This is a genomic window from Streptomyces antnestii (assembly GCF_004005495.1).
GTDB lineage: Bacteria > Actinomycetota > Actinomycetes > Streptomycetales > Streptomycetaceae > Streptomyces > Streptomyces antnestii.
In genome coordinates, this window is the sequence record NZ_RZYA01000015.1 from 1 (window position 1) to 57,671 (window position 57,671).

The window sequence follows — 57,671 nt, forward strand, 5'->3', positions numbered from 1 at the left end:
GGGCGCGCCCTTGTCCTTGGTCTGGTCACCGCAGCCGGACAGCAGCAGAGTGCCGGCGACCGCGATCGCGCCGACCACGGCGATCCGGGACTTCGCGGACTTCGCAGCGGTCGAACGACGGGTGGTGCTTGCGGTCATTTCTGGTTCCTCCGGCAGGGTGAGGGAGATGCCGATACTGAGATCGTGCACACACCTTCGGGTGTCGCGACCTCGTGTGATTACGGCATCTTGCCATTCGGACCGGGCCATTCAGGGCCCCTGCAATGTCAAAATCGGATAACGGGTGACCCGCGGCCCCCGGCAGGCCGGTACATCGCTCTGTTCTGGGGGCGAGCATCTGCGGCGGCGATGCCGTCCGGCCGGAAAATCTGCGGTCTCGCCCTGTGCGTCTCACGATGTGAGCGCCGCCCGATCCGGCTTGAGGTTCGCTTGAGGTCCTGTCCCTAATATCCGGGTCCTCGGCTATGAGTCACGTCACCGCGCTGTGATCGATCACAGATGGACTCGTCCGGAGCGGCATCTTTCAGGTAAGAAGGTTCTTTACACCCCTCATCCGGGGCTCCGGGCGCGCGTGCGGCGCGTCCCTCGCGTACTGACCCGTACGAGTGCAAGACACCCGACATGTGGGTCATATGCGGTGCCCGCCCGTTCCTCAACCAGGAACGGACCCACCCTCAACTGATGATTTAAGACTTAAGGGGTAATACAAGTGGCAGCGGAGATCGTCAATCCTCGCAGCGACGCCGGTTCGGACCAGGCCAGTGCAGGCCCGGCGCATACCGGCAACGAAAGCACCGAAGAGCCCTTCGATCCGGCCTTCGCGCTGCACCGCGGCGGCAAGATGGCCGTGCAGGCCACGGTGCCGGTGCGCGACAAGGACGACCTGTCCCTGGCGTACACGCCCGGCGTCGCGAAGGTGTGCTCCGCGATCGCGGAGAACCCGGAGCTCGTCCACGACTACACGTGGAAGTCGTCCGTCGTGGCCGTCGTCACCGACGGCACCGCGGTGCTCGGCCTCGGGGACATCGGCCCCGAGGCGTCCCTCCCGGTGATGGAGGGCAAAGCGATCCTGTTCAAGCAGTTCGGCGGCGTCGACGCGGTGCCGCTCGCGCTCGCGACGACGGACACGGACGAGATCATCGAGACCGTCGTCCGGCTCGCCCCGTCCTTCGGCGGCGTGAACCTCGAGGACATCTCGGCTCCGCGCTGCTTCGAGATCGAGCGCCGGCTCCAGGAGCGCCTCGACATCCCGGTCTTCCACGACGACCAGCACGGCACCGCCGTGGTCACGCTGGCCGCGCTGAAGAACGCCGCCAAGCTCAGCGGGCGCACGCTCGGCGAGCTGCGCGGCGTGATCTCGGGCGCCGGCGCGGCCGGTGTCGCCATCGCCAAGTTCCTCCTCGAGGCGGGCCTCGGCGACGTGGCGGTCGCGGACCGCAAGGGCATCGTCAGCCGGGACCGCGACGACCTCACGGACGTCAAGCGCGAGCTGGCCGAGATCACGAACAAGGCCGGCATCTCCGGCTCCCTCGAAGCGGCCCTGGCCGGCGCGGACGTCTTCATCGGCGTCTCCGGCGGTACGGTCCCGGAGCCCGCGGTCGCCTCGATGGCGCCCGGCGCCTTCGTCTTCGCGATGGCCAACCCGAACCCCGAGGTTCACCCGGACGTCGCCCACAAGTACGCGGCGGTCGTCGCGACCGGGCGCTCGGACTTCCCGAACCAGATCAACAACGTCCTCGCCTTCCCCGGCATCTTCGCCGGTGCGCTCCAGGTGCGGGCGTCGCGGATCACCGAGGGCATGAAGATCGCGGCTGCGGACGCGCTCGCCGCCGTGGTCGGGGACGACCTGGCCGCCGACCTCGTCATCCCCTCGCCGTTCGACGAGCGGGTCGCTCCCGCGGTGACCGCCGCCGTCGCGGCCGCCGCGCGCGCCGAGGGCGTCGCCCGACGCTGACCGCGCCCGCAGGGCACCCGACCGCGCCCCGTGCGCCACGGACCGACTCCGTGGGGCACGGGGCGCGGCGCGTTGTCACGGCCGGCGGGGCGCGTCGCGTGTCACAGCCGTACGGTGTTCCGCGCGGGCACCGCCCGCACCTATGGTCATGGTCATGTTCGCTGCCTACGCCGCCCGAATCGACCGTGACCAGCCGCTGAACGGCCTGGAGTTGGGGGAGCGCCCCGCCCCCGAGGCCCGCCCCGGCTGGACCACCGTGAACGTCAAGGCCGCCTCCCTCAACCACCACGACCTGTGGTCCCTGCGCGGAGTCGGACTCGGTGAGGACAAGCTCCCGATGATCCTCGGCTGCGACGCCGCCGGGATCGACCAGGACGGCAACGAGGTCGTCCTGCACTCCGTCATCGGCCAGACCGGTTACGGAGTCGGCCCCCGGGAGGGCCGCTCCATCCTCACCGAGAAGTACCAGGGCACCTTCGCCGAGCAGGTGACCGTGCCTGAGTGGAACGTGCTGCCCAAGCCGAAGGAGCTCAGCTTCGAGGAGGCCGCCTGTCTGCCGACCGCGTGGCTGACGGCGTACCGGATGCTGTTCACCAACGCCGGTGTGCGGCCGGGTGACTCCGTGCTCGTGCAGGGCGCCGGCGGCGGGGTCGCCACCGCCGCGATCGTCCTCGGCAAGGCGGCCGGGCTGCGCGTCTTCGCGACCAGCCGCGACGAGGCCAAGCGCAAGCGGGCCCTGGAGCTCGGCGCCGTCGAGGCCGTGGAGACGGGGGCGCGCCTTCCGCAGAAGGTGGACGCCGTCATCGAGACGGTGGGCGCGGCCACCTGGTCGCACTCCATCAAGTCGCTCCGGCCCGGCGGCACGGTCGTCATCTCCGGCGCCACGAGCGGCGACCGCCCCTCGCACGCCGAGCTGACCCGCGTCTTCTTCCTGGAGCTGAAGATCGTCGGCTCGACCATGGGCTCGAAGGACGAGCTGGAGGACCTGCTCGCGTTCTGCGCGGCCACCGGGGTGCGTCCCGTGATCGACGAGACGCTTCCCCTGGACCGGGCCCGCGAGGGCTTCGAGCGGATGGAGGCCGGGGGCCAGTTCGGCAAGATCGTGCTGACGGTCTGACGGTCTGACGTAGCGGTGGCGGTGGTGGCGGCACCGCCTCGGGTCACCCCTCGGTCACCCCTCGGACACCCGCAGGGACGCCCCGATGCGCGCCGCCGCCTCCGACAAGTGGCGCCGGGCCTCGCGGAGTTGATCCTCCGTCACCCCGTGGTCCCGGGCCGCGTCACGGATGTCGTCGCGGAACCGGTCGAGGAGGCGGTCCAGGTCGCGGGCCGGGTCGCCGGTCGGGTCCTCCTGGCTCCACGACGGCACGTACTCGGCCGGAATGTCGCCGTGCGTGACGCGCATCTCGGGCCCGGCGCTGTCCGAAGGGGCCGCGCCGCCCGACTCCTTGCCGAGATACGTGCCGAAGTCGCCGAACTCCTTGGCCAGTTCGGAAAGGCCCTCCCGGACGCCCGTGGGCCAGTCACCCTTCGCGAAGTGGTCCTGCACCTGGTCCTGCACCCGCTTCGCCAGCCGCTGGACCTGCTCCTGCGCCTGCTCCCGGGCCTGTTCCTGCGCCTCCTTGGCCTGCCGGCGCGCCCGCTGGGCCTCCTCGCGGGCCCGGCGGCTCTCGTCCTTCGCGCGCCGCGCCTGCTCCTTCCACTCCTGCCGGGCACGGCGCAGCTCCTCCTTGGCCGCGCGCCACGCCTCCTTGTCGCCGAAGCCCTGGAGGTCCTGGAGGTCGCCGAACGGGCTCTGCCACTCGCCCTTGCGCCCCGCCCCGCCCGGCCCGCTCCTCGCCTCGGAGGCGGCCGCCCGCATCTCGCGCCGCAGATCGCCCGCCGCGCCCCGCACGTCGTCCCGGATCTCCGCGGCGAGCTCCGCCACGGACTCGCGGATCTCCAGCTCCAGATCGGCCAGCTCGCCGCTGCGGCCGGCCAGCTCGGCGCGGCCCGCGTCGGTGATCGAGTAGACCTTCCGGCCGCCCTGTGTGGTGTGCGTGACGAGCCCCTCGGCCTCCAGCTTCGCCAGGCGCGGGTACACCGTGCCGGCCGAGGGCGCGTACAGGCCCTGGAAGCGCTCCTCCAGGAGACGGATCACCTCGTAGCCATGGCGAGGGGCCTCGTCGAGGAGCTTGAGGAGGTACAGGCGCAGGCGGCCGTGGGCGAAGACGGGGGGCATGTCAGAGCACCTTCTTTTCGGCGGGCCCGCCGGAGGGGGAGTCCGTGGGAGAGGCCGGGGAGTCCATGGGGGTGTCCGCGGTGTCCGCGGTGGCCGGGCCGTGGGTGTCGTCCTCCGCCGGTGGCCTGCGCAGGAGCGCGATCGAGCCGGAGACCGTGGTCGCCTTGAGCTTGCCGCGGCCCGTGCCGAGCCGGCCGGTGATGCTCTTGGCGCCCCACTGGCCGCTGACCCGCAGGTCCTCGAACGCGTTCGACACCGTGCCGCTCGCCGTGTTCGCCTCGACCTCGGCGTCCGCGGGGTGGGGGAGGCGGATCGCGATCTCGCCCGAGACGCTCGTCAGGTGCACGTCCGTCGCCCGGTCGGCCGGGTCGAGGTCCACGATCATCGAGCCGCTCACCGAGTCCGCCCGCACCGAGGGGCCCGCGCCCTCGACGACGGTCAGGTCCCCGGACACGGAGTTGAAGCGCAGGTCGCCCGTGACCGCCTGGGCCTCGACGTTCCCCGAGACGGTGTCCGTGCGCACGTCTCCCGCGACGCCGACCAGCGTGGTGTCCCCGGTGACGCCCTTGACCTCCGTGCGCCCCTCCATGCCGGAGACGACCGCGCCCGCGCCGACGACGCCGACCTCGACGCCCGTGCCCGCCGGGACCGCCAGGGACACGACGGCGCTGCGGTGCCAGCCTCTGCGGTCGAGCCACTTCTTGCGGTCGAGCCACTTCAGGAAGCCCTTCCAGGGCAGGTCGTCGTAAGCGACGGTCAGCACGCCCTCGCTCAGACTCACCTGGAGCGGCGGGCCGTCGATCTCGGACACCTCCAGGCGGGCGGAACCTTCGTCGGTGCCCACGACGTTCACCGTTCCGTTGACCACACGGACGTGGAGTGTCGTCACTGGCTCGTCGAAGGCGAGCTTCTGCGGCTCTGCCACGGACCACTCGGGCATGGTGCGACCTCCTCGGCAAGGCGGATCGAGAGGGGGACGCGACCACTGCGACGTATCGCGTTCTCCTGCATTCACGATATATCGCGGATACGGAAAGTCAAGACAGTCGCGACTTGATTCCAGGGTCGCGACTCGATTCCGTCGATCCGGGTCGCCCGGGTCGCCCGGGTCGCCCGGGTCGCCCGGGTCGCGTTCCTGCGCGGGCGCGGCCGACCATCTCCGGGCCAAACGCCACAAACTGACCTAGCGTGGGTCCATGTCGTCCGACGCCACCACCGCCGGAGCGCTGCTGCTCTGCCGCGCCGACCCCGCCACCGTCGCCCCCGCGGCCCAGCTCCTGCGCGAGAGCATGCTGCTGACCCAGGCGGGACCCGAATGGAGCGCCCTGGTCCCCGAGGGCAAGCCCTGGCTGCATGGCGGCGAACCGGTCGACACCGTCCTCGCCGGCTGGGCCGCCGCCCTCGCCGTCAGCTCACCGTGGCCGGTCCTCGCCCTGTGGTGGGACGCCGAACACTCCGGCTACACCCTCGCCTCGGGCTTCCGCCGGCCCGTCGGCTATGTGTGGCTGGCGAACGGCACACCCGCGGGCGAGGACGAGGCGATGCGCACGTTCGCCGCGCGCCTCGGCCTCGACCCGGTCCTCGACATGGAGTCCCTGGAAACCCTCACACGCCCCGACAGCGAGGCCGACGCGCGTGCCCGCCTGCTCGGCCTGCTCGCGGTCCTCACGCGCGCGGGCCTCTCGCTCCCGGCGGGTCTGACCCCCGGCGAGAGCGCCGACCGGCTGCGCGAGTCCGCGCGTGTGCAGCCCGGCGCGCGGCACATCGAGTGGTCGGGCTGGCGGGACGCGGTCCGCGCGGAACTCGACGTCGTGGAGAGCGGCCCCGCCGGCCCCTGGCTGCGCGGCCCCAGGGCGCGCCGCGTGGCGCTGGCCCAGCTCGCCGCAGGTGTCCCGCTCACCGTGTGGGGCCTGCGCCGGCGCGGCACCGGCTGGGCGGTCGCGGGCGCGCTCCTCGTCGTCCAGGGCGCGCTCGGCCTCGCGTACGACCGGCTGCGCGCCTGGGACTGAGGCCTGCTGCCTTGGGTGGGACCTACTCGTCGTCCTCGTCCTCGTCGTCGAGCCGGGCCAGCCACGTGGCCAGCCGCTCGACCGGCACCTCGAAGTCAGGGTTGAGGTCGACGAACGTGCGCAGCTGCTCGGCGAGCCACTCGAAGGTGACCTCCTCCTCGCCCCGCCGCTTCTCCAGTTCCTCGATGCCGCGGTCGGTGAAGTACATGGGCCAGTCGCTCCTGGTGGGTGATACGGGCGTGGGGCCCGGAACAGAGTTCCGGGCCCCACAATCGTACGTACGAGGTCAGGCTGCTCAGGCCTCGAAGACCTCACGCACCAGCTGCTCCTGCTCGGCCTGGTGGCGCTTCGCGGAGCCGACCGCCGGGGACGAGCCCTTCGGCCGCGAGATGCGGCGCAGGCGCTCACCGTGCGGGATGTCGGGGCCGATGGCCAGGTCCAGGTGGTCGATCAGGTTGAGGGCGATGAAGGGCCACGCGCCCTGGTTCGCCGGCTCCTCCTGCGCCCACAGGTACTTCTCCGCGTTCGGGTACTTGGAGATCTCCGCCTGGAGCTCGGCACCCGGCAGCGGGTACAGGCGCTCGATACGGATGATCGCCGTGTCCGTCACACCGCGCTTCTGACGCTCGGCGTCGAGGTCGTAGTAGACCTTGCCCGCGCAGAACACGACCTTGCGGACCGCGGCCGGGTCCACCGAGGCGTCCCCGATGACCGGGCGGAAGCCGCCCGTCGTGAACTCCTCCGCCTTCGACGCGGCGGCCTTGAGGCGCAGCATCGACTTCGGCGTGAAGACCACCAGCGGCTTGTGGTGCGGGTTGTGCACCTGCCACCGCAGGAGGTGGAAGTAGTTCGACGGGAGCGTCGGCATGGCGACCGTCATGTTGTTCTGCGCGCACAGCTGGAGGAAGCGCTCCGGGCGGGCGGACGAGTGGTCCGGGCCCTGGCCCTCGTAACCGTGCGGCAGGAGCAGCGTGACGCCGGAGGTCTGGCCCCACTTCTGCTCGGCGGCCGAGATGTACTCGTCCACCACCGTCTGCGCGCCGTTGACGAAGTCGCCGAACTGCGCCTCCCACATCACGAGCGACTCCGGACGGGCCAGCGAGTAGCCGTACTCGAAGCCCATGACCGCGTACTCGGACAGGAGGGAGTCGTAGACGTTGTAACGCGCCTGGTCGTCCGAGAGGTAGAGCAGCGGGGTGAAGTCCTCGCCGGTCTCCCGGTCGATCAGCACCGCGTGGCGCTGGCCGAACGTGCCACGGCGCGAGTCCTGGCCCGAGAGGCGCACCGGGGTGCCCTCCAGGAGCAGGGAGCCGATGGCGAGCGTCTCGCCCATGCCCCAGTCGATCGTGCCGTCCTCGATCATCGCCGCGCGGCGCTGCAGCTGCGGCATCAGACGCGGGTGGACGGTGACGCGGTCGGGGATGTTGACCTGCGACTCGGCGATCCGCTTCACGGTCTCCTGGGAGATCGCGGTGGTCACGGCGACCGGGAAGTCGGCCTGCGGGTCGCCCACGGGAGCCGGGGCGGGCTGCGCCGTGGCCTCGCGGACCTCGGCGAACACCTTCTCCAGCTGGCCCTGGAAGTCCTGCAGCGCCTGCTCGGCCTCTTCCAGCGTGATGTCGCCGCGACCGATGAGGGACTCGGTGTACAGCTTGCGCACCGAGCGCTTCTTGTCGATCAGGTCGTACATCAGCGGCTGCGTGAACGCCGGGTTGTCCGACTCGTTGTGACCGCGGCGGCGGTAGCAGATCAGGTCGATGACGACGTCCTTGTTGAACGCCTGGCGGAACTCGAAGGCCAGACGGGCAACGCGGACGACGGCCTCGGGGTCGTCGCCGTTCACGTGGAAGATCGGCGCCTCGATCATGCGGGCCACGTCCGTGGCGTACATGGAGGAGCGCGACGACTCCGGGGCGGCGGTGAAGCCGACCTGGTTGTTGATGACGATGTGGACCGTGCCGCCCGTGCGGTAGCCGCGCAGCTGCGACATGTTGAGCGTCTCGGCGACCACACCCTGGCCCGCGAAGGCCGCGTCACCGTGCAGGGCGACCGGCAGGACCGTGAAGTCCGTGCCGCCCTTGTTGATGATGTCCTGCTTGGCGCGGGTGATGCCCTCGATGACCGGGTCGACCGTCTCCAGGTGGGACGGGTTCGCGGCCAGCGAGACCTTGATCTGCTCGCCGTCGAGACCGGTGAAGGTGCCCTCGGCGCCCAGGTGGTACTTCACGTCGCCGGAGCCGTGCATCGACTTCGGGTCGAGGTTGCCCTCGAACTCGCGGAAGATCTGCGCGTACGACTTGCCGACGATGTTCGCGAGCACGTTCAGGCGGCCGCGGTGGGCCATGCCGATGACGACCTCGTCCAGACGCGACTCGGCGGCGGAGTCGATGACCGCGTCGAGCAGCGGGATGACGGACTCGCCGCCCTCCAGGGAGAAGCGCTTCTGGCCGACGTACTTCGTCTGCAGGAACGTCTCGAACGCCTCGGCGGCGTTCAGCCGGCGCAGGATGCGCAGCTGCTCCTCGCGCTCCGGCTTGTTGTGAGCGCGCTCGACCCGGTCCTGCAGCCACTTGCGCTGCTTCGGGTCCTGGATGTGCATGTACTCGATGCCAGTGGTGCGGCAGTACGACTCGCGCAGGACGCCGAGGATGTCGCGCAGCTTCATCATCGACTTGCCGGCGAAGCCGCCGACCGCGAACTCGCGCTCGAGGTCCCACAGCGTGAGCCCGTGCTCGGTGATGTCGAGGTCGGGGTGCTTGCGCTGCTTGTACTCCAGCGGGTCGGTGTCGGCCATGACGTGGCCGCGGACCCGGTAGGAGTGGATCAGCTCGAAGACGCGGGCGGCCTTCGTGACGTCGTCGTCGTGCGAGGCGTCGATGTCCTTGAACCAGCGGACCGGCTCGTAGGGGATGCGCAGCGCCTTGAAGATCTCGTCGTAGAACTCGTTCTCGCCGAGGAGGAGGTTCGCGACGACGCGCAGGAACTCGCCGGAGGCGGCGCCCTGGATGACCCGGTGGTCGTAGGTCGACGTGAGCGTCATGACCTTCGAGATGCCGAGCTTGTTCAGGGTGTCCTGGGACGTGCCCTGGAACTCCGCCGGGTAGTCCATCGAGCCGACGCCCATGATGACCGACTGTCCGGGCATCAGGCGCGGCACGGAGTGGACGGTGCCGAGGCCGCCGGGGTTGGTCAGCGAGACGGTGACACCGGTGAAGTCGTCCATGCCGAGCTTGCCGTCGCGGGCGCGGCGGACGATGTCCTCGTAGGCCTGCCAGAACTCGAAGAAGTTCAGCGTCTCGGCCTTCTTGATGCCGGCGACGACGAGCTGGCGGTCGCCGTTGGGCTTCACCAGGTCGATGGCGAGGCCGAAGTTCACGTGCTCCGGCTTGACCAGGGTCGGCTTGCCGTCCTTCTGGGCGAAGGAGTAGTTCATCGACGGCATGGCCTTGATGGCCTGCACCATCGCGTAGCCGATGAGGTGGGTGAAGGAGATCTTCCCGCCCCGGGCACGCTTCAGGTGGTTGTTGATGACGATGCGGTTGTCGAAGAGCAGCTTCACCGGGACCGCGCGCACGGACGTCGCCGTGGGGACCTCGATGGAGGCGTTCATGTTCTTCGCGACCGCGGCGCTCGGGCCGCGCAGCGTCACGTACTCGGGGCCGGCGGGGGCCTCGGTCGCGGGCTGCGCCTTGGCGGGCGCCGGGGCCGTCACCGCGGCGGCGGCCGGCTTGGCGGGGGCCGAGGTGGCGGGCTTGGTGGCCGGGGCGACCGGAGCGACCGGGGCGGCGGGGGCCGCCTGGGCCTGGACCGGTGCCGGGGCCGGCGCCGGAGCGGCGGGAGCCGGCGCGGCGGCGGGCGCCGGGGCGGCGGGCGCGGCGGTGCCGGGGCCGGAACCCTGTGCGGGGGCTCCGGTCGTCGGCTGGGCCGGGGCGCCCGGCTTGTAGTCGGCGAAGAAGTCCCACCAGGCTCGGTCTACCGAGTTCGGGTCCTGGAGGTACTGCTGATAGATCTCGTCGACGAGCCACTCATTGGGACCGAAAGCGGCGGCAGGACTCTTGCCCTGCCCCTCTTGGTCGGTCGAGGTGCTCGAGTTACTGGGGGACTGTGGCGACACGGCGGTAACCGCCCTCTTCCGCTTCTCACAAGGTGATGGACAGCGGGAATAAAGGCTACGCCTCCAACACCGGGACTTGCAGACCGGGCGGGCCATCCGTCGCGTAAGTCACATCGGAGACCGTGTTTCGACGCTGGAAATGGCGGGAAACAAGCGGGGTTCCGGTTCACCTTGGGTGCGCCCTTGTACGAGTGCGGCCCGTGGGCCCGCACCCTGTGACGAATGGCACGGCGATCTTGTGCTTCCGCTTCGAACCCTACGTCAACTTTGTGCTCGGGGCAGGCCCGGAAGAGTGACCTGGATCCGGCAGCCCCGAGCGGATTCGGCCACACCGATCCGGCCGCCGTGCAGGTCCACGGCCCAGCGCGCGATGGCGAGGCCGAGACCGGTGCCGCCGTCGCTGCCGGGGCCGTGCGCGCCCTTGACGTGGCCGCCGCGGTTGAAGCGCTCGAAGACGCGGTGCCACTCCGACTTCGGGATGCCGGGACCCTCGTCGAGGACTTCCAGGTCGAGGGACTCGGGGTAGAGCCCGCGCCGGGCGAGCACGGTGACCCGGCCGTGCGGCGGGCTGTGCTTGACGGCGTTGTCGATGAGGTTGGCCACGACCTGGTGGATCCGCTCGGGGTCCGCGTGCGCGGTCAGCTCCGGCGGGGACACGTCGAGGTGCAGATGCACATCGTTACGCGTGTGGGTGCCCGAGCCCGAGGCGATGCCGGCGCGCTGCGAGGCGACCATGTTGGCCTCCTTCAGTACGCCCGACAGATAGGGCCACACCTCGAAGCGGCGGGCCTTGAGCGGGACCACGCCGTTGTCGAGCCGGGAGAGGTCGAGCAGGGTCTCGACGAGCCTGCCCAGGCGCTCGGTCTGTTTCAGGGCGGTGCGCATGGTCTCGGGGTCGGCCGCCGAGACGCCGTCCACGACGTTCTCCAGGACGGCGCGCAGGCCCGCGATCGGGGTGCGCAGCTCGTGGGAGACGTTCGCCACGAGCTCCTTGCGCTGCTGGTCCTGGGCCTCCAGGTCGTCGGCCATGCGATTGATCGTCGCGGCCAGGTCGCCGAGCTCGTCGCGCCGGTCGGCGCCGCGGACCCGGCGGGTGTAGTCGCCGTGCGCGATGGAGCGGGCGACCGTGTTCATCTCGTCGAGCGGGGCGGTCAGCGAGTGCGCCACGAACTGGGTGATGAGGAGTGTGGCGATCACAGAGAAGACCGTGATGAAGCGGAGCTCGGTCTGGGTGCGGACGGCGACCATGAGCAGTCCGGTGGTGATGAACACCGAGACGACGACGAGCGTGCCGAGCTTGGTCTTGATGGAGAACGGCCGCAGGCCGCCCTGCGCCCAGTGGGCCGCGAGGGGCGGGCCGGCTCCTCGGTCACGACAAGGCGCGCTGCCGGCCGGAGCCAGCTCGACCTGCTCCTGCTCCTGCTCCTGCGGGAGCGCGGGTTCCGCAGGGCCGGGCTGTACCGGGATCGCCCCGGACGTGCCGCCCGGGGTGTCAGGGATCCCGGCGTCCCGCACCTCGGCGCCGGGCCGCCGCGTCACGTCACCGTTCGCGTCGCCGCTGCCGGTCATGGCGTCGGCGTCTCCAGCGCGTAGCCCACACCGTGGACGGTGCGGATGCGCTCGGCTCCGATCTTCCGGCGCAGCGCCTTGATGTGGCTGTCCACGGTCCGGGTGCCCGACGCGTCCGCCCAGTCCCACACCTCGGCGAGCAGCTGCTCGCGCGAGAGGACGGCGCGGGGCGTGTTGGCCAGGCAGACCAGGAGGTCGAACTCGGTCGGTGTCAGATGCACGTCCTCGGAGCGCACCCGCACGCGGCGCTGCGCGTGGTCGATCTCCAGCTCGCCGAGCCGCAGGATCCCGCTCCGGGGCGTGGCCGCCGCGAGGGCCGCGCGCTCCACCCTGCGCAGCAGGACGTGCACGCGGGCCGCGAGCTCCCGCATCGAGAAGGGTTTCGTCATGTAGTCGTCGGCACCCACGCCGAGCCCGACGAGCATGTCCGTCTCGTCGTCGCGCGCCGTGAGCATCATCACCGGCACCGGCCGCTGCGCCTGCACGCGGCGGCAGACCTCGAGCCCGTCGAAGCCGGGCAGCATGATGTCGAGGATCAGCAGATCCGGTTGCCATGCCTCGGCCGTGTCGACCGCCGCCGGACCGTCCTGAGCTGTTTGCACGAGGAATCCCTCGGCCCGCAGCCGTGCGGCGATGGCGTCGACGATCGTGGGGTCGTCCTCGACCACCAGGACCCGTCGCTGGGCACCCGGCGTCGCCGTGCTGCCGTTGTGGGAGGTGTGTGTCTGCTCCATCGCCCCGCCCCTGAATGCGCACATCCGTGTGCGCTTGACGCTTGAATGATCTGGGTTTCGGCAGTCAGCGTACGGGGAGTTACCGCGAGTCGGCTACGCAGCCCTGACCGCGAGATGCACGACGTCCGGTACGCCCCGGACAACCGGGATCTCTTCGGTGCGGACCGACTGGAATCCGGCATTCCGCAAGGTTCCTTCGAAATTTGCGGACGGCCGTGCCGACCACACGGCGAGTACGCCACCGGGCGTGAGCCGCGCGTGACAGGCGGCGAGACCTACCGGTGAGTAGAGGCTGCCGTTACCCTCCGTCACCGTCCAGTCCGGTCCGTTGTCGATGTCGAGGCAGAGCGCGTCGAACGTATCGGCCGATTCCCGGACGTACGAGACGAGGTCCGCCTCCACAATCTCCGTGCGTGGGTCCGCGAGCGCGGACCGTGACAGCTCGGCCAGCGGCCCCTCGCGATGCCAGCCGATGATCGCGGGTTCGCGCTCGACGACGGTGATCCGGCCCCAGCGCGGATTCGCGGCCGCGTGTGCGAGGGAGAATCCGACGCCGAGTCCGCCGATGAGGACACGGGGCTCAGGGCGGCCGTCGAGTGCGTCGAGCGCCGCGTCGACGAGCAGCCGCTCGGAGCGGCCGTCGGACGTATCCATCAGGAAACATCCGTTGGCGATGATCTGGAGCAGCGCTCCGTGGCGCCGCAGTACGACCTCTCCGGAGGGCCCTTCGCGCCGGTCGAGGGTGACCGGAGCGGTGTGGTCGGTGTCGTACGGGGTGGGGTACGAGGTGGACATGGCGTCCATCCTGCCGTAACCCCGCGGGCACCTCACTGCCTCGGTGAGGGGGTTGCAGGGTTGTTGTGAGAGTGCTGTGGATCTCGCCCGGCGTGGTGTCGGTCATAGACAGAGAAGTGCCGTGGGCGAAGGGTGGGGCGGGCCGCAAGGGCTCGGAAGGGAAGGGTGCCGCAGGTGGAGCGTGGCGTGACGGCCGAGGCCGATGAGGCGGACTTTTCTCCGGGGGCGCCGCCGGACGTCGTCCCGCGGCCTCTGCTCGACACGGTCCCGCCCCAGGCGCCCGCGCTCGCCCCGCCGGGTTCCGTACGCGCCCCGCGCCGCCGTGTCCGCCCCTGGCGCCTGCTCCCGACGCCCACGGGGACGCCGTTCACCTTCGTCTACGCCGCCCTGCTCGTCGGCACGTCCCTGTTCACGCTGCTGGCCGACCCCGACCTCGTCGCCTCCGCGCTGCGGGAGTCCAGTACGGATGCCGCGCATCTCGCGCACACGCCCGTGTTCGTCCTGGTCGCCAGCGCGCTGTGGATCGCCGGCGGGGTCACCTCGCCGTTCGCGACCGGTTTCCTCGTCGTGCTCACGGCCCTGGAGCGCCGTATCGGCTCCTGGCGCACCGCCGGTGTCTTCCTGCTCGGTCACGTCGTCGCGACGCTCGCCACCGAGGTGCCCGTCGGGCTCTCCGTGGTGGTGGGGTACCTGCCCGAGAGTTCGCTGCACCGCCTCGACTACGGCATCAGCTTCGGCGTGGCCGCGAGCGTGGGCGCGCTCACGGGGCTGCTCACGCCCTGGCTGCGCTGGTCCGTGCTCCTCGTCTTCGGCGGAATGCTGCTCGACGACCTGGCCGCCTTCACGGACCCGATGACGAGCTGCGGCCACCTCATGGCCCTGACCGTCGGCGTCGCCACCTGGCCGCTGGTACGCCGCTGGCGCCGCGCCTTCCTAAGTCCCGCAAGTCCCCTCTGAGCTGCGGATTTCCCCGCCCCGGGAAGTGATCGCCGAGAGCGAACAGGCCACGGGGAACATTCGGGGACTCACGTGCATTGAGTCTGCATAGCTCAACTTGACTGCTACTCACTGCTTAAGGGGAGATCATGGCTTCGACGTCCACACCGCTCACCCTGCCCGTGCTGCCGCTCGACGACGAGGTCGTGCTGCCCGGAATGGTGGTGCCCCTGGACCTCAACGACACCGACGTACGAGCCGCGGTGGAGGCCGCACAAGCGGCCGCGCGTTCCAGCGGCTCCGTGGGCGGCAGCAAGCCGAAGGTGCTGCTTGTTCCCCGGATCGACGGCACGTACGCGAACACCGGAGTCCTCGGCACGGTCGAGCAGGTGGGCCGCCTGGCCGACGGAGACCCCGGCGCGCTGATCCGCGGCCGCAGCCGGGTACGGATCGGCGCAGCCACGACCGGCCCCGGCGCCGCCCTGTGGGTCGAGGGCCTCGCGGTCGAGGAGACCGTGCCGGACCCGCTGCCCGGCTCCGTCACCGAGCTGGTCACGGAATACAAGGCACTCGCCACGAACTGGCTGAAGAAGCGCGGCGCCTGGCAGGTCGTCGACCGCGTCCAGCAGATCGACGACGTCTCCGCGCTCGCCGACAACTCCGGCTACTCGCCCTTCCTGAGCACCCCGCAGAAGGTGGAGCTCCTGGAGACGGCGGACCCGGTCTCCCGGCTGAAGCTGGCGACCGCGCAGCTGCGTGAGCACCTCGCCGAGCAGGACGTCGCCGAGAGCATCGCCAAGGACGTGCAGGACGGCGTCGACAAGCAGCAGCGCGAGTTCCTGCTCCGCCGCCAGCTGGAGGCCGTGCGCAAGGAGCTGCGCGAGCTGAACGGCGAGGCGGAGGGCGAGGAGTCCGACGACTACCGCGCCCGCGTCGAGGCAGCCGACCTCCCGGAGAAGGTCCGCGAGGCCGCGCTCAAGGAGGTCGAGAAGCTGGAGCGGTCCAGCGACCAGTCCCCCGAGGGCTCCTGGATCCGCACCTGGCTCGACACCGTCCTCGAACTGCCATGGAACGAGCGGACGGAGGACGAGTACGACATCAAGGGCGCCCAGCGTGTCCTGGACGCCGAGCACTCCGGCCTGGAGGACGTGAAGGAGCGCATCACCGAGTACCTGGCCGTGCGCAAGCGCCGCTCCGAGCGCGGGCTCGGTGTCGTCGGCGGACGCAGGGGCGGTGCCGTGCTCGCGCTCGTCGGCCCGCCCGGCGTCGGCAAGACCTCGCTCGGCGAGTCCGTGGCGCACGCGATGGGCCGCAAGTTCGTCCGCGTCGCCCTCGGCGGCGTACGGGACGAGGCCGAGATCCGCGGACACCGGCGTACGTACGTGGGTGCCCTGCCCGGCCGTATCGTGCGGGCCATCAAGGAGGCCGGGTCCATGAACCCGGTGGTCCTGCTCGACGAGATCGACAAGGTGGGCTCCGACTACCGCGGCGACCCGGCCGCGGCCCTGCTCGAAGTCCTCGACCCGGCGCAGAACCACACGTTCCGCGACCACTACCTGGAGGTCGAACTCGACCTCAGCGACGTCGTGTTCCTCGCGACGGCGAACGTCCTGGAGGCCATCCCGGAGGCACTGCTCGACCGCATGGAGCTGGTCAGGCTCGACGGGTACACCGAGGACGAGAAGGTCGTCATCGCCCGCGACCACCTGCTCCCGCGCCAGCTGGAGCGGGCCGGTCTGGAGAAGGACGAGGTCACTCTCGACGAGAGCGCCCTGCGCAAGCTGGCGGGGGAGTACACCCGCGAAGCCGGCGTGCGCAACCTGGAACGGGCCGTGGCACGCCTGCTGAGGAAGGTCGCCGCCCAGCACGAACTGGGTGAGCGCGAGCTGCCGTTCACGGTCGGCGACGGTGACCTGCGGTCGCTCATCGGGCGGCCGCACCACGTGCCCGAGGCGGCCCAGGACCCGGCCGAGCGCCGCACGGCGGTGCCGGGTGTCGCGACCGGACTCGCGGTCACCGGCGCGGGCGGTGACGTCCTCTACGTGGAGGCGTCCCTCGCCGACCCGGAGACAGGCGCGGCCGGCCTGACCCTGACCGGTCAGCTCGGCGACGTGATGAAGGAGTCCGCGCAGATCGCCCTCTCCTTCCTGCGCTCGCACGGCGCCGAACTGGAGCTGCCCGTCACCGGCCTGAAGGACCGGGGCGTGCACATCCACTTCCCGGCGGGCGCGGTGCCGAAGGACGGCCCGAGCGCGGGTGTCACCATGACGACCGCTCTCGCGTCGCTGCTCAGCGGGCGTCAGGTCCGCACGGACGTGGCGATGACCGGTGAGGTCTCGCTGACCGGCCGTGTGCTGCCGATCGGCGGCGTCAAGCAGAAGCTGCTCGCGGCGCACCGGGCCGGCCTCACGACGGTCGTCATCCCGAAGCGCAACGAGGCGGATCTGGACGACGTTCCGGCCGAGGTCCTGGAGAAGCTGGACGTGCACCCGGTGACGGATGTGCGGCAGGTCCTCGAACTGGCGCTCGCGCCGGCCGCGGTGGAGGTTCCGGTCGCGGCGTGACGGACGCGTCCGGATGACGAAGGCCCGGATCCCTCGCGGGGTCCGGGCCTTCCCTGTGTGGCTAGGCGCTAGCCGCTAGCCGTTGGCCAGCGCCTGGAGGCGGTCGTAGGCGCCGTTGAACTTGCTGTGGTCACCGACCGTCGGGCCGGACGACGTGTACTGCCACATCGTGTAGTAGAGCCAGCCGGCCGGGAGCTCGCCCGGGTCGGTGTTGTAGCGGGCGACCCAGAGCGGATTGGTGGTCCCGAAGGCACTGGAGTTGCCGGTGCACTGCTGCCACCAGCTGGTCGCCGTGTAGATCACGGCGTCGCGGCCCGTACGGGCCTTGTACTGGTTGACGAAGTCGCGGATCCAGCTGACCATCCCGGCCGCGGTCTTGCCGTAGCAGGCCGCGCCGTAGGGGTTCCACTCGATGTCGAGCGCGCCCGGCAGCGTCCTGCCGTCGGCGGACCAGCCGCCGCCGTGGTCCACGAAGTAGTTGGCCTGGGTGGCGCCGCTCGTCGTGTCCGGGGTGGCGAAGTGGTACGAGCCGCGGATCATGCCCACGTTGTAGGAGCCGTTGTACTGCTGCGCGAAGTACGGGTTCGTGTAGTACGTGCCCTCGGTGGCCTTGACGTAGGCCCACTTCACGCCGCTGTTCCACAGGGTCGACCAGGCCACGTTGCCGTTGTGGCTGCTGGTGTCGACGCCCTCGGTCTGGGTCGCCTGGTCGCCGGTGGGCAGTCCGCCCTGGCCGTCGTGCTCGGCGACGCCCATGCCCATCGAGGCGGAGCCTCGGGCGGGAGTGTCCGCGGCCTGCGCCGCGGTGGGCAGGGTGAACAGCAGCGAGAGCGCTGCCAGGATGACTCCGGCCGCCGGGAAGTGCCTTATCAGGCGGGGGCGGCGGACGGTTCCGGATCTGTGCACGGGCATTGCGTGCCTCCGAAGGCCTCGTTGAGCTCGGTGAGCTCGGTGGGGGGATCTGTCGGATGTGCGGACATGTCGCTGGTATGGACATGTCACCCATGACGCTACGCACGTAGACCGCCGGGTGGGAAGGGGGCCTGGATGCTGCCGTTGGTCTACTCCTGCGAAATACTGACCGAGCTGCGGCAATGGCCGCGAATGGCGGAAACTTTCAGGAACGGGAAACCGTGGCATGGGTGCTGACGTGCACGAGGACGGGAACAGCGGGCGGCCGGGCGCCGAATTCGACGCGACGGAGAGTGGTGTGGACCAGGAATTCCTCTCCCTGGAGCGAGAGTTGACGGTCTTCCTCCGGCGGGCCCGCGCGTCCTCGGGCGAGATGGCCCGCGCGGTCCATCCGGACCTCGAACCCGCCGCCTACGGACTCCTCGCGCGCCTGGAGGAGTGCGGGCAGCAGCGCGCCACCGAACTCGCCGCGTACATCGGCGTCGGCAAGGCCACGATGAGCCGGCAGCTGCGCGCCCTGGAGGAGCTCGGGCTCGTCGCCCGCGAGCCGGACCCCGCCGACGGGCGCGCCTGGCTCATCCACCTCACGGACGAGGGCCGCACCAATTTCCGGCACGTACGGGATGCCCGGCGGGCGACCTATGTGCGGCAGCTCGCGGGGTGGGATCGCGCGGAGGTCGCGGAACTGGCTCGGTTGCTGCATCAGTTGAACGCGGGGGCGGAGGGGTAAAGGCTCTGCCGGTTGCTCGTCGGGTGCGGCTGCGTCGTGGCTGGTCGCGCTCACGCGGCGGAGCCGCATATCGATACAGCCCCGCGCCCCTTTGGGGCGCGACCGGCGCCTAAAGCTCCACGTACACCGCCGTCGCGTCGTCGTGGGTTTTGCTGCGGCGCAGGAAGACCCTGTCCTGTTCGTCCGCGTCCTCCAGGGCCCGTACGCGTTCCAGCAGTGCCTCCGCGCCCTCCTTCCGCACCAGGGCGAACAGGTCCGGCCATTCGCCCCGGTGGAACTTGTCGACCCAGCGCGTGGCCCCGTCGGTGAGTGCCACGAGCGTGCGCGCGCCCGCCCTCGGCAGTTCGCCCGTGACCGCGCGGCCGGCGACCGAGGGGTCGGCGGCGGCCGTGAAGAAGCCGCCCTCCTTGTTCCGTACGGTCGCGTCGGCCACCTCGTCCGAGACCAGGGAGGAGCGCGGCACCCGGTCGAGCCGGTCGTCCCGCAGCGCGGTGACCCCGCCCACCTCGTCCTCGACGAGCAACACCGAGTCGGACAGCACCAGATACTCGACCCGCTCCGCGTCCCACCGCGCCACGACCACGGTTGCCTGCGGGGTACGGGGGTGAGAAAGGTCACAGGTTTGACGATGGGTGTCGGCGGTACGCCGGATCGCCTCGGCGAGGATGTCAGTCAACGTCATATCCCGCCGCGAAACCGACAGTTCCCCCAATGCGCCGCCGAGCCGGGCCGTGAACCAGGGGACCGAATGCCGACAACCGCTCTCGCCGCGGGGTGGCGTGACCCCGTCCAGGACCACGAGCGATCCACCTTGCCCGGAGGCGGGTACGGCCGCGGAGGCGTAGTCCTCGTTGGGGCGGTCGGATCCGGGGTCCGTGGCGATTTCGATACGCATTCGGCCAGTCTGCACGAGGCCTTCACAAGTGGCCCGTAGAGACGCGAGTTGGCCCGCATCGGCAGGTCAGGCGCCGGATTTGGGCCGGAATGATCAGCTCCGGCGATGCGTGGCGGGGCATCTTGCCAAAGCCTGTGGGAGACGTCCAACCGGCACTCCGTTCCGGCACGGTGGTCATGCCACCGGGACTTGCTCCCCAACTCCCGCTCGATGTTCACTCCTTCGGGTGGCTGGCTAGGTGATGCGCGACCACTGCTCACCGGCACTGGAATGGTCTGGAGCCATCACCAGGGGGCGCGCGTGTTGACGGATCGTCACCCGTGCCCATGGGTAGACGAGTCAGGAATGCGAGCACCGGTGCGGAAGATGCGGCCTCGACGCAAGGGCAAGCAAGCGGCCTCCGAAGCGGACGAGGGGCGCACCCCGGTCCCCACGGGACCCGGCATGTCCGCGAACCCTGCCGGCCCCGGCGGACCCACCGCCCAGGCCCCGGCAGGCGCCCCCGAAGGTTCCCGGCGACGCCCCGCGCGGGTGCGTAGCCGGCTCATCATCGCCGTCGCGGTCGTCGCCGCGGCGATCGCGGGCGCCTCCGCGCCCGCCCTCATGGCCGCGTCCGGGCAGGTCAGCGACTCCCAGGAGCTCGTGGACCTGGCCACACGGACCCAGCAGACCGTGACGCTCTCCCACTCCCTGGCCGACGAGCGCGACGACGTCACCGTCTTCATCGCCGCCGGCCGGCCCAAGGGGCAGGGCCTCCCCGAAGGCCGCAGCGCCCGCGTCGACCGGCAGCTCGAAGAGCTCCGCGCCGACGCGCCGCCCGCCCTGCGCCGCGACCTCGCCGACATCGCGGCCGTCCGCCGGGCCGCGCTCACCGGCAAGGGCGGCGCCCTCGAAGCGCACAAGGCGTACTCCAGCGCGATCACCGCGCTGCACCGCACCGCCGAGCAGCTCGCGGAGAGCACCCCGCCCCGCGCCGGCTCCGGCGCCCACGCCTTCGCCGACCTCGACCGGGCCGTCGACCAGGCCTCCGCCGCCCGCGGGCTCCTGCTCGCCGCGCTCGCCGTCCCCCGCGCGACGTCCACCGTCATCGACCCGGCCACCGGCCTGCCGCAGACCGTGGCCTCGCAGGCCTCCGGCGACGGTTCGGAGCGCGACGCCCTCAGCGCCGCCGCCCAGCAGGCCCGCGTACGCGAACAGGCCGCGCTCGCCGACTTCGCGGACGCCGCCCCCGCCGCTTCCGTCGCCTCCTACGACGCGACGGTCACCGGGCCCGACGTCACCAAGGCCGACCAGTACCTGGCCGCCCTCACGAACGCGCCCACGCTCTCAGCCGCCGACCTCGGCTACAGCCGCAAGAGCGTCGACGCCGCCCTGTCCGCCCGTATCGACCTGATGCGCGGCGCCGAGTCCTCCCTCTACGACCGGCGCACCAAGGACCTCGCGCTGCTGCGCGACGACGACGTCACCGCCCTCGAAGTGCGGATCGCAATCGCCGGTGTGCTCCTGCTCGTCGCCGTCGGCGTCTCGATGGGCATGGCGCGCTCGCTCACCAGGCCGCTCGCCGTCCTCCGCCTCGGCTCGGCCAGGCTCGCCGGGGACCCGGCGGGCGAGGAGCCGGTCAAGTTCACCGGCCGCAACGACGAGTTCGCCCAGGTCGTCCGGTCCGTCAACGCCCTGCACGCGCACGCGCTCGGCCTCCACGAGCGCCTCACCACGCTCGAGGCCGACCGCAAGCACCTGGTCGGCCAGCGCGCGACGATGGCCGACGAGCGGGAGGTCCTGCGCGCCGAACTCGCCCAGGCCTCCGCCCACCTGGACCGCGTCCGGCACAGCATCCACGGCACGTTCGTGAACCTGGCCCTGCGCACCCTCGGCCTCGTCGAGCGCCAGCTCGCCGTCATCGAGAACCTGGAGGAGCGCGAGCAGGACCCCGAGCGCCTCGCCACCCTCTTCAAGCTCGACCACTTCGCCACGGTCATGCGCCGGCACAGCGAGAACCTGCTCGTCCTCGCCGGCGCCGAGCACGGCCACGGACACCCGGGCGCCGTCCCGCTGGTCGACGTCGTCCGCGCCGCGGTCAGCGAGATCGAGCGCTACGAGCGGGTCCGTATCTCCGCGCTCCCGCCGCACGCGCACCTCGCCGGCTTCGCCGCCGACGACCTCAGCCACCTCGTCGCCGAGGTCCTGGAGAACGCCACCTCGTTCTCGCCGCCCGACGCCTCCGTCGAGGTCTCCGGCTGGCTCCTGGAGGGCGGCGAGGTCATGCTCTCCGTCCAGGACGAGGGCATCGGCATGACCGACGACCGGATGCGGGAGCTCAACGCCCGTCTCTCGGCGTTCGGGGCCGACGAGATGTTCGACCCCGAGGACGGTGACGGACTCGGCCTCGGCCTGTACGTCGTGGCCCGCCTCGCCGCGCGCCACGGCGTGCGGGTGCAGCTGCGCGAGCAGAAGCAGGGCGGGGTCGCCGTCGTCATCGTGCTGCCCCGGTCGCTCCTCGCGGCGGCCCCGTCGGCGGCCGCGCCCCCGCGGGTCCAGGTGGCGGGCGCCGCGCCGGCCGTGCACCTGCCCGGATCCGAGGCCGAGGCCAACTCGAACGTCCTGAGCGGCCGTTTCCACGCAGCCCCCGACCCGCTGATCGCGGCGGCCGAGCAGACCGTACGGGAAGCGGAAGCCGAGGCGGATGTGCTCGACCAGGCCGAACCGGAGCCGGTCGCCGGCGGGTTCGCGCCGACGGCGGAGTCGCCCGCCGAACGGTTCGTGCCGACGGTGGAGCCGGTCGCCGACGAGTTCGTGCCGCCGGCCGAGTCGCCCGCCGAGACGACCATGACCCTGCTCGCGCCCGTCCCGGCCATGGACCCCGAGCCCGCGCCGCCCGCCTTCCACGTCGACGACGAGCCGGCCCACGAGCGGGCCGCCGACGACATGGGGGCCGGCACCGGCCTCGGCACCGGAACCGCATTCGGCACCGAGACCACATTCGGCACCGGAGCCGGATTCGTCACCGGAACCGGAACCGGAACCGGATTCGGCACCGGAACCGGATTCGGCACCGGAGCGGCGCCGACCACCGCCGCCCCGGGCCTGCCCACCCGGCCCGAGGACGACCCGCCCCCCGCCCCCGAGGCCGCGGCCGGGCCCCTCATCCCCGCGGCCCGCACCCCCGAGCGGGAGCGCGTCACGGACAAGGGCCTGCCCAAGAGGACACCCAAGATCTCGGCCCCCGCGCCGGCCGCCGCGCCCCGTACCAAGTCCGTCGACGCGGAGGCCCTGCGCCGCCGGCTCGGCGGCTTCCACAAGGGGGCCAAGGAAGGCCGCCGTGACGTCGAGGCCGAGACCGGCGGGACGCAATGGACCGCAGAAGCCAAGGGGGACACAGTCGAGGAGGCAAGCAGTTGACTGCGCCCAGTCGTACGCCAGGTGCGTCCACATCTGGATTCGGACTCAGTACCGAAGCCCGGAACCTGCACTGGCTGCTGACCAATCTGGTGGAGGAGGTGCCAGGGCTCCTCTCGGTCGCGGTCGTCTCCTCCGACGGGCTGCTCCTGCTCTCCTCCGACCCCGGCAGGAACGCGGAGCGCCCTGCCGACCACAGCGGTGGACCCAAGGGATCCAGCGCCGACCTGGCCACGATCGTGTCCGGTGTCGGCAGCCTCACCATCGGCGCCGCCAAGCTGATGGACGCCGGCAGCGTCAAGCAGACCATGGTCGCGATGGAGCAGGGCAGCCTCTTCGTCATGGCCATCAGCGACGGATCACTGCTCGGCGTGCACGCCACCCCGGACTGCGACATGAGCGTCGTCGCCTACCACATGGCGCTCTTCGTCGGCCGTGCCGGGCACGTCCTCACGCCCGAACTCCGCAGTGAACTGCGCCAGTCCATGGAGAGCGCCCAGTGAGCAGCAGTCCAGTCCCGAACATCAGTACCGGCGGTGTGAAACTGCCCACCCGCGGCGGCGACCGCAAGGCCGCCCGGGTGCGCCCCTACTCGCTGACCGGCGGCCGTACCCGCTTCGGTCACGTCCTGCTCGTCGAGACGTTCGTCGCCGCGCTCGAAGCGCCCGAGGAACGCCTCGAAATAGGGCAGGGCACGCTCTCCACGCGGATCATGCCGGAGATGCGGGCGATCGTGGAGCTGTGCCGCCGCATGCGCACGGTCGCCGAGATCGCCGCGCTCCTGAAGATGCCGCTCGGTGTGGTCCGCGTACTCCTCAGCGACCTCGCCGACCAGGGAAAGATCCGCGTTTACGGAACCGGCCACGGCCCGGGCCAGCCGGACCGCGCACTGCTTGAAAGGGTGCTGAGTGGACTCCGTCGTCTCTGAAGGCGTCACCGAGGGCTCAGCCCCCGCCTTCGTTCCCGCCCAACCGTCGTCCGGCTCCGGTCCCGGCACAGGCTCCCTCTTCGAACCCCAGGAAGAGCTCAAGGCCTGGCAGACGGACCGCACCCGCGCCCCGATCGCCACGAAGATTGTGGTGGCCGGCGGCTTCGGCGTCGGCAAGACCACGCTCGTGACCGCCGTCTCGGAGATCCAGCCCCTCCAGACGGAGGCGCTGATGACCGCGGCGAGCGAGGACACCGATGACCTCACCGCCACGCCCGACAAGACCACGACCACGGTCGCCATGGACTTCGGGCGCATCACGCTCGACGACGACCTGGTGCTCTACCTCTTCGGCACGCCGGGGCAGCAGCGCTTCTGGTTCATGTGGGACGACCTGGTGCGCGGCGCGATCGGGGCGGTCGTGCTCGCCGACACCCGCCGTCTGTCGGACTGCTTCCCGGCCCTCGACTACTTCGAGAGCTGCGGTCTCCCCTACGTGGTCGCCGTCAACCACTTCGACGGCTCGGACGAGTTCGACGCCGAGGACGTGCGCGAGGCCCTCACGGTCCCGCCGCACATCCCTGTCCTCATCATGGACGCCCGGCGGCGCATCTCGGTCGTCGAGACCCTGCTGGCCGTCGTCGGCCACGCGCTCGACGTCACTCCCGAATAGCTACACCCCTCAGCTAGTCACCACCCCTCAGCAGCAAAGAGGCACCCCGCATGCGGAAGATACTCGTCGTCGGAGCCGGCCAGTCCGGTCTCCAGCTCGCCCTCGGCCTCCAGTCGAACGGGTACGAGGTCACCCTGATGTCCAACCGCACCGCCGACGAGATCCGGTCTGGCCGGGTCATGTCCACGCAGTGCATGTTCCACACCGCGCTCCAGCACGAGCGCGACCTCCAGGTGAACTTCTGGGAGTCGCAGGCCCCGAAGATCGAGGGCCTCGGCGTCTCCGTCGCCGCCCCCGGCTCCTTCGACCCGGGCCCCTCGCAGCGCGCCATCGACTGGGTGGGCAAGCTCGACGGCTACGCGCAGTCCGTCGACCAGCGCGTGAAGATGGCCGGCTGGATGGAGACGTTCGCGCAGCGCGGCGGCCAGCTCGTCATCCACGGCGCCGCGGTCTCCGACCTCGACTACTTCGCCCGCACCTACGACCTGGTGCTCGTCTCCGCCGGCAAGGGCGAGCTGGTCTCGATGTTCGGCCGCGACGCCTCCCGCTCCCCGTACGCGGAGCCGCAGCGCGCGCTCGCCGTCGCCTACGTGCACGGCATGGGCCCCCGCCCCGAGCACCCCGAGTTCGACGCGGTCCGCTGCAACCTCGTGCCCGGCGTCGGCGAGCTGTTCGTCATGCCGACCCTCACCACCTCCGGCCGCGCCGACATCCTCTTCTGGGAGGGCATCCCCGGCGGGCCGCTCGACGTGTTCAAGGGCGTCAAGGACCCCTCGGAGCACCTCTCCCTCACCCTGGAGCTGATGGAGAAGTTCCTGCCCTGGGAGTACGCGCGCGCCACGAAGGTCGAGCTGACCGACGCGAACGCCACCCTGGCCGGCCGCTACGCGCCGACCGTCCGCAACCCGATCGGCCGGCTGCCCGGCGGCGGCGCGGTCCTCGGTGTCGCCGACGTCGTCGTCGCCAACGACCCGATCACGGGCCAGGGCTCGAACTCGGCGTCCAAGTGCGCCGCCTCGTACCTCGACTCGATCATCGGGCACGGCGACAAGCCGTTCGACGAGGAGTGGATGCAGGGCACGTTCGACCGCTACTGGGACACCGCGCAGCACGTCGTGAAGTGGACCAACGCGATGCTGGGCGTCCCGCCGGAGCATGTCCTCAACCTGATCGGCGCCGCCGGCCAGCTCCAGCCGGTCGCCGACCGCTTCGCGAACGGCTTCAACAACCCGGCCGACTTCGAGAACTTCTTCTACGAGCCCGAGAAGACGAACGCCTACCTGGCCTCCGTCTCCGGCTGATCCTCCCCGGCCGATCCGCGGCGGGGCGCGCACCGGTCATCCGGTGGGCGCCCCCGCGGCGCCGACCCCGGTGTCGTCGCCGCTCGTCGCACCCTCCGGCAGCGCCGGCGGGGTGTAGCCCGTCATCGGCCCGTCGTCCGGGTCGGGGCGCACGGCGCCGAGGAGCGGGTTGGCCGCGATCGGCGACACCTTGACCTTCGCGCCCGGCCGTGGCGCCTGCACCACCATCCCGTCGCCCAGGTACATCGCCACGTGCGTCGCCTCCGGGAAGTACACCACCAGGTCCCCGGGCCGCAGTTGGTCCAGCGGGACCCGCGGCAGCCGCGCCCACTGCTCCTGCGACGTGCGCGGGATCTCCTGCCCCGCGTGACCCCAGGCCTGCGACGTGAGCCCCGAGCAGTCGAACGCCGACGGGCCCTCCGCGCCCCACACGTACGGCTTCCCGATCTGCTTCACCGCGTAGGTGAGAGCCGCGTCCCCGGCCTCTGACGGCGGCCGCGCCGAGCTGAGCGCGCCGGACGCCATGAACGCCTTCTGGGCCTTGGCCGTCCCCGTGTCCTCCAGGCGGGTCAGCGCGGCGAGCTGGTCCGCGCTCAGCGAGGCGAGCAGTTCCTCGACGTCCTTGAGCCGGGCCTGCACCGCGTCCCGTTCCTTCTTCTGCCGCTCCGACAGCTTCAGTTGCTCGTCGAGGGCCTTGCGCGCCTCGGCGGCCAGGTCGTCGGCCCGCTTCTCGCCGCCGACGAGCCGGTCCACGGTGGCCACCCGCTCCTGGGCCACCCGCCGGATCACATGCCCCTGGTCGAGGGCGTGCTGCGGGTCGCGCGCGAGGAGGAGGCGGAGGTACGGGGAGAGGGGGCTGCTGCCCTGGTACTGCTCCCTGGCGAGGCGCCCGGCCGCGTCGCGGCTGTCATGGAGCGAGGTACGCGCCTTCGTGAGCCTGCGGCCCAGGTCGTCGGCGGTCTTGCGGCGCTCCTTGAGCTTCTCCGCGGTCGCGTTGTACGTCTCGGTGGCCTTCTCGGCCTCCCGGTACAGGCGCTGAAGGTCCGTCAGGAGCGCGGCGACGGAGGTGTCGGAGGTGTCGGAGGCCGCCGGGGGAGGGCCGGTGTCCGGGGTGGGGGCGGCGGCCGCGGGGCCCGGCGCCACGAGCATCGAGGCCGCGGCGGCCGCACAGGCCCACCGCACAAGGCTTCCTGACACGTCATCACCTCCGGTGCGGGGCGGCCCGTCCGTCCCGCACCGTGAGCATCGACATGTCCGCCCGCCCGCGTCGCCCGCTGCTGGGCGGTTCGGCCCAACGACCTCACCCGGCCGGGGGACTCCACGAAGGTGATCTTCGAAGTCGACTGCTACGGGCGCGGCTTGGACCAGGGCCACCGGAGCCCGCTGTCGTCGCGTCCCGAGGGGTCGTACTCGTACTTCCAGCGCCGGGTGAAACGGACCCTGCCCGGGGCCGCCGGCACCCTGCGGTAGACGAGCACCGTGCCCGGGGCGCCGTCGTGCCCCGGCACCGGGATCCGGTACACCTTCGGCGGATGTCCCGTGGGTCCAAGGAGCACGGGCAGGACCCGCCCGTCCATCGGTCCGCCCACGAACGGTGTCTCTTCGCTCTTCACGGCACCAGTGTCACAACAGGTGCGCCGCGTCGCTCACCACGGGCAGGACCAGGCGGGCCAGCGTGCCGACCGGGCCGTCCGCCGTCTCCACGGACAGCGCGCGGCGCACCACGTCGGCGGTCTGCGGGTCGCGGCCCGCGGTCGCCGTGAGGACGGCCATGAACTGGTCGACGAGCCCGTCGCGCAGCTCGTCGAGCGGCGGCTCCTTGTCCTCGTCGAGCCAGATCAGCGAGGCCGCCTCCACCGCCGTGATCCACATACGGACGGTCATCCGCAACCGGGGACCCGGGTCCGCCACGGCGAGATGGCTCAGGATGTGCTCGGCCGCCGCCCGGCGCACCCCGTCCACGATCGACGTCGTGCGCGAGGTCTCCACCACGCTGCCGCCCTGGAGCAGCGCGGCGAAGCCCGTGTCGTGCTGGTCCACGAAGCCGAGGTAGCGGTCGAGCGCCCGCGTGAGCCGTCCGGTCAGCGGTCCCTCCGGCGGCTCGGCGAAGCACTTCTCCAGCTCGTCGGCCGCGGAGCGCAGCGCGGCCTCGTACAACTGCTGCTTGCCGCCCGGGAAGTACCGGTAGACGAGCGGCCGCGACACCCCGGCCGCCTCGGCCACGTCGTCGAGGGACACCTCCTCGGGTGCGCGGTGCGCGAACAGGGACAGCGCGGCGACGAGGAGCTGACTGCGGCGCTCCTCGACACTGAGCCGTCGGTAGGCGCGGGTACCGGCTGCCGAGGTCATGTCCCGCAGAGTAACCGGCTTTTCGTACGAAGGTCCTGACAGTCGCCTCACACGAGCAGCCCCGACGACTTCCACGGTTCGTGCGTGGTGGTCAGGCGAGCAGTCCCGACGACTTCCACAGCCTGCGTCCGACGCCGCGCAGCACCCCGATCTCGTCCAGGAAGTCGGTAAGGCGCTTGGCGCCGGTCTGCATGATCTCGCGGCGGTGGCCGCTCGCCTTCACCTGCGCGAGCGCCTCGCGCGGGTCGAGGCCGGCCCGCGCGTAGGCCGCCGGGTTGTGGAACGCCCCGTAGATCACGCGGGCCGCCTCGCCGCACACGATCCGGGTGTACGCCGCCTCGGCCGGGCCGCACGTCACCATCTGGCGGCGCAGCTCCTCGCGGGCGTAGCGCACGTGCCGGGCCTCTTCGATCACGTGGATGCGGGTGATGCCGCGCACCAGCGGCTGGACGCGCTCGTCCGGGAACGTCATCCGCTGCATCCAGTCGATGATCTCCTCGCCGAGCAGCGTCGCCGCGAAGGAGCCCGGCGTCGTGGAGACGGTCTTGAGCACGCGGCCCAGGTTGTGGTGCAGGCGCGGCATCTCGAAGCCCTCGCCGACGCTGCGCTTGATCATGCGGGCGAACATCATGGAGTGCCGGCACTCGTCGGCGATCTCCGTGAGGGCGTAGCGCACGTGGTTGCTGGTCAGCGGCTTGTCGTAGATGTGCCGGACGAGCAGCTGCATCAGGATGATCTCGAACCAGACGCCCATGGACGCCATCGAGGCGGCCTCGTGCTTCGACAGCTCGATGCGCTGCTCCTCCGGCATCCGCTTCCACAGCGGGGTGTCGTAGAGGGAGCACAGCTCCGGGGGCCAGTACCAGAGGCCCTCGACGTCGGGGGCGTCCCAGTCGAGTTCCTTGTCGGGGTCGAAGGAGTGCTTGGCGGAGGAGTCGAGCAGGCGCTCGGCCACCTGCTCGCGGTCCTTGAGCAGCCCGAGCGCGTCACGCAGGCCCTCGAACGCGTCGGCTTCCGTCACGGTCGTCATGGCTGTCCCCACCTCGTCGTACGTCAATCGGGCACCGCGGTACGGGAGTTACCTGCGGTCACCTCTTATGAGACTGCCTGTCAGTAAGGCCGTCAATCCCTTGTGCGTGACTTGTTGACCCGGTGTCCACAGCCGTGTGAGCCTGCCTGTATGTCGACGCATGAGCTGTACACCAAGGCGCCCCGGGAGCCCGGATGGGAGATACCCGCGACCGGTTCGGCGCGGTTCAGCTGGGAGTACGACGAGGGCAGGGACCGCCTTCTCGCGCTCTACCAGAAGGGCAAGGACAAGCAGTGGGACGGCGCCAAGCGCATCGACTGGGACCTCGAGGTCGACCCCCACAACCCGCTCGGCACCCCCGACGAGGCGCTCACCCTCTACGGCACCCGGCACTGGGCGAAGATGACGGACCGGGACAAGGGCGAGCTGCGCAAGCACTACGCGTCCTGGCAGTTCAGCCAGTTCCTGCACGGTGAGCAGGGCGCCATGGTGTGCGCCGCCCGCATCGTCGAGTCCGTCCCCGACATGGACGCCAAGTTCTACTCGGCGACCCAGACGATGGACGAGGCCCGGCACGCGGAGATCTTCGGCCGCTTCCTGCACGACAAGGTCGGGATGCTCTACCCGATCAACGACAACCTCCAGTCGCTCCTCGGTGACACCCTGCGCGACTCCCGCTGGGACATGCCCTACCTCGGCATGCAGGTCCTCATCGAGGGCCTGGCCCTCGCCGCGTTCGGCATGATCCGCGACACCACGGACAAGCCGCTGCCCCAGCAGATCCTCGCGTACGTCATGCAGGACGAGGCCCGGCACGTGGCCTTCGGGCGCATGGCCCTGCGCGACTACTACCAGCAGCTCACGGACGCCGAACTGCGCGAACGCGAGGAGTTCGTCATCGAGGGCTGCTACCTCATGCGCGACCGGCTGCGCGGCGTCGAGGTCCTGGAGAACTTCGGCATCCCCAAGGCGGAGGCCGAGGAGTACAGCGAGAACTCAGAGTTCCTGGCCCTGTTCCGCCAGCTGCTCTTCTCCCGGATCGTGCCCTGCGTCAAGGACATCGGCCTGTGGGGCAAGCGCCTCCAGGAGGCGTACGTCGACATGGGCGTCTTCGAGATGGGCAACACGAACCTCGACCAGCTCATGACGCAGGACGAGGAGATCGCCGAGAAGCTCGACGCGGAGCGCTTCGCGGCGGAGGAGCTGGAACGGGTGGCCGAGGTCGAGGCGACGATCGAGGAGGCCGCCGGGTCGGCCTGACGCCCACGGGTCCTGCCGGGTCGGCCTGACGCCCATGGGTGCTGCTGCCGGGTCGGCCGGACGCCCATGTGTGCTGCTGCCGGGTCGGCCGGACGCCCATGTGTGCTGCTGCCGGGTCGGCCGGACGCCCGCGGGTGCCGGACCGGCCGGCCGCCCGCGACGGAGGCGTGTCACCCGGATGGAGTAGTTTGCTGACGTGTCCACGCCTCAGCCGCCCCAGCCCGGCCCCTACGGCCAGCCCAGTTCTTATGGCCAGCCGGGTCCCTATGGCCGGCCCGGTCCTTACGGTCAGCCGCAGCAGCCGGGTCCCTACGGGCAGCCCGCCCCCTACGGTCAGCCCGGTCCCGGTCCCTACGGCCCGCCGCAGCAGCCCTACCCGGGCGGCGCTCCCTACCCCGGCTGGGGCGGTGCCCCCATGGGCCCGCCGCCGAAGAAGCGGCGGGTCGGCCTCGTGCTCGGCATCGTCGGCGGAGTGCTCGGTGTCGTCGTCATCGGCGTGGTCGCGCTCGCGATGATCGGCATGTCGGTCGAGAACAGCTTCCCCAAGGCCGAGTACAAGCTCACGATCCCGAAGACCGTCCTCGACGGCAGGTACACCCTCACCCAGGACATGTCCGCCACCGAGGGCAAGAAGATCGAGGACGAGGCGGACGGCGCCTGGGACGCACGCGACACCAAGGCCGCCGTCGGGCAGTACGCGGCGACCGGCGCCGGCGAGAAGGGCGGGGCCGTGGTGATCTCCGGCATGTACGGCCGGTTCAAGAACGCCGACCTCGCCCGCAAGAACATGATGGCGGGCGCCGCCACGAGCGACGGCTCCGAGGTCGCCGTGCCCGCCAAGGACTTCAAGCCCGCCGGCTCCGACGTCACCATCACCTGCCAGGTGCTCGTCAAGCGGCAGCTCGGCCAGAAGATGAGCATCCCCATGTGCGCCTGGGCCGACGGGAACACCGGCGCCACCGTCGCGGAGATCACCCGCGCGACAGCCGTCCAGGACCCGTCCGACGTGGACCTCGAAGCGGCGGCCGAGACCGCCGTGAAGCTCCGCTCGGAGATCAGGAAGCCGATCGGCTGACGCCCTCGGTCCAACTACCCTGAGTTACCAGCTGAGTTGTCAGCTGAGTTACCGGCCGAGTTTCCGGCGGAGTTCAGCACGGCCTCCATCACGTCCCGCGCGATGGGCGCCGCGCTGCCGCCCCCGCTGATGTCCGCCCGGTCCGCCGACGCGTCCTCGACGACGACCGCGACCGCCACCCCGGGCGCCCCCGCGTCGGGCGACCGCGCCCACGAGATGAACCACGCGTACGGGATCCCCTTGTTGCCCACACCGTGCTGCGCCGTACCCGTCTTGCCGCCCACGGTCACACCCGGGATCTGCGCGTTCGTGCCCGTCCCGTCCTCCACGGCGCCCTGCATCATCCGCTGGAGCTCCACCGCCGTCGCCGGGTTCATCGCCTGCTTGTACTCCTTCGAACCGGTCTGCGCGACGGTGGCACCGTGCTCGTCCGTGGTCCGCTCCACCAGGTGCGGCGACATCAGGATCCCGCCGTTGGCGACCGCGGCCGACACCATCGCCATCTGCAGGGGCGTGGCCGTCGTGTTGAACTGGCCGATGGACGAAAGGGCCAGCTGCGACCGGTCCATGTCCGTGTCGAAGTTGCTGCGCGAGACGCTCGACGGAATCCGGATCCCCGCGTCGTCGAAGCCGAACTTCCGGGCCGCCGACACCATCCCGTTCAGCCCGACCTCGACACCGAGCTTCGCCATCACCGTGTTGCAGGAGACCCGGATCGCGTCCGCGAGCGACGCGTCCTCGCACCCGGTCGCCTCGTTCTCAAGCCGCGTCGACGTGTCGGGCAGGACCCACGGGCTCGGGGTGTGCGTCGGCCCGTCCACATCCGTCACCGTGCCCGAGTCGAGCGCCGCCGCCGCGGTCACGATCTTGAAGGTCGAACCCGGCGGATACGTCTGCCGGATCGCCCGGTTGAGCATCGGCTGACTCGCGGCGCCGTTCAGATCCGTCCACGCCGACGTCGTCGCCGAGTCGGTCCCCGCGATCGCCCCGGGATCGTACGAAGGACTGCTCACCAGGGCCAGGATCTCCCCGGTCGCCGGATTCAGCGCCGCGACCGCGCCCCGGCGCCCCGCGAGCCCGCGGTACGCCGCCCGCTGCGCCGCCGCGTCGATCGTGGTCGCGACATCGCCGCCCGGCTGCTGGGAGCGCGTCAGGTCGTTCCATAGAGGGAGCGGCGCCAGCATCGGATCCGTACCGGACAGGATCCCGTCCTCGGCGTGCTCGAGGAGCGACGTGCCGTACACCTGCGACGCGTACCCGGTCACCGGCGCGTACAACGGGCCGTTCTTGTACGTCCGTTCGTAGCGGAGCTGCTCGCCGGTGTCCCTGGAGCCGGTGACCGGCCGGCCGCCGACGAGGATGTCGCCGCGCGGCTGGTCGTAGCGCTCGATCGTGCCGCGGCGGTTGGCCGGGTTGTCGTCGAGGGAGTCCGCCTCGAAGACCTGCACACGGGCCGAGTTGACGAGCAGCGCGACGAGCAGCACCAGACAGAAGGCCGCGGCCCGGCGGATGTAGCGGGTCACCGATGCGCCTCCAGGGCGTCGTCCGGCAGGAGCTGGGCGCGGGCGGAGTCACCGATCCGCACGAGGAGCGCCACGATGATCCAGTTGGTGACGACGGACGAACCGCCCTGCGCGAGGAACGGCATCGCCATACCGGTCAGCGGGATCAGGCCCATCACCCCGCCCGCGATCACGAACACCTGGAGCGCGACGATCGACGCGAGCCCGATCGCGAGGAGCCGGCCGAACGGATCGCGCAGCGCGAGCCCCGCCCGGTAGCCGCGCTCCACGAGCAGCGCGTACAGCAGGAAGATCGCCGTCAGGCCGACGAGCCCCAGCTCCTCGCCCGCGGTCGCCAGGATGAAGTCGGACTTGGCGGCGAACCCGATGAGGATCGAGTGCCCCGCCCCGAGGCCCGCGCCGAGGATCCCGCCCGCCGCGAACGCGAACAGCGACTGCGCCACCTGGCCGGGCCCCTGCCCCGCGTCGATCGAGGCGAACGGGTGCAGCCAGTCCTGGACGCGGCTGTTCACATGCGGCTCAAGGGCGCCGACGACGACCGCGCCGCCCGCCGCCAGGACGAGCCCGATCGCGATCCAGCTGACCCGGCCCGTCGCCACGTACAGCATCACGATGAAGAGGCCGAAGAACAGCAGTGAGGTCCCGAGGTCCCGTTCGAGGACCAGGACGCCCACGCTGATCAGCCAGAACACGAGGATCGGCGCGAAGACCCGCATGGTGGGGAGCTGGAAGCGCCAGATCTTCCTGCCCGTGTACGACAGCGCGTTGCGGTTCGCCGCGAGATAGCTGGCGAAGAAGATCGCGAGCAGCACCTTCGCGAACTCGCCCGGCTGGATGGAGAATCCGCCGATCCGCAGCCAGATGCGGGCGCCGTTCACCGCCGGGAAGAAGATCGGCAGGATCATCAGGAACAGCGCGGCGACCGCCGAGAGATACGCGTACCGCTGGAGCACCCGGTGGTCGCGCACGAGGACGACGACCGCGATGAACAGGGCGACGCCGAACGTCGACCAGACGAGCTGCGTGGGCGCCGCCTGGTCGTCGGGAGTCTCCAGGTCGAGCCGGTAGATCAGCACCAGACCGAGGCCGTTGAGCAGCACGGCGATGGGCAGCAGGAGCGGGTCCGCGTACGGGGCGCGGAACCGGACCGCGCAGTGCGCCACGAGCGCGAGCACGCCGAGCCCGGCGCCGTAACCGGCGGCGCCGGGCGGTACGGATCCGTGCCGGGCGAGGCCGACCTCGCAGTAGCCGTAGACGCTGAGCAGGACGGCCAGGACGATCAGTACGAGTTCGGTGCCACGGCGCCGGGGGAGGCGGACGGCGGGAACGGCGGGAACGGTGGGAGGGCTCGCGCCGGCTCTCGCGCCTGTCGGTCCCCTCGATCCGGTCATGGCGGGAACGTAACAAGTGACAGCCGCGAATCCCGCTATGTCGCTTCAATCGGACTGACGGTGTGTCCGTGACCCTGGCTGTGGCTGTGGCTGTGGCTGTGGCTGTGGCTGTGGCCGGGCCTGCGACTGTGAGCGTGTCGGTGATGGTGCGTCAGCACGAGCGGGGCGACTTGCCGAAGGTCTCGATGAACCTCGCCGAGCCCCACGCCCAGGTGCCGTCCGTGAGGAGGTACCAGGTGCGCTCGCGCTCGCCCTCGCGCTCGCCCCGTACGTCACCGCCGCGCGTCTTGCAGAAGATCGTGACGATCGCGTTGAACGGCTCGGTGCGGATGGGGCGGCTGCCACGGGTGGGCGCGTCCCGGAGGAGGAGTCCGTCCCTGGCCGTCACGCGGCCCTTGGTCAGGCGCTGGTGGTGGTCCTCGCGGCCGTCGGAGCGGCCGTCGGAGCGTCCGTCGTTCCCGCCGCCCTCGTCACCGCCGCCGTTCCAGCTGCTTCCGCCGCCGTCGTCGCCTCCTCCGTCGCCTCCTCCTTCGCCGCCTCCGTCGTCACCCCAGCCGTCCGACGCCTGAACGGGGGCCGAGTGGGCGGGTGCCGAGGGGTACGGGGCCGCGAGGGCGGGGGCCGCACTGGCGGCGAGTGCGGCGAGTGCGGTGCCGGCCGCGCCTATGCCGAGCCGGGTGAACGTGGTTCGTCGGGACATCGGAACTCCTCGGGTGAAAGGTCAGGAGCGAAGCGGTCGAAGACCGTGCTTCACGCTAAATCGGTCACGCGGGGAGCGCAGGCCAGAGGGAGCACGCGGGTGAACGGGGGGTGGGGGTGGGGCGGGCTGTGGAGTAACGGGCGTAGGTGGTAAGGGAGTTCACTCCGGGCGTTCGTCGTACGGCAGCGTGAGCGTGGCGATCGCCCCGCCACGGCCTCTGCTGTCGCCGTCGCCGTCGCCGCCATCACCGTCGTCGGGTGCCGCGTTCGCGAAGGTGAGGCTCGCGCCCAGCACCTGCGCCTGGCCCAGCGCGATCGTCAGGCCCAGGCCGTGCCCCTTCGCGCCGCCCTCCGTCCTGAACCGCTGCGGGCCGTCCTCCACCAGATAGTCCGGGTAGCCCTCCCCATGATCCCGCACGGTGATCACCGGGCCGTCGACGGTGAGGACGACGGGCGGGCCGCCGTGCCGGTGCGCGTTCGACACGAGGTTGCCGAGCACCCGCTCCAGGCGCCGCCGGTCCGTCAGTACGCAGACGTCTCGCACGACCACGACCTCCGTCGCCGCCCCGGACGCGCGCACCACGCGCTCCGCGAGCGGGCCGAGCCGGTTGTCGTCGAGGTCCAGGCGCTCGCTGCGCGCGTCGAGCCGCGAGATCTCCAGCAGGTCCTCGGTGAGCGTGCGCAGCGCCGCGACCCGGTCCCGTACGAGCTCGGTCGGGCGGCCCGGCGGAAGGAGTTCGGCCGCTGCATGCAGGCCCGTCAGCGGCGTACGCAGTTCGTGCGCCACGTCCGCCGTGAACCGCTGCTCGCTCAGCAGTTTGCGCTGCAGCGACGACGCCATGCTGTCCAGGGCGCCCGCGACCGCGGCCACCTCGTCCTGGTGCCGGGCCGGATCGCGCGTCCGCGGATCGCCGACCCGGGCGTCCAGGTCGCCCGCGCTGATCCGCCGGGCCACCCGCGCCGTCGCGTGCAGGCGCCGCGTCACGCGGGTCACCGCGAACGCGCCCACGAGCAGCGTCGCGCCGATCGCCAGCACCGACGAGCCGACGATCGCCTGGTCGAGGCCGTCGATCGTGCGGGCGCCCTGCGAGTAGTCGACCTCCACGGCGAGGACGCGGCCCCCGTCGACCGGCCCCGCCGCCCACATCGTGGGCTGTGCGTCGTGGTTGCTCACCATCGTGCCGCGCTCGCCGTCCCCGGCGAGACGGCGCAGGGGCACGGGCAGGTCCGGGGGATCGATCCCCGCGAGCCCGCCGAGCCGGTCCCCGGCCTCGTACGCGGCGGTGGCCTCGGTGAGCCGGCTCAGCGCGCGGTCGCGGGCCTGGCCCACGGTCCGGTCGGTGACCGACACGTGGACGAGGACGCCGAGAAACGCGGCGAGGGCGCAGCACATCACGGTGATGAAGACCGCGGCCTTCCAGGTGAGGCTGGCGGTCCAGGCAGGCCAGGCGGGCGGTCGCAGCCGCGGGCCTGACCTGGGCTTGCCTGACCTCTGCTTACTCGTTCCGGGTCGGTCTGTTCCGGCCCGTCCGGCCTCGGGACTCATCGGGTGGAGGCCGACGGCGTGGCCTGGTAGGCCGACGGCGTGGTCGTGGGGATCGCCCCCGGCGTGGTCGTGGGGGCGGGCTTCGCGGGGCTCGCGGACCGGTGGGGGCGGGGCGCCGGCGGGCCCGTGCGCAGGATCTCGTCGAGGGTGGGGAGCATCGCGTGCTGGTGCGGGTCCCAGGACCACGCCGTGCGGTACTCGTAGCCCGGCAGGTCCGCCACCGCCCGCAGGATCACGTCCCGGCCCGCGATCTCCACGCTCACGACCGCGTCCGACGTCCCCATCACCTGCGTGAGCCGGTGTCCCTCGAACGTGTAGCAGCGCACGGCGAGCTGCCCCTTCGGCAGGCGGATCCCCACGATCAGCTCGTCCTTGCCGTCGCCGGTCAGATCCCGGTAGTACGCCTTCAGGACGGGACACCCCGCCTTCCCCGTACCGCTCCGGCCGCAGTCCTGCAGACCCACGATCTTGTCCTTGTACGGGTCCGGCGACGGGCTGGGCGAGGCCGAGTACGCCGCCTCCTGCGCGCGGATCACGTCGACCGGGTCCACGCGGTGGATGTCGTCACCCGGAGCGGTGATGCCCGGCACGACCTCCGTCTCGCCGGAGCCGTAGTCCTCGGCCGCGGCGGACGCCGGGGGCAGCGTGGGCCACAACCGGGCCGGGCCCACCGCCGTGGACGTGGGCCCCGCGCTGCGCAGACCGCCCGAGTCACCGCACCCGGCGAGCAACAGCGCCGCCGCGCTCACGGCGAGGGCCACGGAACAGGCGCGCCTGGAAATCACTGCACTCCTGCCTGTCCACGTGCCGGTCGGTCACTCCACGGACACCATGGTCGGTCACTCCACGGACACCATATGGATTCCACGGACACCTTATGGGTGGGGAAGTCCCTTTCTAATCCCTCAGCCGTCGCTGCGCCCCCGCCGGTACATCGAGTAGGCGAGCCCCGCGGCGCCCGCCGCCGCCATCCCGCCACCCGCCGCCAGGAACAGCGCGTTCTGGCCGTGCGAGCCGTCGGCCTGCTCCGACGTCCCCGACGAAGCCGGCGCGGAGGCGGAGGTGGAGGCAGGCGCGGGCGCGGGGTCCGGGTACGCGAACGCGGCCGTCGGGACCAGGAGCGCGCCGCCGAGAACGGCGGCGACGAAGGTGCAACGGGCCGGCAGTCCCGACCGACGGGTGGTGCGACGGGCGGATCGACGGATGGATCGACGGGTGGTGCTCACGAAGCGTCTCCTCTCCTCGGCCCCGGCGCGGGGCGCCGCGTTCCGCCAAGTGGCGCAAACGCTGACGTCACCAACGTAAAGATCCCGCATCACGGCAATTCGGCGACTGTGTAACAGCGGGCCGAAGCTCTGCCGTCGGTCTCCCCAGCGGCGGCCGTCGCGCTCGCCGGACCCGCCGGCGAACGGCATATTGCCCTGCGGCTCCGTGGCTGTTCCCATGGTCATGGGGTGATGGTCGATGAGCGGTCTGCGCGTCATACCGACCTGGCGACACGGCCGGGAGCGGCTCTACGTCTGCGCCGACGACGGCAGGAACGTCGCCTGGTACGACCGTGACGCGGGCCGCGTCAACCTGATCAGCGACGCCCGCCGGGACGACGTCCTCACCCTCCTCGGCCCCTTCCTGACCGGCGACGTCACCGTCGGACCACCCCCGGTACCCACCCCCGTCGAGCTGGCCAGGCTCGCCCTGCACCCGGACGACGACCTCGCGCCGAACCGCCCCGGCGAGGCCCTCCAGATCGCCGTCGAGCGCGACCCGGGCCCGGCCCGGCGGCTGCGCACGGACCCGCGGCGCCGGGCCCTGGAGGCCGAGCAGTCCGTCGGACGCGCGCTCGACGCCTTCGAGCGGGCGGGCTGGCGCACGCTGCACTCCGTGCCCCTGCCCGGCGGCGCCCGCATCCACCACCTCCTCATCGGCCCCGGAGGCCTCTACGCCCTGCACACTCTTCCGGCCCGCAAACAGCGGGTCCGCGTCGCCGACCCGATGGTCGCGGCAGGCCGAGCGGAGCCGTCACCCCTGCTGCGCCGGGTCCGCGCGGACGCGTCCCGCGCGTCCTTCGCCCTGACCGCGGAGGTCCACCCGGTTCTCGCCGTCGCGGGCGCCGCGGCCGTCGACGTCACGGCGGCCCCACGGGACGTACGCGTGGTCCCCGACACGGAGCTCCAGTCCCTCGCACGGACCGGCGGCGTCCTGAAACCGGCCGATGTCGAAGCCCTGCACGCGATGGCCCGCGACCGACACACCTGGCTGCGCGTCTGACTCCGCTACTCCCCCCCGCTGATGCACTACTCCTGGGCGAAAGGCCGTCACGGCACCCGTCCCGCGCGGTCGGGGTCGGCCAGGGGCCCGAGCAGGTCCCCGTAGCGTTCGAGGCGGGGCGCCATGTCGTCGGCCAGGAAGGTCAGCTCCCGCGCGTCCGTGCAGGCCTCGACCTCCTCCCACGTCACAGGGGCCGACACCGTCGGTTCCGGGCGGGCGCGGAGGGTGTACGGGGTGGCCGTCGTCTTCGCGGCGGCGTTCTGACTGTGGTCGACGAAGACCTTGCCGGGGCGCAGGCTGCGGGTCATGCGGTGGAGGACCAGTTCCGGATGTGCGGCCTCACCCTCCACGGCGAGGGCCTTCGCGTACGCGCTGACCTGCTCGGACGGCGTCGGCTCCAGCGGCACGAGCAGATGCAGGCCCTTCGACCCGGACGTCTTCACGTACGCGTCCAGCCCGTCCGCGCGCAGCCGCTCACGCAGCCACAGCGCGACCGCGCAGCAGTCCACCACGTCCGCGGGCGCCCCTGGATCCAGGTCGAGGACCAGCCGGTCGGCCATCGCCGGCGCGTCCGCCCGCCACTGCGGCGTATGGAACTCCGTCACCAGATTGGCCGCCCACATCAGCGAGGGCAGATCCTGCACGACGACCTGCCGGGACACGGAGCTCGCCGAGCGCGGCACGTCCTCCGCGCGCACCCAGTCGGGCGTGCCCGGCGGCACGTTCTTGGTGAAGAACCGCTGCCCTTCGGGCCCGTCCGGGTAGCGCAGGAAGGACACGGGCCGGTCGCGGAGGTGCGTGAGCAGGGCGTCCGCGGCCGTCGCGTAGTAGTGCAGCAGCTCGCCCTTCGTGAACCCGGTCGCCGGGTACAGCACCTTGCCGAGGTTGCTGAGCGCGAGCCGCCGCCCCTCCACCTCCGTGATGGGCGTCATACGATGAGAATCCCACGAAATCATCACAAACAAGCCCAAAACCACAGCCACCGGCTTCAGAGAGGGACCACGTGCGATCCATATGGAACGGCGCCATCTCCTTCGGCCTGGTCAGCATCCCGATCAAGCTGGTCAACGCCACCGAGAGCCACTCGATCTCCTTCCGGCAGATCCACCTGGAGGACGGCGGCCGCATCCGCTACCGCAAGTTCTGCGAGCTGGAGGATCGGGAGGTCTCGACGGCGGAGATCGGCAAAGGGTACGAGGCCGCGGACGGCTCGATGATCCCCATCACGGAGGACGACCTCGCCTCGCTGCCGATCCCGACCGCCCGGACGATCGAGATCGTGGCCTTCGTCCCCGGCGACAGCATCGACCCGCTCCAGATGGACGCCGCCTACTACCTCTCCGCGAACGGCGTCCCCGCCGCGAAGCCGTACACCCTGCTGCGTGAGGCGCTCAAGCGGAACAAGAAGGTCGCCATCGCGAAGTACGCCCTGCGCGGGCGCGAGCGGCTCGGCATGCTGCGGGTCGTCGACGACGTGATCGCGATGCACGGCCTGCTGTGGCCCGACGAGGTGCGTGCCACGGACGAGGCGGCGCCCGAGACCCAGGTGACCGTGCGCGAGGCCGAACTCGACCTGGCGGAAGCCCTGATGGACACCCTCGGCGAGGTCGACATGGAGTCGCTGCACGACGACTACCGTTCCGCGGTCGAGGAGATGATCGAGGCGAAAGCGTCAGGCGAGGGCGTGCTGGAGGCCCCGGCGGCCGCGGAGGGCGCGGGCGGCAAGGTCATCGACCTGATGGCGGCCCTGGAGAGCAGCGTCAAGGCGGCCAAGGAGGCGCGGGGTGACACGGCCGCGCCGCGGCGCGAGGCGAAGGTGACGTCGCTGAAGTCCCGCACGGCACCGAAGGACGTGGGCGGGAAGAAGTCGACGTCGACGAAGACGAAGCCGGCGGCGCCCAGGAGCCGGGCGAGCACGTCGAGCACGGCCAAGAAGACGACGGCGAAGAAGACGGCCGCTGCCACGAAATCCACGGCCACGAAATCGACGGCCAAGAAGGTCACCGCGAAGAAGGCGACGGCGAAAAAGGCGACACCGGCCAAGAAGGCGGCAGCGGCCAGTAAGGCGACACCGGCCAAGAAGGCGGCGCCCCGGAAGCACGCGTCGTAACCACCGGCGGGCGGCGCGTCCACGAAGACGCACCACCCGCCGGTGGCGGACTGCTCGGTGACGGGCCGCTCGATGGCGGACCGCTCAGCGAGCCACGAACTGCGTCAGGATCGCCTGCACCTCGTAGATGTCGACACCCTTGCTGAACGTCTTCTGGACGGGCGCGGCGGTGCCGGAGATCCAGATGTTGAGCTCACCGTCGAGATCGAAGTGACCGGCGGTCTCGACGGAGAAGTGCGTGATGCTCTTGTACGGGATGGAGTGGTACTCCACCTTCTTGCCGGTGATCCCCTGCTTGTCGACCAGGATGAGCCGCCGGTCGGTGAAGAGGATGGTGTCGCGGATGAGCAGGTACGCGGCGTGCACCTGCTCGCCCTGACCGAGCAGCTTGGCGTACTCCTGCTGCGCGCCGGCGGGGTCGATGGTGTGGGCGTTTCCGAACAGTGCCATGAGGCCCCCCAGTTGGCGAACTCCCGTGTGTGCACGGGATCTTCACACTCTACGAGGGGAACCACCCCGGCGGCGAGGGCCTGTCACGGCGTGCGAGCAGTGACCAGAAGCCCCACGCTCTTCATCCGCACCTCACCCTCACCTTCGTGGACGCGGAGCGCGTCGGCCAGAGCATGCCGAGCCAACTCCTTCTCCTCCACCCCGACTTGGTCCATCGCGTGCCGCCCGGGACCCGTCGTGAGGATGAACGAGGCGGCGTCACCGGCGTCCCGCCCCCACACCCCGTAGACCTCCAGGCGCCGCACCTCGATGTCGGTGAACCCGGCGCCGGCCAGCACCTTGCGCGTGGCATCGGCGTCGGAGAGGGCGAACATGCCGGGCCCGCCCGCGCCCGGGGCCCCGAAGTCGCCGACAGGCAGGATGTCCCGCAGTCCGGAGAAGGCCCGGAGCCAGTCGTTGTGCTCGGGCTCGGCGGGACAGACGAACGCCAGCCTGCCGCCGGACCGCAGGGCGTGCCGGATGTTGGCGAACGCGGCGACGGGATCAGCGAAGAACATGACGCCGAACCGGCTGACGGCGACATCGAAGGACCCGGCGTCGAACGGCCGGACCTGGACGTCCCCTTGCTCGAAGGCGACGTTCTCCGGCCCCTCCTCCCGGGCGATCTCCTCGGCCCGAGCCAGCATGGGCCCGGACAGGTCCACCCCGAGGGCTCGCCCCTCAGGCCCCGCCGCCCGGGCGGCGAGCCGAGTGGTGACCCCGGACCCACACCCGACATCGAGCACGCGATCGCCGGACCGAATGCCGGCGGCGTCAAGAAGGGGCTGGTTGTACTCCGCGTTCACGGCGTCCCAGCGCACCTGGTGACGAGCCCAGTGCTCCCCGTCATACCCGTTCCAGGCCTGAGACTGATCGACGTTGACGATTCGGGACATGGCAAAACCCTCTCGTGGCGACAGGCGGACCCGGACATAGAATGGGCGCTCGCCCAAACATGAGTATGGGCGAGCGCCCAAACTCATGGCAAGCGAATGGCGAGGAAAGAGGCCTCATGTCCCCGCGCGGCATAGCGATCCCCGACGTCAGAGAGCGCCTGTTCGACGCGGCGGAACGGATCCTGGCCCGGGAGGGCCCGTCGGGCCTGACGAGCAGGGCGGTCACGACGGAGGCGGGCTGCGCGAAGGGCATGCTGCACAAGCACTTCGAGGGCCTGGACGAACTCGTCGCGGAACTGGTCCTGGCCCGCTTCGCACGCACGGCCCGCCTTGCGGAGGACCTCCCGGCCCGCGCCGGCGAGTCCACGGTGGCGGCCAACCTGACGGAGATCGGCCACGCGCTCCTGACGTCCCTGAACCCCACGACGGCGGGCCTCGCGGCCTCGACCCCGGCGGCGTCCCTGCGGATCCGCGAGGCGCTGAAGGCAGGCGCCCCGGGCTTCGACGCGATCCAGCACTCGATCACGACGTACCTGGACGCGGAGATCAACACCGGCCGCCTCCCCCCGACCACGGACACGACGACAACGGCCCTGGCCCTGGTCGGAACGGTCCACCACCTACTGATGACGACCTGGGAACCCCCCACCCAAGACCCACGAGCCCAGACGAAAAACCTGGTGAAAACGCTACTGGCCACCCCCACCCCAACCACCCCAACCACCCCAACCACCTGAACCGGCAGACCCATGACAACAGAACTCGACGACGCCTCCGCCCCCGAAATCCGAAGCAACACCCCCGGCTCGTTCCCGTACGGGGTGCTGCGCGAACGGCACCCGGCGCTGATCCAGCGCGTACGGAACGCGTTCCCGTACGGCCCGGAACAGCACCGGGCGCTGGACGCGCTGCTGAGGGAGAGCACGGACCCGGCGGGGGTGATGGAACCGCTGCCGGCCGAAGCGGGGGAGGGTGACCGCGAACAATGGGAGAGGTGGGGGAGCGGCGAGCACGTGGGCCGGTCCTGGTTCGACGCCCCGTTCCTGTGGGCGGAGAGCTACTTCTACCGCAGACTGCTGGACGCGGTCGGCTACTTCGGCCCCGGTCCGTGGCAAGGAGTCGACCCCTTCCGCCCGTTCAAACAGGCGGAGTTGGAAAGCCCTGAGGCCCACGCCGAACTGGCGACCTTGGACCGCCTGGCGAAGGAGCCCCAGGAAACCCAGGCGCGAGCCCTGCTCCACGGCTCACTCTGGGGCAACCGCGCGGACCTGGGCTTCCAGCTGACGAGGACCCCCGCCGGAACCACGTCGTCCGCACTCCTCGCGGACGACTCGGACCACCTGTGGTCGCTCCTGCCGCCCGGAGCGGGGAACACGGTTCATTTGGTGGCGGACAACGCGGGCCGGGAACTGGTCCCCGACCTCCTCCTCATCGACCACCTCCTGCGCCACGCACACGCGGCCCGGGTGATCCTGCACGTGAAGCCACACCCGTACTACGTCTCCGACGCGACCCCCACGGACGTGCTGGACGCCCTGAACCACCTCAAACAAGCGCGGGGCGAGGCGGGCGAGACGGGCACGCGCCTGTGGCAGGCGACCGCGACAGGCCACTTGAGCCTCCGCACGCACCCTTTCGCCTGCGCCCCACTCCCTTATGCGTCGATGCCGGACGACCTGAGGGCCGACTTCGCGACGGCGACACTCACGATCCTCAAGGGAGACCTGAACTACCGCCGCCTGGTGGGCGACCGGGCCTGGCCCGCCACGACCCCGTTCCCCACCCCCACGTCCTACTTCCCGTCCCCACCGGCAGCCCTGCGCACCCTCAAGTCGGACGTGATCGTGGGCCTCGACGAAAAGACGGAACACACCTTGACCACCACAGAAGGCCCCACCTGGCGCACAACGGGAGAACACGCAGTGATCCAGGTCCGCCACACAAACCCTTGACGACGACCACGCCACATACACGAAGACCCCGTTATCAGCGTCTCCGCTGACAACGGGGTCTCAGGCACTCCCTGACGAAGTGCCCCCGGCAGGATTCGAACCTGCGCCCACGGCTCCGGAGGGCCTTTCGTGCCCGGGTAACGCAGCAGATCAGGGCCCTACGTGGGCTCGTTTAGGCGGGGCTTGTCCACAGGTGGTCCACGGTCTATCCGATCACCGTTAGCTCGCAGCTTTGGCACGGCAACGGAGCCGTACCAACGTTCCGGTGGACGGTCGGCCGACGTCAGGCGATGGTGGCGATCAGGGACAGGGCAGAGGTAAGGAGGGATACAAGTCCGGGTACACCGTCGCACTTGACCAGGATTTGTTCCAGCATGGTCGTGGCCGTGGAACGGCCGCCGGTGTCGTCGAGGCGCTGCTGGGTGGTGAGGTCAAGGAGGACGACGCACTGCTGGTAGTCGTTGACGCGGCCTTGCTCAGCCGCCAGTTGATGTCGGATTCGGTCGAGCAGGGCGCTGAATTCCTTCAGCTGATCTGGGCCAGCGCCGGTGTTGGTCTGGCTCTGGAGGGAGTTGGTGGCACCGGGCTGGTTCTGGACGTTCCCCATCGCCCCGTAGTTCACGACGCCGGAGTTGTCGCCTGAGGGTTGGCTGTTCCTGCGGATCACGCTTTGCCTCCTGCCGTTGGTGGCCGAGCGTTCATCTGCGAGCCGACCGCTCCGGGCTGGTTCTGCACGGAGCCCATTTCGCCGTAGTTGATGACGCCGGAGTTCTGGAGAATGACCGTGGTCTGCTCGCGATAGGACCCGATGTCGACATTGTGATCGACGAGGAACTGCTCGACCGAGTCGAAGATGCGCCGTTGCATCATCTCGATGTAGCGGCGCGCGTCGTCGTACTGGAGCATGTCGTCCATGTACCGGGTTGAGTATGCCTCGCGCAGACTCACTGGTCCCTTCTGCTCGTCGAGTTCGGGGTGCAGCCGGCCCTTATTGGGATTGAACAACTGCGCGAGCATCAGCACCATATCCACGGCCGAGGCAAGCCAGGTGTGGCGGTGCCAAGACCAGCCTGAGCCAGCGGCCGAGCCGTCGGCGGCACGCAGAGTGGGGTGGAGGGGGTTGATGACGTGAGGGCGGACAGTGACCCGCAGGTAGTGGTCCTCGTAGGCGAAGCCAACAAAGACCGAAGCGACCAGTTCACCGTCCCATGAGATGACCCGGGCACACAGGAACCGGCGGGCTACCTTCGGAGCGCGTTCCGCACCGACGGCCCGGGGGCCCTGTTCGGCTAGGACGTTCAGTGACGTCCACTGCTCTGGAGTGATGCCTTTCCAGCGCTCTGCAGAGATCGCGGCGACGCCATACGCTTCGAGCCGGTTGTCTGGGTGGAAGTCGGGGATGGGTGCCGTACCTCGCTTGAGCTGGCTCACGACGTGGGCAAGTAGGTTGTCCGGGGTAAATTGCTTGACGCCGGTTGGTTCTGGCCCGTCCGGGGCGAAAAGGTCTTCGAAGCGGGGACTCGGGATGGCGGGGCCAGGTGTACGGTCCTTCTTCGGCTTTGGCTGGGCGGGCAGGACATCGATGCCGATCTGGGCCTCGTACCAGACTTTGCCTGCGCCGACGAAGTGGTACCTGGGGCTGTCTGCGCGCATTTCGGTGACGTACGGAATGACCGTGCCGAACTTGAGCTGTCTGACGGCGTCTAGAGCGCGGCGGCTCTTCCGGGTCAGGACGCGCGCTTTGGTACTCGATTCGTCGGATTCTTCGGTCACCCGTATCAAGTGGCGGTGGGCGAGGAGCCGGTCGAGGTAGAAGGCGGCCCAAATACCCAATGTCACTACGGCAAGCGTCCATTCGGCGGCTGAGGTGTACAGGCAAGCCAGTCCGGCCAGGATGGCAAGAGCCATGACAGCCCGCCGTATGTAAAGCAAATGCTCGGCGGCTGTGCAGCGTTCGACGACGGGCGTGAGCTCGAAGCCGAAGGCCGGGACCGGGCGGCCGTTGGCCACGCGGTCGCGTACCCAGCGAACGTAGTCGGTTCCGATGATCACCTTCGGCTGCGGCTTTTCGGGCAACGCATCCGCGTCGGCGTCCTTCTCCGATTCCCGTTTCTTTTCCAGCCACACTTTGATGAAGCCTGGCGTCATCCGCTTCCTGAGCTTGGCCCACTCGTTCTGCCGCCATGCCCGGAACTCCGCGGGAGAGTCGGGCCGTAGGTAGGCCGCTGCACTCAGCAGACGTGTCGTCTCCGTCTGATCCAGCCCGTGGCCGTGCGCGCCGTTAGCGCTACCGAGTGGTACGGCAGGTGCGCTGACAATCGAGATGCCGATGGCCGCAGAGCTGTCCGCGTCTTTGCCGAGCTCTCTGCCTAACCCCATGCCTCGCGCTCGCCCCCGTCCTATGAGCGGCCCCCTGCCGCTGGGAGGACCATGCTGCCGTGCAGGCCAGGTTCTGACTACAGCACCAACTACAACAAAAGCGGCAGACAAGGAAGGATCAGTGGCGCCAGGTCTCGAACTCACGGCTGGGAGGTCACCTGGGGCTAACGGGTTGGTCGGTCGGCCGTTGACGGCTGTTGGTGGAGGCTGCGGCCGCTGTACTCCGCTGCTGTACAACAACCGTCAAGAATTGCCGACGGCTGCCCTAAAGTTGGACGTACTGAATGAGACGGAAAATGAGGCGGTCGGCCGAGAGTGGTACGAGGCAGTTGAGCTCTAGATGATGGGAGTTCCACAGCGCTCGCACGGTCGATACCCCGCACCTCGTGCATCGCCCAGCAGCATCCAACTGGCTTCAGCTAGGTGTCGTCCGTCGCCGACCATGAGGCCGCACTGCTCATGACCATGGAAGACCTCGCGGCCACCGGCAGCACTCGCGCGCACCAGTACCGCTGGCTCCCTGGAGCGGTCGATACCTTCGTCTGCGTAACACTCCAGATGATGCCGCTGCTCGTGAGTTTACGAAGGAAGTGAGAAGGGTTCGGCGAAGATTCCGCCTCTGAGGTTGCGTTCAACCCACCGGCCTCAGCCACGCTGCCGGTACCATCCGTCAGAGCAGGCCGCGACGGCGAAACTGTGGTGGCGCGGGCATTGGGCAATGAATGATTCCTCCCGAGGCAGCTCGGGCGGGCGCTCGGCCTTGGGCTTGGATCCTGACTCCTCGGTGCAGATGTTGGAGAGCGTGGGCTGGGTGTTGCATATGCGGCGAACGCTCGTCAACGCTGCCAACTAAGCGGTCGGCCTGGGGGAGCTGCGCGAGAACCCCATCACGGCTGTCCGCTGGCAGAAACCGAAGGTGTCCAACCAGGTCGCCCCCGCGTTGTCGCCAATCCGGAGCAGGCCTGGAATCTCCTGGCGGCCGTCTCTTATGTGGCTAGCCACCGGCGTGCTCGTGGTCGGCGCCTCGTGGAGGCCGGCTGAGGCGGTGGGCCTTGTCGAGACTGATCTGACCCTCCCTGAACTGGGCTGGGGATCGGCTCTACTCCACCGAACGCGCCCGTCGGTCGGCAAGCAGTGGACCGACTTCGGGGAGGCTCACGACGACCGCGGCCTCAAGAACCGCCCTGCTGAGGACGTCAGGCGGGTGCCTATCCCGCCCCACCTCGTCGCCGTGCTTCGCGAGCATCTGGCCACCTTCGGCCCGGCAGACGACGGGCGGCTCTTCTGCAGCGAGAAGGGCTCGGTCGTCCCGTCCTCGACCTACTACCGCGTGTGGCAGGAGGCTCGGCTTCTCGCCCTGCCACCGGCCGTAGCGGCGTCACCCCTTGCGAGTCGCCCGTACGACCTTCGACACTCGGCCTTGTCGACCTGGCTCAACGCTGGTGTTGATCCCACTGAGGTAGCCGAGCGCGCCGGCAACAGCGTCGAAGTCCTGTTGGGCCGCTATGCGAAGCGCCTCGACGGGCGCCAAGAAGTCGCCAACCGGCGCATCGAGGACTTGCTCCGCGAGTACGAGTGACACGGCCTGCCTCATGATCGAAGCCCCTGGAGTTTTGTCCAGGGGCTTTGCTGTTCTCGGGCTGACTCCGACAGATTCGGCTGTAGTGGTTGGTGGCCACAGTGTCATCAGCCCCACTGGGCGACGACGGCTTCCTCGACGCAGAAGATCGCATCACACTCGGCGCACTGGGCATTACCGAAGACGTAGGTCAATTTGCGTGCGATATCCGGCTGACCGTCGGCGAGTGCGCGGGAGTAGAGCCTTTGGGCCAGCCCTTCCAAAGCTGCGGGGGCTTGAGGCCGTAGCGGCACCTGCCTCGCCCTGGTGGTGGGCTCCATGTACATGCTGTCCGTGGTGGAGAAGAATCCGTACTTGCCGAAGACTATGAAGTTCTGCGCACTGCACGAGGGGCAGGGCACCTCGTACTCCTCGTCGTTCAGCCCGTCGAACTGCTCGCCCCAGACCTCGACGTCCTGGAAACTCAGCAGTGTGCCCAGCAAATCGATGTAATTCGTGGGGTCGTTGGTGAGTCCCTGGTCCTGGAGAGCTTCCTCGGTGAGTTGCGCCAGGTCGGAGATCTGAGAGGCGTAGGTCTCTTGCGGATCCTCGTCGCCGTATGGCTGATCTGTGCTGGCCACAATGGAGCCGGCCAGGTACAGGGGCATCCTCCGGTCCACCGCTGACCACTCACGCGCCATCTCGGTCAGAGCGGGCAAGGCCGCGTAGCTCGCCGAGTAGACGGTGCCCTGATGGCACAGCCGGGACCAGAGCTTGTTCCAGCCGGGGTCCTGCGCGTCAGGACCCACTGCGTCCAGCAGGCCGGGGACATCTTCTGCCGTGCCGTAGGCGTGGTGGAGCCGAGACCAGTCCGTCATGCCGATGATCTAAGCAGCCGAGCGCGGCACGATAGATCCCGTCCACACCTCGTCCACAGACCTCGACATAGAGCCGCTTCGGGCGGCACACGCCTGCACAAACGCGAAGACCCCGTCCTCAGCGAAAGCGCTGGTGGCGGGGTCTTTGGGCACCTCATACAAGGTGCCCCCGGCAGGATTCGAACCTGCGCACACGGCTCCGGAGGCCGTTGCTCTATCCCCTGAGCTACGGGGGCGTGTTCACCGCGGCTGGCGTGGTGACGGGTAGAACCCTACCAGCTTCGTCAGGGTCCCCATGAACAGTTATTTCGCTGCTGGGGCGGTGTCCTGGACGGGGGCGCGGGGTGTGGGAGGCAACCGGCGGAGCGGGTAGTCCCCTGTACGGGGCGGAAGTGGGGAAAACCCGGACGCGGTGGCCCGGGCGGACCTACTCTCGAGTTGTGCCAGGCGCGTCCGGCCGAGTGCTTGTTGTCGATGACAACAAGGTGATTCGGCAGCTGATCAGGGTCAATCTCGAGCTGGAGGGCTTCGAGGTCGTGACCGCGGCTGATGGTGCCGAATGTCTGGATGTGGTGCATCAGGTTCGGCCTGATGTGATCACTCTGGACGTCGTGATGCCCCGACTCGACGGCCTTAGGACCGCCGCGCGGCTGCGCTCCGACATTCATACGCGGGGTGTTCCCATCGCCATCGTCAGCGCCTGTACGCATCACGAGGTCGAGGCCGGGCTCGATGTCGGCGTCGACTCGTTTCTGGCCAAGCCCTTCGAGCCCACTGAACTCGTCCGCGTCGTACGGCAGTTGGCCGAGCGCGGGGCCGACGGCGGGCGTGGCGCCGAAGAGGCCGAGCGGGCCGGGCGTACCGGGGGCTGACCACCCGGGCGCGTGGTCGGGCGCATGGCCGGGGGAGCGTGACGTGTCCGTATGGCGGACCATCGCGTAAACCGGGTCGCTTACCCACCCCCTTCCTCCCATACGCTTGTCCCATGACCCCCGTGGAGCTCTCCCGTACCGTCCTGCGCGCCGTGCGCCGCGCGGTCGACGACGGTGAGCTGAACGTGGCCGTTCCGGCACGGGCCGCGGTCGAGCGGCCCCGGCCCGGTGGGTGCGGGGACTACTCCACGAACGTCGCGCTGCAGCTCGCCGGGCCCGCCGGACGTGCGCCCCGGCAGGTCGCCGAGCTTCTGTCGCGTCGCCTCGCCGGCAGCCCCGGCATCGCCGGCGTCGAGGTCACCGGCCCCGGATTCCTCAATCTCACCCTCGCCGCCGACGACCGCGGCGCCCTCGTCCGCGAGATCCTCGCCCGGGGCGGCCGCTATGGGCACAGTGACGTTCTCGCAGGTCAGCGGTTCGAGCTGCGCGTTCCGTACGAGGTCCGGGCCGAGGTCGTCGCCGACTCGGTCAGCCGGATCCTCGCCACCCAGGGCGCCGACACCCACGTCAGCCACAGCCACAGCCACAGTCATAGCCACGACGAGTCGGCCGGGCCGGGCGGCGCCCGGATCGTGCAGCTGCGGCCCGTGCCCGCCCCCTCCGACCCCGTCGTCCTCGGTCGCGACGCCGCCCGCTGGGCCCTGCTCCTGCCCGCCGCGCACGACCGGCCCCGTATCGCCGGCGAGCATCTCGCGCAGCGGGAGAGCAACCCCCTCTTCCGCGTCCGGTACGCGTACGCCCGCACCCGGGCCCTGACCCGTAACGCCGCCGCCCTCGGATTCACCGCCGAACCCGGCGACGTACGCGACACCACAGACACCACAGACACCACCGACACCACGGCCACGGCCACCGGCGCGCTCGCATCCGGCGAGGCCGCCCTCGCCGCGTACCCCCAAGCCCTCGCCCTCGCCGCGCGCCACCACGCCCCCGACCGGCTCGCCCGGCATCTCGTCCTTGTCGCCGACGCGTTCCTCGCGTTCCAGCACACGGTGCTGCCGCAGGGTGAGGAGAAACCCTCGGCCGCCCACCGCGCCCGGCTCGCGCTCGCCGAAGCCGCCGGGGCGGTGCTCGCCGGCGGCCTGTCCCTGCTCGGTATCGACGCACCCGAACATCTCTGAGAGAGCGCAGAAGACAGTCATGAGCCGTTCAGCACACCCCGCCGGGCCCCGTCACGCCGACGTCCTCACCGAGGGGCACTACGCCGCTCCGCCCGCCGATCTCAACGCCCTCGACGCGAAGGTGTGGTCCCGCACCGTCGCCCGTACGCCGGACGGCGCCGTCAGCGTGGGCGGCATCGAAGTGGCGCGCCTCGCCGAGGAGTTCGGCACGCCCGCGTACTTCCTCGACGAGGACGACTTCCGGGCCCGCTGCCGCGCCTGGCGCGACGCCTTCGGGACGGACGCCGACGTGTTCTACGCCGGCAAGGCGTTCCTCTCCCGCGCCGTGGTGCGCTGGCTGCACGAGGAGGGGCTCAATCTTGATGTGTGCTCGGGCGGGGAGCTCGCTACTGCGCTGTCCGCCGGCATGCCGGCCGAGCGCATCGCCTTCCACGGCAACAACAAGTCCGAGGCCGAGATCGAGCGGGCGATCGAGGTCGGGGTCGGGCGCATCGTGCTCGACTCGTTCCAGGAGATCGTGCGCGTCTCGCACATCGCCGAGCGGCTCGGCAAGCGCCAGCCCGTGCAGATCCGCGTGACCGTCGGCGTCGAGGCCCACACCCACGAGTTCATCGCCACCGCGCACGAGGACCAGAAGTTCGGCATCGCGCTCGCGGGCGGGCAGGCCGCCGAGGCCGTACGGAGGGCGCTGAAGCTCGACGGCATCGAGCTCATCGGCATCCACAGCCACATCGGCTCGCAGATCTTCGACATGGCGGGCTTCGAGGTCGCCGCGCGGCGCGTCGTGTCGCTGCTCGCCGAGGTGCGGGACGAGCACGGGATCGAGCTGCCGGAGATCGACCTCGGCGGCGGTCTCGGTATCGCGTACACCAGCGACGACGACCCGAGCGAGCCGCACGAGATCGCGAAGGCCCTGAACGAGATCGTGACGCGCGAGTGCGAGGCGGCCGGGCTGCGGACGCCGCGGATCTCCGTGGAGCCGGGCCGCGCCATCGTCGGCCCGACCGCCTTCACGCTCTACACGGTCGGCACCATCAAGCCGCTCGAGACGCTGCGTACGTACGTGTCCGTGGACGGCGGCATGTCCGACAACATCCGGACCGCCCTGTATGACGCCGAGTACACCGTCGCCCTGGTGTCTCGGCGCTCGGACGCGGAGCCGATGCTCGTCCGCGTGGTGGGCAAGCACTGCGAGAGTGGTGACATCGTCGTGAAGGACGCGTTCCTGCCCGCCGACCTGGCGCCGGGTGACCTGATCGCCGTGCCGGCGACCGGCGCGTACTGCCGGTCCATGGCCAGCAACTACAACCACGCGCTTCGCCCGCCCGTCGTCGCCGTACGCGACGGTGAGGCCCGGGTGATCGTCCGGCGTGAGACAGAGGAAGATCTCCTGCGTCTCGACGTCGGATAATGAAATATGCGTCTCAGGATTCGGACCGGGGGCAGAAACCCCGGTCCGGTGGGTGAGACTGGTCCACTGAAGCAGTATTGGCGTATTGGCAGTATCTAGCAGGCCGAGCTCGATGAGCTGGGCCGAATGAAAGGCGTAGGTCGATGATGCGTACGCGTCCGCTGAAGGTGGCGCTCCTTGGCTGTGGGGTAGTCGGCTCAGAGGTGGCGCGCATCATGACGACGCACGCCGACGACCTCGCGGCCCGGATCGGCGCCCCCGTGGAACTGGCCGGGGTCGCCGTCCGCCGCCCGTCGAAGGTGCGCGAGGGCATCGACCCGTCGCTCGTGACGACGGACGCGACCGCCCTGGTCAAACGGGGAGACATCGACGTCGTCGTCGAGGTCATCGGCGGCATCGAGCCCGCCCGCTCCCTCATCACCACCGCGTTCGAGCACGGCGCCTCCGTCGTCTCCGCGAACAAGGCGCTCATCGCCCAGGACGGCGCGGCCCTCCACGCCGCCGCCGAGCAGCACGGCAGGGACCTCTACTACGAGGCCGCCGTCGCCGGCGCCATCCCGCTGATCCGCCCGCTGCGCGAGTCCCTCGCCGGCGACAAGATCAACCGCGTGATGGGCATCGTCAACGGCACGACGAACTTCATCCTCGACAAGATGGACACCACGGGCGCCGGCTACCAGGAGGCCCTCGACGAGGCCACCGCGCTCGGTTACGCCGAGGCCGACCCGACCGCCGACGTCGAGGCCTTCGACGCCGCCGCCAAGGCCGCCATCCTCGCCGGGATCTCCTTCCACACCCGCGTACGTCTCGACGACGTGTACCGCGAGGGCATGACCGAGGTGACCGCCGCCGACTTCGCCTCCGCGAAGGAGATGGGCTGCACCATCAAGCTGCTCGCCATCTGTGAGCGGGCCGCCGACGGGGGGTCCGTCACCGCGCGTGTGCACCCCGCGATGATCCCCCTCGACCACCCCCTCGCCTCCGTGCGCGGCGCGTACAACGCCGTGTTCGTCGAGTCCGACGCCGCGGGTCAGCTGATGTTCTACGGGCCCGGGGCCGGCGGCGCGCCGACCGCGTCCGCGGTGCTCGGCGACCTCGTGGCGGTCTGCCGGAACAAGCTCGGCGAGGCCACCGGCCCCGGTGACTCCGCCTACACCCAGCTGCCCGTCTCGCCCATGGGCGAGGTCGTGACGCGCTACCACATCAGCCTCGACGTGGCCGACAAGCCGGGCGTCCTCGCCCAGGTCGCTACGGTCTTCGCCGAGCACGGCGTATCCATTGACACGGTGCGCCAATCGGGCAAGGACGGCGAGGCCTCCCTCGTCGTCGTCACCCACCGCGCGGCGGACGCGGCCCTCACCGGGACCGTCGACGCGCTGCGCAAGCTCGACACCGTGCGTGGTGTCGCCAGCATCATGCGTGTTGAAGGGGAGTAACGAGCAATGACCGGAATGACCCACCAGTGGCGCGGCATCATCGAGGAGTACCGGGACCGGCTCCCGGTGACCGACACCACGCCGGTCGTCTCGCTGCGCGAGGGCGGCACGCCGCTCGTGCCCGCCCAGGTGCTCTCCGAGCGCACGGGCTGCGAGGTCCACCTCAAGGTCGAGGGCGCCAACCCGACCGGGTCCTTCAAGGACCGTGGCATGACGATGGCGATCACGAAGGCCAAGGAGGACGGCGCGAAGGCCGTCATCTGCGCCTCCACCGGCAACACGTCGGCGTCGGCCGCCGCGTACGCCGTGCGCGCCGGCATGGTCTGCGCCGTACTGGTCCCGCAGGGCAAGATCGCGCTCGGCAAGATGGGCCAGGCGCTCGTCTACGGTTCGAAGATCCTCCAGGTCGACGGAAACTTCGACGACTGCCTGAACCTGGCCCGCAGCCTCTCCGAGAACTACCCGGTGGCGCTGGTCAATTCGGTCAACCCGTACCGCATCGAGGGCCAGAAGACCGCCTCGTTCGAGATCGTGGACGCGCTCGGCGACGCCCCCGACATCCACGTCCTGCCCGTCGGCAACGCCGGCAACATCACGGCGTACTGGAAGGGCTACAAGGAGTACGCGGCGGACGGCATCGCGACGCACACGCCGCGTATGTGGGGCTTCCAGGCCTCCGGTTCCGCGCCCATCGTGCGCGGCGAGGTCGTCAAGGACCCGTCGACGATCGCCACCGCGATCCGCATCGGCAACCCCGCGTCGTGGGACTTCGCGCTGGCCGCCCGTGACGAGTCCGGCGGCTTCATCGACGAGGTGACGGACCGTGAGATCCTGCGCGCCTACAAGCTGTTGGCGTCCCAGGAGGGTGTCTTCGTCGAGCCGGCGTCGGCCGCCTCGGTCGCCGGTCTGCTGAAGGCCGCCGAGCAGGGCAAGGTCGACCCGGGCCAGAAGATCGTCTGCACCGTGACCGGGAACGGCCTCAAGGACCCGGACTGGGCCGTCGCCGGCGCCCCGCAGCCGGTCACCGTCCCGGTCGACGCGGCCACCGCCGCCCAGCGCCTCGGCCTGGCGTAACCACCAGCGGAATCACCAGGCCCCGGCCTGGCGCAGAACCACCAGCGGGGATCACCCGCAGAACCGCCGCATTACCGCGCAACTCCGTACAGGGGGTGCACAGGGGGCTTGCGACACGCATCGTGCGCCTCCTGTGCGCCCTATGTCGCCACAGAACCTTCCTTCGATAAGCTGTACCGAACCCACTCCGCCGCACGACTTTTCGCGGTGCCGCAGGCGTCGTCACCGCCGTAGCGGCCTTCGGGTTCTGATACGGGCAGCAATCATCGGATCTCTCGAAACACCTTCGGAAACCCCGCAAACACCGCAGCTCAAGGAGTGTCATCGAGCGATGGCCGGTCCCGCCTTCCGCGCCGCCGCCGTAAGGGTGCGCGTCCCCGCCACCAGCGCCAACCTCGGCCCGGGCTTCGACGCCTTCGGCCTGTCGCTGGGTCTCTACGACGACGTGGTGGTCCGCGTCGCCGACTCCGGCCTGAACATCGACATCGCAGGTGAGGGGTCCGAGACCCTTCCGCGCGACGAGTCGCATCTGCTCGTACGTTCCCTGCGCACGGCCTTCGACCTGCTCGGCGGACAGCCGCGCGGCCTCGAGGTCGTCTGCGCCAACCGGATCCCGCACGGCCGTGGCCTGGGCTCCTCGTCCGCCGCCATCTGCGCCGGCATCGTCGCCGCGCGCGCCGTGACCATAGGCGGTGACGCCCGCCTCGACGACGCGGCCCTCCTGGAGCTCGCGACCGAGATCGAGGGGCACCCGGACAATGTCGCGGCCTGCCTGCTCGGCGGCTTCACGCTCTCCTGGATGGACGGCGGAGCGGCCCGGGCGATCAGGATGGATCCCTCGAGTTCCATCGTTCCGGTGGTTTTCGTACCGGGAAAGCCGGTACTCACGGAGACCGCGCGCGGTCTCCTGCCGCGCAGCGTCCCCCATGTGGACGCCGCGGTGAACGCGGGCCGGGCGGCCCTGCTCGTCGAGGCCCTGACCAGGCGCCCCGAGCTGCTGCTGCCCGCCACAGAGGACCGGCTCCACCAGGAGTACCGGGCTCCCGCGATGCCGGAGAGCGTCGCACTCGTGGAGCGGCTGCGGGCCGACGGCGTCCCCGCGGTGATTTCGGGGGCGGGCCCCACGGTCATGGCCCTCGTGCAGGAGGAGACGGCCGACAAGGTCGCCCGGCTGGCCGGCGAGGGATGGGCGGCGAACCGCCTCGACCTCGATGTCGACGGAGCGAGCGTGCTGCCGCTTGCTCACTGACACCCGGTTGCCGGAATTCGAGAGGGGGAATATTTGTTGGATCCGGTAGTGTTAACCTCAAGTCTGCACCCGACCCATCCATGGCGAGGTGCTGTGTGTCCCCGTCCGGGACAACCATTCTTCCGGGAGCCCCGCAAATTGCTCTGTGCCGTGCACTGAGCCGTTGCGAGCATGCTCCGGAACCGGTGTGACCGAGCCGGGTGACACAGACATTCCAGTGGAACCCGCGGCTTCGGGAATCGCCGTCACCAATGAATTCTTCCGCCGCGTTGGCGGACCACCGCCCCGGCACGGTCCATACGGACAGGACCACTGCCGGACAGCACAACCGGTCGCCGAGCCAGACAGGCCGACGTCCGCTCCAGGGAAGGACCCTTCGTGAGCGACACCACCGATCTGATGGGCGTGAGCGCCGACAGCTCCGCTGCCGCGCCCTCCGCCGATGCGGATGCCTCTGCTGCGCCTGCTGCCGGTGCTTCGGGCTCCCGGCGGCGCCGCGGTACCGGCCTCGACGGCATGGTGCTGGCCGAGCTCCAGCAGGTCGCATCCGGCCTGGGTATCAGGGGCACCGCGCGTATGCGCAAGAGCCAGCTGATCGAGGTCATCAAGGAGGCACAGGCCGGGGGAGGCGCTCCCGCGAAGAGCGCCGACACCACCGAGACCAAGCCCAAGCGCCGTGCCGCCTCCAAGGCGCGCACCGGCGACGAGGCCGCGGCGAACGGCACCGCCGCCCCCGCCGCCACGACCGACGAGGCCAAGGCCGGCAAGGCCGCGAAGACCGCCGTCGCCCAGCAGTCGATCGAGATTCCCGGTCAGCCTGCGAGCGACGACAAGGGCGGCGAGCGCCGTCGCCGCCGTGCCACCTCCGAGGCCGGCAGCCCCGAGACCGTCACGGCCGAGGCGAAGACCGAGACCCGCACGGACGCCCAGGGCGAGACCAAGGCCGGCGACGCCGGTGACAACGGTGCCGAGGGCCGTCGTGAGCGCCGCGACCGTCGTGACCGCGGTGACCGCGGTGAGCGCGGCGGCCGTGACCGCGGCGACCGCGGTGACCGCCGCGGCAAGGGCGACGAGCAGGGCAAGGACCAGGGCGCCGGCCGTCAGCCGCAGGGCGGCGGCCGCCAGGACCGCCAGCGGGACAACGGACCGCAGGACGACGGTTTCGACGACGAGGGTGGCCGCCGCGGCCGCCGTGGCCGTTACCGCGACCGCCGTGGCCGTCGTGGCCGCGACGAGGCCGGCTTCGGCAACGAGCCGCAGGTCTCCGAGGACGACGTCCTGATCCCTGTCGCGGGCATCCTGGACATCCTCGAC

49 protein-coding genes, 1 tRNA gene and 1 pseudogene (1 of these 51 running past the window's edge) are annotated in these 57,671 nt (G+C 70.5%); 25 read left to right on the plus strand and 26 right to left on the minus strand.

The annotated features are described in order from the left end of the window. The first annotated feature begins 709 nt into the window (after positions 1–709). Together EOT10_RS26985 and EOT10_RS26990 are read left to right on the plus strand one after the other, a co-directional pair. A complete protein-coding gene (locus tag EOT10_RS26985) occupies positions 710–1,954 on the plus strand; it encodes an NAD(P)-dependent malic enzyme (RefSeq protein WP_127830946.1) in 1,245 nt (414 codons plus the stop codon). 154 nt (positions 1,955–2,108) lie between these two features. Continuing rightward, positions 2,109–3,071, plus strand: a complete 963-nt coding sequence (locus EOT10_RS26990; RefSeq protein ID WP_127830947.1) for a zinc-binding dehydrogenase — start codon at positions 2,109–2,111, stop codon at positions 3,069–3,071. Positions 3,072–3,125: 54 nt separating this feature from the next. Here the strand turns inward: EOT10_RS26990 and EOT10_RS26995 are convergent, their stop codons facing one another. Both EOT10_RS26995 and EOT10_RS27000 read right to left on the minus strand, forming a co-directional pair. Next, positions 3,126–4,175, minus strand: a complete 1,050-nt coding sequence (locus EOT10_RS26995) for a PadR family transcriptional regulator (protein WP_127830948.1) — start codon at positions 4,173–4,175, stop codon at positions 3,126–3,128. A gap of 1 nt (position 4,176) precedes the next feature. Continuing rightward, on the minus strand, positions 4,177–5,115 hold the full coding sequence (locus EOT10_RS27000) for a DUF4097 family beta strand repeat-containing protein (protein ID WP_127830949.1): 939 nt from the start codon (positions 5,113–5,115) through the stop codon (positions 4,177–4,179). Positions 5,116–5,371: 256 nt separating this feature from the next. Between EOT10_RS27000 and EOT10_RS27005 the strand changes: the two genes are divergently transcribed. After that, entirely contained in the window at positions 5,372–6,184 is an 813-nt protein-coding gene (locus tag EOT10_RS27005) for a hypothetical protein (protein ID WP_127830950.1), read from the plus strand. 22 nt (positions 6,185–6,206) lie between these two features. Here EOT10_RS27005 and EOT10_RS27010 read toward each other — a convergent pair whose 3' ends face one another. The 5 genes from EOT10_RS27010 to EOT10_RS27030 all read right to left on the minus strand — a co-directional run bounded on the left by EOT10_RS27010 (position 6,207) and on the right by EOT10_RS27030 (position 13,396). Next, positions 6,207–6,392 carry a DUF6104 family protein gene (locus tag EOT10_RS27010; RefSeq protein ID WP_007266501.1) on the minus strand — a complete coding sequence of 62 codons (186 nt, stop codon included), beginning with the start codon at positions 6,390–6,392 and terminating at the stop codon, positions 6,207–6,209. Positions 6,393–6,479: 87 nt separating this feature from the next. Then, the gene (locus EOT10_RS27015) at positions 6,480–10,298 is read right to left on the minus strand and encodes a multifunctional oxoglutarate decarboxylase/oxoglutarate dehydrogenase thiamine pyrophosphate-binding subunit/dihydrolipoyllysine-residue succinyltransferase subunit (RefSeq protein ID WP_127830951.1); all 3,819 of its coding nucleotides are present in this window, start codon (positions 10,296–10,298) and stop codon (positions 6,480–6,482) included. A 261-nt stretch (positions 10,299–10,559) separates the two neighbouring features. After that, positions 10,560–11,867 (minus strand): sensor histidine kinase, encoded by a 1,308-nt coding sequence (locus EOT10_RS27020; RefSeq protein ID WP_223281232.1) that lies wholly within the window; start codon positions 11,865–11,867, stop codon positions 10,560–10,562. After that, positions 11,864–12,601 carry a response regulator transcription factor gene (locus EOT10_RS27025; protein ID WP_116510033.1) on the minus strand — a complete coding sequence of 246 codons (738 nt, stop codon included), beginning with the start codon at positions 12,599–12,601 and terminating at the stop codon, positions 11,864–11,866. The genes EOT10_RS27020 and EOT10_RS27025 overlap by 4 nt, the downstream gene beginning before the upstream one ends. 93 nt (positions 12,602–12,694) lie before the next feature. Continuing rightward, positions 12,695–13,396: a spermidine synthase family protein gene (locus tag EOT10_RS27030; RefSeq protein WP_127830952.1), complete on the minus strand. Its 702-nt coding sequence runs from the start codon at positions 13,394–13,396 to the stop codon at positions 12,695–12,697. A gap of 174 nt (positions 13,397–13,570) precedes the next feature. Between EOT10_RS27030 and EOT10_RS27035 the strand changes: the two genes are divergently transcribed. Beyond that, positions 13,571–14,353: a rhomboid-like protein gene (locus EOT10_RS27035; RefSeq protein WP_127830953.1), complete on the plus strand. Its 783-nt coding sequence runs from the start codon at positions 13,571–13,573 to the stop codon at positions 14,351–14,353. A 128-nt stretch (positions 14,354–14,481) separates the two neighbouring features. After that, positions 14,482–16,896 carry an endopeptidase La gene (gene lon, locus EOT10_RS27040; RefSeq protein ID WP_127830954.1) on the plus strand — a complete coding sequence of 805 codons (2,415 nt, stop codon included), beginning with the start codon at positions 14,482–14,484 and terminating at the stop codon, positions 16,894–16,896. A gap of 75 nt (positions 16,897–16,971) precedes the next feature. Here the strand turns inward: lon and EOT10_RS27045 are convergent, their stop codons facing one another. Further along, positions 16,972–17,808 (minus strand): lysozyme, encoded by an 837-nt coding sequence (locus EOT10_RS27045; protein WP_127830955.1) that lies wholly within the window; start codon positions 17,806–17,808, stop codon positions 16,972–16,974. Between the two features lie 226 nt (positions 17,809–18,034). Here EOT10_RS27045 and EOT10_RS27050 point away from each other — a divergent pair, with 226 nt between their 5' ends. Next, positions 18,035–18,538: a MarR family winged helix-turn-helix transcriptional regulator gene (locus tag EOT10_RS27050; RefSeq protein WP_127830956.1), complete on the plus strand. Its 504-nt coding sequence runs from the start codon at positions 18,035–18,037 to the stop codon at positions 18,536–18,538. 109 nt (positions 18,539–18,647) lie between these two features. Here the strand turns inward: EOT10_RS27050 and EOT10_RS27055 are convergent, their stop codons facing one another. Beyond that, positions 18,648–19,433: a protein phosphatase 2C domain-containing protein gene (locus tag EOT10_RS27055; RefSeq protein ID WP_127830957.1), complete on the minus strand. Its 786-nt coding sequence runs from the start codon at positions 19,431–19,433 to the stop codon at positions 18,648–18,650. 444 nt (positions 19,434–19,877) lie between these two features. Between EOT10_RS27055 and EOT10_RS27060 the strand changes: the two genes are divergently transcribed. Genes EOT10_RS27060 through EOT10_RS27080 form a run of 5 tightly spaced genes read left to right on the plus strand, consistent with a single transcriptional unit; the run spans position 19,878 to position 25,731 of the window. Next, the gene (locus tag EOT10_RS27060) at positions 19,878–22,832 is read left to right on the plus strand and encodes a sensor histidine kinase (RefSeq protein WP_431313328.1); all 2,955 of its coding nucleotides are present in this window, start codon (positions 19,878–19,880) and stop codon (positions 22,830–22,832) included. Beyond that, positions 22,829–23,332, plus strand: coding sequence for a roadblock/LC7 domain-containing protein (locus EOT10_RS27065; RefSeq protein WP_127830959.1), 504 nt, complete (start codon positions 22,829–22,831; stop codon positions 23,330–23,332). The genes EOT10_RS27060 and EOT10_RS27065 overlap by 4 nt, the downstream gene beginning before the upstream one ends. A gap of 20 nt (positions 23,333–23,352) precedes the next feature. Next, entirely contained in the window at positions 23,353–23,757 is a 405-nt protein-coding gene (locus tag EOT10_RS27070; protein WP_127831108.1) for a DUF742 domain-containing protein, read from the plus strand. Continuing rightward, positions 23,738–24,430 (plus strand): GTP-binding protein, encoded by a 693-nt coding sequence (locus EOT10_RS27075; RefSeq protein WP_127830960.1) that lies wholly within the window; start codon positions 23,738–23,740, stop codon positions 24,428–24,430. The genes EOT10_RS27070 and EOT10_RS27075 overlap by 20 nt, the downstream gene beginning before the upstream one ends. A 50-nt stretch (positions 24,431–24,480) precedes the next feature. Beyond that, entirely contained in the window at positions 24,481–25,731 is a 1,251-nt protein-coding gene (locus EOT10_RS27080; protein ID WP_127830961.1) for a styrene monooxygenase/indole monooxygenase family protein, read from the plus strand. A gap of 36 nt (positions 25,732–25,767) precedes the next feature. On the opposite strand, the gene EOT10_RS27085 is transcribed toward EOT10_RS27080, so the two are convergent. From EOT10_RS27085 to EOT10_RS27100, 4 genes are all read right to left on the minus strand, one after another. Continuing rightward, positions 25,768–26,928, minus strand: a complete 1,161-nt coding sequence (locus EOT10_RS27085) for a C40 family peptidase (RefSeq protein WP_189492130.1) — start codon at positions 26,926–26,928, stop codon at positions 25,768–25,770. A 149-nt stretch (positions 26,929–27,077) separates the two neighbouring features. Further along, entirely contained in the window at positions 27,078–27,344 is a 267-nt protein-coding gene (locus EOT10_RS27090) for a hypothetical protein (protein WP_127830962.1), read from the minus strand. A 10-nt stretch (positions 27,345–27,354) separates the two neighbouring features. Next, positions 27,355–28,080 (minus strand): TetR/AcrR family transcriptional regulator, encoded by a 726-nt coding sequence (locus tag EOT10_RS27095; protein ID WP_127830963.1) that lies wholly within the window; start codon positions 28,078–28,080, stop codon positions 27,355–27,357. A gap of 91 nt (positions 28,081–28,171) precedes the next feature. Continuing rightward, positions 28,172–29,110, minus strand: coding sequence for an AurF N-oxygenase family protein (locus tag EOT10_RS27100; RefSeq protein WP_127830964.1), 939 nt, complete (start codon positions 29,108–29,110; stop codon positions 28,172–28,174). 150 nt (positions 29,111–29,260) lie between these two features. Between EOT10_RS27100 and EOT10_RS27105 the strand changes: the two genes are divergently transcribed. After that, positions 29,261–30,370 carry a ferritin-like domain-containing protein gene (locus EOT10_RS27105; RefSeq protein ID WP_127830965.1) on the plus strand — a complete coding sequence of 370 codons (1,110 nt, stop codon included), beginning with the start codon at positions 29,261–29,263 and terminating at the stop codon, positions 30,368–30,370. Positions 30,371–30,566: 196 nt separating this feature from the next. After that, a complete protein-coding gene (locus EOT10_RS27110; protein WP_127830966.1) occupies positions 30,567–31,445 on the plus strand; it encodes a hypothetical protein in 879 nt (292 codons plus the stop codon). Positions 31,446–31,459: 14 nt separating this feature from the next. On the opposite strand, the gene EOT10_RS27115 is transcribed toward EOT10_RS27110, so the two are convergent. The 6 genes from EOT10_RS27115 to EOT10_RS27140 form a co-directional block, all read right to left on the minus strand. Then, the gene (locus tag EOT10_RS27115; protein WP_127830967.1) at positions 31,460–32,968 is read right to left on the minus strand and encodes a peptidoglycan D,D-transpeptidase FtsI family protein; all 1,509 of its coding nucleotides are present in this window, start codon (positions 32,966–32,968) and stop codon (positions 31,460–31,462) included. Then, entirely contained in the window at positions 32,965–34,359 is a 1,395-nt protein-coding gene (locus EOT10_RS27120; RefSeq protein WP_127830968.1) for an FtsW/RodA/SpoVE family cell cycle protein, read from the minus strand. The genes EOT10_RS27115 and EOT10_RS27120 overlap by 4 nt, the downstream gene beginning before the upstream one ends. A gap of 151 nt (positions 34,360–34,510) precedes the next feature. Next, on the minus strand, positions 34,511–35,059 hold the full coding sequence (locus EOT10_RS27125; protein ID WP_127830969.1) for an SH3 domain-containing protein: 549 nt from the start codon (positions 35,057–35,059) through the stop codon (positions 34,511–34,513). 159 nt (positions 35,060–35,218) lie between these two features. Further along, positions 35,219–36,451 (minus strand): sensor histidine kinase, encoded by a 1,233-nt coding sequence (locus EOT10_RS27130; RefSeq protein WP_223281234.1) that lies wholly within the window; start codon positions 36,449–36,451, stop codon positions 35,219–35,221. Between the two features lie 149 nt (positions 36,452–36,600). Beyond that, a complete protein-coding gene (locus EOT10_RS27135) occupies positions 36,601–37,389 on the minus strand; it encodes a hypothetical protein (RefSeq protein WP_127830971.1) in 789 nt (262 codons plus the stop codon). Positions 37,390–37,509: 120 nt separating this feature from the next. Further along, positions 37,510–37,830, minus strand: a complete 321-nt coding sequence (locus tag EOT10_RS27140) for a hypothetical protein (protein WP_127830972.1) — start codon at positions 37,828–37,830, stop codon at positions 37,510–37,512. A 238-nt stretch (positions 37,831–38,068) separates the two neighbouring features. On the opposite strand from EOT10_RS27140, the gene EOT10_RS27145 reads away from it, so the two are divergent. Next, entirely contained in the window at positions 38,069–38,872 is an 804-nt protein-coding gene (locus tag EOT10_RS27145; RefSeq protein ID WP_127830973.1) for a nuclease-related domain-containing protein, read from the plus strand. Positions 38,873–38,919: 47 nt separating this feature from the next. Here EOT10_RS27145 and ligD read toward each other — a convergent pair whose 3' ends face one another. Beyond that, positions 38,920–39,804, minus strand: coding sequence for a non-homologous end-joining DNA ligase (ligD, locus tag EOT10_RS27150; protein ID WP_127830974.1), 885 nt, complete (start codon positions 39,802–39,804; stop codon positions 38,920–38,922). Positions 39,805–39,875: 71 nt separating this feature from the next. Between ligD and ku the strand changes: the two genes are divergently transcribed. Then, entirely contained in the window at positions 39,876–40,982 is a 1,107-nt protein-coding gene (ku, locus tag EOT10_RS27155) for a non-homologous end joining protein Ku (RefSeq protein WP_127830975.1), read from the plus strand. A gap of 84 nt (positions 40,983–41,066) precedes the next feature. Here ku and EOT10_RS27160 read toward each other — a convergent pair whose 3' ends face one another. Continuing rightward, the gene (locus EOT10_RS27160; protein ID WP_127830976.1) at positions 41,067–41,432 is read right to left on the minus strand and encodes a PH domain-containing protein; all 366 of its coding nucleotides are present in this window, start codon (positions 41,430–41,432) and stop codon (positions 41,067–41,069) included. Positions 41,433–41,515: 83 nt separating this feature from the next. Further along, positions 41,516–42,367, minus strand: coding sequence for a class I SAM-dependent methyltransferase (locus EOT10_RS27165; protein ID WP_127830977.1), 852 nt, complete (start codon positions 42,365–42,367; stop codon positions 41,516–41,518). 116 nt (positions 42,368–42,483) lie between these two features. On the opposite strand from EOT10_RS27165, the gene EOT10_RS27170 reads away from it, so the two are divergent. Next, positions 42,484–43,104 carry a TetR/AcrR family transcriptional regulator gene (locus EOT10_RS27170; protein ID WP_127830978.1) on the plus strand — a complete coding sequence of 207 codons (621 nt, stop codon included), beginning with the start codon at positions 42,484–42,486 and terminating at the stop codon, positions 43,102–43,104. Between the two features lie 12 nt (positions 43,105–43,116). Then, positions 43,117–44,319, plus strand: coding sequence for a damage-control phosphatase ARMT1 family protein (locus tag EOT10_RS27175; protein ID WP_127830979.1), 1,203 nt, complete (start codon positions 43,117–43,119; stop codon positions 44,317–44,319). A gap of 283 nt (positions 44,320–44,602) precedes the next feature. On the opposite strand, the gene EOT10_RS27180 is transcribed toward EOT10_RS27175, so the two are convergent. Both EOT10_RS27180 and EOT10_RS27185 read right to left on the minus strand, forming a co-directional pair. Beyond that, entirely contained in the window at positions 44,603–44,986 is a 384-nt protein-coding gene (locus tag EOT10_RS27180) for a hypothetical protein (protein WP_127830980.1), read from the minus strand. Beyond that, positions 44,983–46,698: a hypothetical protein gene (locus EOT10_RS27185; protein ID WP_127830981.1), complete on the minus strand. Its 1,716-nt coding sequence runs from the start codon at positions 46,696–46,698 to the stop codon at positions 44,983–44,985. Before EOT10_RS27185 ends, EOT10_RS27180 begins: the two co-directional genes overlap by 4 nt. Positions 46,699–47,509: 811 nt before the next feature. Between EOT10_RS27185 and EOT10_RS27190 the strand changes: the two are divergent. Continuing rightward, positions 47,510–48,277, plus strand: a pseudogene (locus EOT10_RS27190) (tyrosine-type recombinase/integrase); the annotation flags it as partial. A gap of 107 nt (positions 48,278–48,384) precedes the next feature. Here EOT10_RS27190 and EOT10_RS27195 read toward each other — a convergent pair. Together EOT10_RS27195 and EOT10_RS27200 are read right to left on the minus strand one after the other, a co-directional pair. Beyond that, a complete protein-coding gene (locus tag EOT10_RS27195) occupies positions 48,385–49,134 on the minus strand; it encodes a hypothetical protein (RefSeq protein WP_127830982.1) in 750 nt (249 codons plus the stop codon). Positions 49,135–49,298: 164 nt separating this feature from the next. Next, positions 49,299–49,370: transfer RNA gene (locus EOT10_RS27200), tRNA-Arg, on the minus strand. 156 nt (positions 49,371–49,526) lie between these two features. Here EOT10_RS27200 and EOT10_RS27205 point away from each other — a divergent pair. From EOT10_RS27205 to rho, 7 genes are all read left to right on the plus strand, one after another. After that, complete coding sequence (locus tag EOT10_RS27205; RefSeq protein WP_127830983.1) at positions 49,527–50,006, plus strand: response regulator; 480 nt, start codon at positions 49,527–49,529, stop codon at positions 50,004–50,006. A gap of 113 nt (positions 50,007–50,119) precedes the next feature. Then, the gene (nrtL, locus tag EOT10_RS27210) at positions 50,120–51,187 is read left to right on the plus strand and encodes an ArgS-related anticodon-binding protein NrtL (protein WP_127830984.1); all 1,068 of its coding nucleotides are present in this window, start codon (positions 50,120–50,122) and stop codon (positions 51,185–51,187) included. Between the two features lie 19 nt (positions 51,188–51,206). Beyond that, positions 51,207–52,598: a diaminopimelate decarboxylase gene (gene lysA, locus EOT10_RS27215; RefSeq protein ID WP_127830985.1), complete on the plus strand. Its 1,392-nt coding sequence runs from the start codon at positions 51,207–51,209 to the stop codon at positions 52,596–52,598. A gap of 143 nt (positions 52,599–52,741) precedes the next feature. Then, entirely contained in the window at positions 52,742–54,034 is a 1,293-nt protein-coding gene (locus EOT10_RS27220) for a homoserine dehydrogenase (RefSeq protein WP_189492133.1), read from the plus strand. Positions 54,035–54,049: 15 nt separating this feature from the next. After that, the gene (thrC, locus tag EOT10_RS27225) at positions 54,050–55,108 is read left to right on the plus strand and encodes a threonine synthase (RefSeq protein ID WP_127831111.1); all 1,059 of its coding nucleotides are present in this window, start codon (positions 54,050–54,052) and stop codon (positions 55,106–55,108) included. 331 nt (positions 55,109–55,439) lie between these two features. Beyond that, positions 55,440–56,357, plus strand: a complete 918-nt coding sequence (thrB, locus tag EOT10_RS27230; protein WP_127830986.1) for a homoserine kinase — start codon at positions 55,440–55,442, stop codon at positions 56,355–56,357. A gap of 378 nt (positions 56,358–56,735) precedes the next feature. Continuing rightward, positions 56,736–57,671, plus strand: partial view of a transcription termination factor Rho gene (gene rho / locus EOT10_RS27235; protein WP_127830987.1) — the 5' end (the start) only. 1,101 nt of this gene lie beyond the right edge of the window; the window shows 936 of its 2,037 coding nt (coding positions 1–936); its start codon is at positions 56,736–56,738; its stop codon lies off the right edge, out of view.

Coding starts and splice junctions, on each gene's coding strand:
- EOT10_RS26990 (WP_127830947.1), top strand. CDS start 2,109: ATGTTCGCTGCCTACGCCGCCCGAATCGACCGTGACCAGCCGCTGAAC.
- EOT10_RS26995 (WP_127830948.1), bottom strand. CDS start 4,175: ATGCCCCCCGTCTTCGCCCACGGCCGCCTGCGCCTGTACCTCCTCAAG.
- EOT10_RS27000 (WP_127830949.1), bottom strand. CDS start 5,115: ATGCCCGAGTGGTCCGTGGCAGAGCCGCAGAAGCTCGCCTTCGACGAG.
- EOT10_RS27005 (WP_127830950.1), top strand. CDS start 5,372: ATGTCGTCCGACGCCACCACCGCCGGAGCGCTGCTGCTCTGCCGCGCC.
- EOT10_RS27010 (WP_007266501.1), bottom strand. CDS start 6,392: ATGTACTTCACCGACCGCGGCATCGAGGAACTGGAGAAGCGGCGGGGC.
- EOT10_RS27020 (WP_223281232.1), bottom strand. CDS start 11,867: ATGACCGGCAGCGGCGACGCGAACGGTGACGTGACGCGGCGGCCCGGC.
- EOT10_RS27025 (WP_116510033.1), bottom strand. CDS start 12,601: ATGGAGCAGACACACACCTCCCACAACGGCAGCACGGCGACGCCGGGT.
- EOT10_RS27030 (WP_127830952.1), bottom strand. CDS start 13,396: ATGTCCACCTCGTACCCCACCCCGTACGACACCGACCACACCGCTCCG.
- lon (WP_127830954.1), top strand. CDS start 14,482: ATGGCTTCGACGTCCACACCGCTCACCCTGCCCGTGCTGCCGCTCGAC.
- EOT10_RS27045 (WP_127830955.1), bottom strand. CDS start 17,808: ATGCCCGTGCACAGATCCGGAACCGTCCGCCGCCCCCGCCTGATAAGG.
- EOT10_RS27050 (WP_127830956.1), top strand. CDS start 18,035: ATGGGTGCTGACGTGCACGAGGACGGGAACAGCGGGCGGCCGGGCGCC.
- EOT10_RS27055 (WP_127830957.1), bottom strand. CDS start 19,433: ATGCGTATCGAAATCGCCACGGACCCCGGATCCGACCGCCCCAACGAG.
- EOT10_RS27060 (WP_431313328.1), top strand. CDS start 19,878: ATGTCCGCGAACCCTGCCGGCCCCGGCGGACCCACCGCCCAGGCCCCG.
- EOT10_RS27080 (WP_127830961.1), top strand. CDS start 24,481: ATGCGGAAGATACTCGTCGTCGGAGCCGGCCAGTCCGGTCTCCAGCTC.
- EOT10_RS27095 (WP_127830963.1), bottom strand. CDS start 28,080: ATGACCTCGGCAGCCGGTACCCGCGCCTACCGACGGCTCAGTGTCGAG.
- EOT10_RS27100 (WP_127830964.1), bottom strand. CDS start 29,110: ATGACGACCGTGACGGAAGCCGACGCGTTCGAGGGCCTGCGTGACGCG.
- EOT10_RS27105 (WP_127830965.1), top strand. CDS start 29,261: ATGTCGACGCATGAGCTGTACACCAAGGCGCCCCGGGAGCCCGGATGG.
- EOT10_RS27120 (WP_127830968.1), bottom strand. CDS start 34,359: ATGACCGGATCGAGGGGACCGACAGGCGCGAGAGCCGGCGCGAGCCCT.
- EOT10_RS27125 (WP_127830969.1), bottom strand. CDS start 35,059: ATGTCCCGACGAACCACGTTCACCCGGCTCGGCATAGGCGCGGCCGGC.
- EOT10_RS27130 (WP_223281234.1), bottom strand. CDS start 36,451: ATGTGCTGCGCCCTCGCCGCGTTTCTCGGCGTCCTCGTCCACGTGTCG.
- EOT10_RS27145 (WP_127830973.1), top strand. CDS start 38,069: ATGAGCGGTCTGCGCGTCATACCGACCTGGCGACACGGCCGGGAGCGG.
- ligD (WP_127830974.1), bottom strand. CDS start 39,804: ATGACGCCCATCACGGAGGTGGAGGGGCGGCGGCTCGCGCTCAGCAAC.
- EOT10_RS27160 (WP_127830976.1), bottom strand. CDS start 41,432: ATGGCACTGTTCGGAAACGCCCACACCATCGACCCCGCCGGCGCGCAG.
- EOT10_RS27165 (WP_127830977.1), bottom strand. CDS start 42,367: ATGTCCCGAATCGTCAACGTCGATCAGTCTCAGGCCTGGAACGGGTAT.
- EOT10_RS27170 (WP_127830978.1), top strand. CDS start 42,484: ATGTCCCCGCGCGGCATAGCGATCCCCGACGTCAGAGAGCGCCTGTTC.
- EOT10_RS27175 (WP_127830979.1), top strand. CDS start 43,117: ATGACAACAGAACTCGACGACGCCTCCGCCCCCGAAATCCGAAGCAAC.
- EOT10_RS27185 (WP_127830981.1), bottom strand. CDS start 46,698: ATGGGGTTAGGCAGAGAGCTCGGCAAAGACGCGGACAGCTCTGCGGCC.
- EOT10_RS27195 (WP_127830982.1), bottom strand. CDS start 49,134: ATGACGGACTGGTCTCGGCTCCACCACGCCTACGGCACGGCAGAAGAT.
- nrtL (WP_127830984.1), top strand. CDS start 50,120: ATGACCCCCGTGGAGCTCTCCCGTACCGTCCTGCGCGCCGTGCGCCGC.
- lysA (WP_127830985.1), top strand. CDS start 51,207: ATGAGCCGTTCAGCACACCCCGCCGGGCCCCGTCACGCCGACGTCCTC.
- EOT10_RS27220 (WP_189492133.1), top strand. CDS start 52,742: ATGATGCGTACGCGTCCGCTGAAGGTGGCGCTCCTTGGCTGTGGGGTA.
- thrC (WP_127831111.1), top strand. CDS start 54,050: ATGACCCACCAGTGGCGCGGCATCATCGAGGAGTACCGGGACCGGCTC.
- thrB (WP_127830986.1), top strand. CDS start 55,440: ATGGCCGGTCCCGCCTTCCGCGCCGCCGCCGTAAGGGTGCGCGTCCCC.